Here is a 57671-nt window from a genome sequence, read left to right as displayed (position 1 = left end):
AACCGTCGTCTGCAGCATGGTGAGCTCCCCTTTCAGGCAGAGGAACTGTTTTGGATAGAGCACGCGGGACAGCGGCCACAACCGGCTACCAGAGCCACCTGCCATCACAACCGGATACAAAGTGGTTTGACTCATGATTTATCCCCGTATATCTGCAATAAATTGGCTCAGCACGTTCTCTTTCTCGAGCGTGCGTTCGGCATATTCACGTGCCACCGTGTTCGTTTTTGGCATGGCAAGTGCCCGTTCAATGCCAGTGACCAGCGCCGGGACCGATTCCGGTTCCACGCAAACGGCGATCCCCGGATAGCTGTCGCACAGCTGGCCTAATTCTGTTTCGGCTTCCGCCGTGATCACCGCGTTACCGCCCACTGCCAGAATGTTGGTCAGCTTGGACGGCAACACCGCGTCTGCCGCGCCGCGCTTTTGTACCACCAGATGGCAGTCGCCCATCTTCAGCAACGCAGGCAGTGCCTCGTAAGACTGAAGCGGGAAAAATTTCACGTTCGTCAGGCCGCGCTCGCTGGCCATCTTTTCCAGTCGCGCTTTTCCGCCGCCCTGCCCGACGATGACAAACATCCAGGGTTGATGGCTCAGTTGCTGTGCGGCATCGATGACGCTCTCCAGCCCCTGCTTCTCGCCGATGTTGCCTGAATAAAGAATGATTTTTTGGTCGTCAGGCAGACCGAGCTGAGCGCGTAGCGACTGAGCGTCACTGTCTGTCACGTCGCGAAAACGCGCCACTTCAGACCAGTTAGGGAAAAAGATCACTTTTTCCGCCGGTACACCCTTCTCCTGCGCTTTGTTCATCATTGAGCGCGAGATGGTCGAGACATAATCCACGTTATGCAGGCCGCTGCGCTCGAAGGCGCTGGCGAGTTTCGCCACCTTCCCGCTCTTACCTTTGCCGGCCATTCCCAGGCCGAGCATGGCGTCCACTTCATAATCCTGAATGTGAAGCAGCGTGCGCGCGCCGGAGAGTTTGCCCAGCAGGCGCATGCCTGGGGTGCAGAACAGCGTTGGCACCACACCGATAATGCGATCCGGCTTCCAGCGACGTTGCGCCATCAGCGGGAAGAAACTGCTCAGGGCAAAGCTGCCCAGATGAAGTAACCGCTTCAGCGTTGAGGGCTGTTTCGGCACGTACAGCGGGCAACGCCAGACGGTCGCGGCACCCTCTTCGCGACGGTAGCGCCAGCCTGAATAGCGCTCACCTACTTTCCATTCCGGGTAGTATGGCGGCGCGGTAATGACCCGCACGTCATGTCCCTGGCTCGCCATCCACTCGACCATTTCGCCGGTGTATTTACCGATTCCGGTTAACTCCGGCGAATAGTTGATTCCGTACACCAGAATTTTCATAAGCCCGGCACTCCGGACTGACGATCGGCCAGGAAATAGGCACGACTGTTGTCATGCACATTGTCACTGGCCAGCAACGCCTCTGGCGTCTGCCAGCGGTAGTCGTCATGCTGAGAATCAGGCAGACGCAGGTCTGCCTCACTCACCTTCAGGCGAAAACCGAGCACCACATAGTGCGTGGTGAAACCGGTGCCCGAAAAGTTATCGTCATAGAAGTGCTGCCAGACCCCGTAAAACTGGCCTGCCGCCATCGGCAGTTGCAGGCCCAGTTCCGCCAGAGTGAGACGCTCAAAAGCATTTTCCAGCGTCTCATCCTTCTGCACGCGCCCGCCGGGCACGAACCAAAAGCCCTGTGCAGGACGGTTGGTTCGTTTTCCCAGCAAGAACTCGCCGCGTTCGTTTTCCACCACCAAATCAATTGAGATGAGCGGAGTGGAACGCACTACCGTGGCAAAATCTTCCTGACTTAAAAACATCATTACCCCCGGAAGCGGTGCTGGTTTTCAAGGAACCACTGGTAGGTGCTTGCCAGCCCCTGCTCCAGTGATACCTCGTGATACCAGCCCAGCTGATGCAGACGGGTCACGTCCAGCAGTTTGCGCGGCGTGCCGTCCGGTTTGGTGGCGTCAAAGACCACGCGGCCTTTGTAACCCACCACCTGCGCGATGGTTTGCGCCAGCTCACGAATGGTGCAATCCACGCCAGTACCGACGTTAATGTGCGACAGCATCGGTTCGGTGTTTTCCTGCCACACCTCACGATCCAGCTCCATTACGTGGATGCTGGCAGCCGCCATGTCATCCACATGCAGGAATTCACGCATTGGCGTACCGCTGCCCCACACCACCACATCCGGTGCATTTTCGGCCGTTGCCTCGTGGAAACGACGCAGCAGCGCCGGGATCACGTGCGAATTGCTCGGGTGGAAGTTGTCATGCGGTCCGTACAGGTTGGTCGGCATCACCGAACGATAGTCGCGGTTATACTGACGGTTGTAGGATTCGCACAGCTTGATCCCGGCAATCTTGGCAATCGCATACGGCTCGTTGGTTGCTTCCAGCGTGCCCTGCAGCAGTTCGCTCTCAGCGATCGGCTGCTTCGCCATTTTCGGGTAGATACAGGATGAGCCGAGGAACAACAGCTTATTCACGTTGTGCAGATGCGCTGCGTGAATGATGTTGCTCTCAATCATCATGTTCTCGTAGATGAAATCCGCCGGATACGTGTTGTTGGCAACAATGCCGCCCACTTTCGCCGCCGCCAGATACACCTGGTCAATACGTTCACTGGCGAAGAAGTCCTGTACCGCTTTGCTGTCGAGCAGGTTCAGCTCGTCACGGGTACGGACAATCACATCGACATCACCGCGCTGTTCAAGCTGGCGAACAATCGCGGAACCCACCATTCCGCGATGACCCGCGACAAAAATACGTTGTTTTGTCATTCTCAGGACTCCAGCGCGATGGCAACCTCGTAGCCATGAGACTTGAGCAGGGAGTGTTTTTTCGCTGCTTCAAGATCTTTGGCAACCATCTCGGAAACCATCTCCTGCAGAGTCGTTTCTGGTTTCCAGCCCAGTGTTTCGTGTGCTTTGGTTGGGTCGCCCAGCAGGGTTTCCACTTCAGCAGGACGGAAGTAACGTGGGTCAACCTGTACAATCACGTCGCCCGGTTTCACGCCCGGTGCGTCATGGCCCGTTACGGAAACCACGATGCCTTTCTCTTCCACGCCGGTACCTTCGAAGCGCAGTTTGATACCCAGCTGAGCGGCAGCCATCTCAACGAACTGACGTACGGAGTACTGCACGCCGGTTGCGATAACGAAGTCTTCTGGTTTTTCCTGCTGCAGCATCATCCACTGCATTTTTACGTAGTCTTTGGCATGGCCCCAGTCACGCAGGGAATCCATGTTGCCGAGGTGCAGGCAAGATTCCAGACCCTGTGCGATGTTAGCGATAGCGCGGGTGATTTTACGGGTAACGAATGTTTCACCGCGACGTGGGGATTCGTGGTTGAACAGAATGCCGTTACAGGCATACATGCCGTAGGACTCACGGTAGTTCACGGTGATCCAGTACGCGTACAGTTTCGCTACGGCGTACGGAGAACGTGGATAGAACGGGGTAGTCTCTTTCTGAGGAATTTCCTGCACCAGACCGTACAGCTCAGACGTGGATGCCTGGTAGAAACGGGTTTTCTTCTCAAGGCCGAGGAAGCGAATCGCTTCCAGCAGACGCAGCGTACCCATTGCGTCAACGTCAGCGGTGTATTCCGGAGATTCGAAGGAGACCGCAACGTGGCTCATCGCGCCCAGGTTGTACACTTCATCCGGCTGCACTTCCTGCAGAATACGGGTCAGGTTGGAAGTATCGGTCAGGTCGCCGTAGTGCAGATGGAATTTCGGGTTCGCCGCATGAGGATCCTGATAAATGTGATCCACACGTTCGGTGTTGAATGAAGAAGCACGACGCTTAATACCGTGTACTTCATAACCTTTTTCCAGCAGCAGTTCTGCCAGGTAAGAACCATCCTGTCCGGTAACGCCGGTGATGAGAGCGACTTTAGACATGTTTATATTCCTCTACTTATGAATTTAATCAGTTTCAACGCGTTCGCGTATCACCACTGCGGGGTTGCCACGGCAAATTTTATTTGCCGGTAGCGATTTAAAAACGCTGCTGCGGGCACCGACTACCGTGCCATCGCCAACAGAAACACCAGGTGCAACAAAAACATCTGTCGCCAGCCAGCATTTTTCGCCAATCACAATCGGAGTGGCGGTAATATCAAAATGCTGACTCATAAAATCGTGACTGCCGGTGCACAAATAACACTTCTGTGAAACCACTGAATTTGCGCCAATCGTAATATCGCCAAGGGTATATAACACCGCGTCATCCCCTACCCACGCATAATCCCCAAGCGTTAATTTCCACGGGTAGGTAATTTTTACCGACGGGCGAATGACTACGTTTTTTCCGATTTTTGCGCCAAACAGACGCAATAAAAAAGCTCGCCAGCGGTACAGTATTTGCGGTGACCTGGCAAATAAGGTGGCCTGTACGGCCCACCACAACTGCACTTTAATACCGCTCCCGCCCCGAAAGCCTTTCGGCACGGAGAAACCTTTAAGATCCTGCATTACGTTTCCTTATATTCAGGCTTTGTTATATAAGGTTTTCGTTTTACCCGTGGTACGCAGACGTAATAAATAAGATAATTCCGCCCAGAACCCCGGCACGCCTAATATTTTACGCTGCACATTTCTGGCATCCTGGCACAGTTCCAGATTATTAGACGTTGACACACCGCCCATTGAAAATTCAGATACCAGCCCTTTAATTCGACGGAACGGGTAACCTGATTTATACAGGCTGGCGGTCAGCGCATAATCTGAAGAAACTTTATACTGCAGATCGTAAGGCTGTTTTTTCAGACCTTTTACCGGGAAGAAAATGGCCTGATGGCTGGCAGGCAAACTGTGGTAGATATACCAGCCGGGTTTCGCACTGCGGCAAACTTTATGCCCATCGCCAAAATCGAGCAGCGCGTCGCCAATGTACATCGCATCCTCTTTCTGGCGCGCCAGCTGACGGGCAAATAACGCCACATCCTCATGGAATACGTCACCGGAATTCAGGAAGATGGCATAACGGCCTTGCGCCATGTCGATGCCTTTATTCATCGCATCGTAGATGCCTTTATCTTTCTCGCTGATGAAACGTAAGTTGAACTCACCGTTGAGTTTTTCCAGAAACTCCGCCGTACCATCGTTCGAGCCGCCATCGACCACAATCCACTCGAAGGTGAGACTTGGATCGCGCGCCAGGTTGCGCAGCGAGCGCCAGGTTTTTACCACCCCTTCGTAATTACGAAAAGCGACAGTAATGACGCTAAGAAACATAAATCACCTCATTTCGTCATACGTTCGTAATATTAAGCGCTTTGCGCAGAATAAACGGACAGACAATCAAGAAAGCATATTCCGGGCTAAATATTGACCCGGTAAAAAACAACGACACCGGTGTAAACAGATAAAGCTGCACGCGAAAGTTCTGGTTATCACCAAACGCGTTAATCATCATTTTGAAAACTTTAAACAGATACCACAGTGTCAACAGTACGGCGAACCACGAAAAATAGATAATTAACAGATACAGGCCATTGTCTATGGTTTTACCGACATCCGCACCGTTAAAGATTCCGAATGATGCAACATATTCGTAAAGTGAGCCGAATCTTACTACACCATCGATATGGGTTAAGGAATAACCCACCATCACCAGCGGACCAATGATACGATAATAGGATGACGAGCCTTCGGTTCCCAAATCTCCCAGGCGTTCTGAGATGTATGGGAAGGCAAATATCACGCCAACCATAAATACTGTCAGAGAGATAATCGCCAGCGGCAGTTTTTTCTTAATCGCATCTTTGTTCAGGTACTGGAACGCCCACTCCAGCAGGTAAAACAGGATAAATGTCATTACCCCTGAGAACGATCCTGACAGAACAATTCCTGCAAGAATCATAGCATCGGTCTTAGGGGTTTTGATACCAAACTGTTTGATGCTGAGCCAAATTGAGATTAGTGCCAGAGCAAAAAACGCCGGTTCAAAATAGAGGGCTGTCGTACGCTTTCCGCCAAACTTGATGAAGTTCAATACATAGCTGTTACTGTAAATGAGATATTTCGAAATTATCTCCATCAGGCTACTGCCACCGGTCAAAATAATTTGCGCCATTTCCAGTGCAGCAAGCATAACAATTAACGCAACGGCAATATAAAAGAATCTAAGGATTTTCCGATAATTGTGTGGCGAAATAACCTTGAAACGAATACTCCAGACCATGCCAATAATAATGACGATATAAACAAACAGCATGGTGGAGGTGACGTATTTACTGGCATCCAGAGACTGACCAAAGATGTAGTTAAATAGCGTCAGACCCACGCCCAGCCCTAAGGCCATCATCAGCTTCTTGAGGTTGATTTTGTCGACATACAGCAGAAGCAGAACGGGCAAGAAGGTCACTATGGTTATCGGGAAGCTTTCGCCAAGCTGGGCAATTTTGACGTTGACCAGCAGGTAAATCAGCGGCAGCAGCAGATAACTACAGACTCTGATAGAACGAGACATATTCCTCCAGCATCTGTTGTCCACTGTAGGCCTTGCGGCTGCGGTTGCGGAACGATTCCAGGTCGGTGCCAAAAACGGCCTGCGCGATCTGCGCCTTCGGCAGTTGCACCAGGGGCAGCACCTCATGCTCCGCAAACGTGGTCCCGCCCGATTTTTCCAGCACTTCACGTGCCGCATCGCTGTGGGTGGCAATCACCGGCACACCGATGGAGAGCGCTTCGCACAGGATCAGCGGGTAGTTATCCACGCGCGAACTGAATACCAGCGCATCCATCCCATTGAGGGCGCTCATCAGTTTGCGCTTGTCGGTTTCAAACCCGTGATTCACCACGTTAGCCCCTTCGAACGGCGAGAACTTGCCGAAGGTGTGCAGTTCAATCTTGTCACCCAGCGCCATCATGTCGCGCACCAGCTGCTGATTGGTTTTGCCGTCGTAACGCAGGTCATGCGCAACGATAGCGATTTTTGGTTTACCCGGGGTTTCTGCAACCGGGGTAAGTTCGGCCAGAATCGCTTCTGTCGCCACGTCGATACCGTTATTGATGATCTGACAGCGCCCTGCCCCATACAGACTGTTAAAGGCATCGGCAACGTGCTGGCTTGGGGAGATAAACGTACAGCCGAGCGAGAGCATGTCGCGGAACAGCTGGCGCTTTCCGGCCACCAGCTGATGGGCACGATCCACTTTCACCGGCGGGTAGTTGCTCAGCGTCGGGCACTTCTGGCAGTTGCTTTTCCAGCCTTCACACCCGTCGGTAAAGGCGCAGCGACCGGTCACGCTCCAGTGATCGTGCAGCGTCCAGACGAAGCGGGTATCCGGTTTGTGGGCCTGCACCTTCTGACAAAACGCCACCACCTCTTCCAGATTCAGCCAGTAGCTGTGAAGTACGTGGAAATGCAGCACAACCGGCCCCTGGGAGCGCGTCACGGTGCGATAAAGGGTATTAAGATTGCCAAACAGATCGCGGTTAAACAGGCGGAACAAGGCAATGTTGGCCACGGAAGTCAGGCGCGGCGTGTGCTTATGCACCTGCGGGTAGTTATCGTGACTGACGCTTTTCTTACCGCCTTTGCCATAACCGTAAATAAAACGAGACTGAAGTCCTTTTTGCAGCGCGCGCTGGTGAAGATCCAGCGCCACACCGGCCGCCCCGCCCTCTGCGAGACGGACGTTAAATTGCAGAATGTTCATTTGATCACCTTCACGCGGGCTTTCTCACCCACCACCAGCGCGTTATCCGGAATACTGTCCAGCACCACGCTCCCTGCGCCTATCGTGACGTTATTACCAATCGTGATGTCGCCAATGATGACCACGTTCGCGCCCAGCTCGACGTTATTGCCAATCACCGGGCAGGCCAGGCTGTCGGGCCCACGGTTACCGATGGTGACCGCGTGGCGAATAGTGAAATCATCACCGGCTACAACGAATTTGTTGATCACCACGGCATAACCGTGATGAATGGTAAAACGGCGACCAATGGTGGCAGCGGCCTGAATTTCATAACCAAAAAAACATTCAGTAATGATGCGGTACAGCACCAGCACCGGTGCTGCCCAGAGATTGTTTAAAACATTTTTCTTGCGCCACACCGAGCAAAAATGCGCAATGCGGTACGCCAGAACCATGCAGCACGGGCGCAGGCTCCAGCCGTTAGCGCGGCAATCTTCCAGAAACATTATTTCCCCCGAAGTCCATCAGCCAGACGCTTGCCGTTACGCACGGACAACAACGTGAGCAGCGTGCGCCAGTTCATACGCTTATTGCGGATCTGATAGAGGGTAAACAGCTGATACTTCCGGCTGGCACGGTCGAACTTGTCCTTGTGCTTGCGGTAAAAGTGGAAGTAACCAGAGAATTTCTTCGGCGACGAGGTGATTTGCATCTCCCCGTGATTGATATGCAGGATCTGCGTCGCCTCTTCCACCTTCCACGGCTCGCCATACTCCATCACCATGCGCAGGAAGATGTCGTAATCCTGCGCAGCCTTCAGCTCGGTATCGAACAGGCACTCCTTAAAGCGCCACGCCCAGGTAAAGACCTGATTACCGATGATGTTGCGTTTATAGAACAGGCGGCGTGAGTAAGGCGATTTCGGGTACAACGGCAGGCTGGCAGGCTGCGAGTAAACTTCACCCTGACAGACATAGTCGTTGGCATACAAAAACGCATGCGTCACCAGCTGTGCTTTGTGCGACAGGAAGATCGACAGACGGTTCGGCGTCCATTCGTCATCGTCGTCAATGCCGGTCAGATACTGGCCTTTAGCCTGCATAATCGCCTGGTTACGCACCGCGCACGCACCGGAGTTAATCTCGTTGTGCGTGTAAACCACGCGCGGGTCGTTAAGGTCAGTCACAAACTTTTGCAGCTGTTCGTACGAGGAAGAACAGTCATCAACGATGATCAGTTCCCAGTTATCGTAATCCTGTCGCAGCACAGATTTTATTGCGCGGATCGCCAGCTGCTGACGATTCCATGTCGGCATATAAATAGAAACTAAAGGGCGTTGTGTAGTCATGGTCTTCCCCGAAAGCTAACGATTAGTGACTGTCAGACTTGTATTCGTACTCGTAGTAACCGTAATCCTGGTAACCGGTCGCACGACGGAAGATGGAGTTCAGGATCACCCCTTTCACTTCAATTCCGTTTTGCTCGAAGCGGCTCAGGCTGGTTTCCACTTCCTTCAGCGTGTTCACCGCGTAACGCGCCACCATCAGCGTGGTGCCGGCATGGCGGCCCACAATGGCGGCATCGGTCACCGCCAGAATTGGTGGGGTATCAATCAACACCAGGTCATAGTTTTTGCTCGCCCACTCCACCAGCTCGCTAAAACGTTCACTCATCAGCAGCTCTGATGGATTTGGCGGCACCTGACCACGCGGAATAAGGTCAAACTTCGGCACCGTCGTCGGTTTTGCACTCTGGCTAATCTCACCTTTGCCCAGCAGGATTTCCGACAGCCCGTTGACGTTATTGGTACCCAGCAGTTCGTGGGTATAGCCCTTACGCATATCACAGTCGATCAGCAGCACCCGTTTATTGGTCTGACTCACCACCGCCGCCAGGTTGGCACAGACAAAGGTCTTACCAATTGACGGGCTGACACCGGTCAGCATCAGAACATTGTTTTTGGCCTGCATCATGGCGAAGTGCAGACTGGTACGCAGACTACGAATCGCTTCGATGGCCAGATCGGTTGGGTTACCCACGGCCAGCAGCTGGCTTTGTTTGTAACGCTTAACGCCTTTGGTGGTTTTGACGCTGTCACGCGATTTTTGCCACTCCGACAGCGGGATGCTGGCGTAGACGTTGATACCGCTCTCTTCCAGTGCCTGCGGGCTTTCGATTCCACGGTTGAACAGCGAGCGAAGCAGCACGCCAACGATGGAGAGGATAAGACCCAGAATAATGCTGCCGAGAATGATGAGGGCTTTCTTCGGCTTCAGCACCCCTGGCTGGGTGATGGCCGGGTCAACGATGCGCACATCACCAACGGTACTGGCTTCGGTAATTTTCAGCTCCTGCTGTTTATTCAGCAGCTGCATGTACACCTGCTGTCCGGATTCCACATCGCGGGTCAGACGTACGATTTCCTGCTGCGTTTTAGGCATCGCAGTGACGCGGTCGTTGAGTTTCGCCTTCTCTTCTTCCAGCGTGCGGCGTTTCTCGAGCAGCGTACGGTAGGCCGGGTGACGCTTGGTATAAAGCTTGGAAATTTCCGCCTCTTTGAAGGTCAGCTCGTTAAGCTGCGCATCAATGTTAACCATCGAGTCGAGAACGGATTTCGCTTCCAGCGGCAGGTCGACAGAGTCTTTATCCTGACGATAGGCGTTCAGCTTGTTCTCGGCATCATCCAGACGGGCGCGGACTTCCGGAAGCTGTTTAGCGAGGAATGCCAGGCTTTTCGCTGCTTCAGCCGATTTACGCTCAACGTTCTGCTCAAGATAGTTACGGGTGATGCTGTTGAGGATGTCGCGGATCTGATCCTTATCTTCACCGGTAAAGGTCATGCTCAGGACACCGGTGTCCTTGCCGTTTTCGGTGACGGTCAGGTTGTTCTGCAGATTGTTAATCATTCCCAGCGTGGAGAATTTGGTCACGGTAAATTCACCGCCCTCCTGGGCGTGGATCGCGCTGACCATCATGCTGACACCCTGTTTCGTCAGCATCTGCCCCACTTCACCGCGCGCGCTAAAGCCCGCATCGCTGGTCAACTGGTACTGTTTCGGGCCTAACACCGTCAGGGTAAAGGTCTGATCCGCGCTTCCTTTTGGCAGCACAAAGTCAGTCACTTTGACCGTGTCGTTGCTGCGTCCCATCAGACGGTCCCAGCCGGCACCAAAGATCGGGAAGGTATTTTTGGTGACGGAGATATCAAGGCCGAGGTCGTGAACGGTTTTACCCAGAACCAGGCGCGACTGGATCAGCTGAATTTCCGCATCGGAGGCCGGCGGTTTGTTCGCCAGTGCGGAGCCAATGTCCTGCACCAGCGAGTTACCGGTATTCTGCTCAATCTGCACCAGCGCATCGGCACTGTAGATGGGCGTCGCAAACAGCGTATAGACGACGGCCGCCGCGGCAAACACGGCGGTGATCCCAAGCACCCACCACTTTGCCTCTACGACGGTGCCGACCAGGCGACCAATATCGATTTCATCACTGCCCGAAGTCGGGGCGGCAGAAGGTTTTGTTTTTTCTGTCATTGTTATCCCTGCTGAGCTTTCAGTGCCTGCGCCCACTGACGGGCAGACTGGTCAAGTAAGGTGTATACCGCCTCGAAGGCCTCATGGCTTTTGCGATATGGATCGGGGATTTCGCGTTCATTGTCCCAGTGACCAAACAGCATCACCTTGCCGCGCATCTCCGGTGCGATATCACACAGCGCATGGATATGGCGTTTTTCCATCGTCAGGATCAGGTCATACTCCCGGCACATACGGCCGGTGACCTGACGGGCGATGTGCCCGTCGAGCGAAAGGTTATGATCGCGGGCCACGCTCGTTGCGCGCTCATCGGCACCTTTACCGACCAGCGCACCCAGCCCTGCGGATTCAACGGTCAGTTCGGGCTGGTAGAGTTTCAGCAGCCGTTCAGCCGTGGGGGAACGGCAAATGTTCCCCACGCATACCACCAGAATTTTGTTAAACATCGCGGATTACCAGGTATGAATGTCGCGCGCCGTATCCGTCATGTAGCGAACGCCACTGATGGTTGGCAGCAACTGGTTGATCAGACGGTTCCAGCGGGCAACCGGTGCGGTGGTGACATACACCACATCGTATGGCTGGAGACGGAACTCCGTTGCCATCACCAGAGACGTCGCATCGGACATATCCAGCTGGTAGATGTTGGCAATCTTGCCTTTCGCACTGCCCTCACCTTTCAGCGGACGGATCACGAAGATACCGGTGGCGTTGGAGGTGGTCAGATCAATACCCTCTGCATTACCCAGCGCTTCGGTCAGGGTCATGCCGCTGAAGTCCATTTTGAGGGTGCTCTGTTTCTTAACTTCGCCCATCACGAACACTTTCAGATCGTCATTGCGCGGTACGTAGAGAATATCGCCCGGATAGAGCAGACGGTTCTGAGTCAGGTCACCGTTTTGCATCAGCGCCTGCAGCGAAATGCGCTGCTCTTTGCCGTTGTGCGTCAGAACCACGTTGCGCCAGTCGGCACCGTCGGTTAAACCGCCGGCGGCGTTAATGGCATCCAGAACGGTCAGCGGTACGTTGGTGATGGCCTGTTGACCGGATTTATTCACCTGTCCGGAGATATAGGCTTTTTGCGAGCGGAATGCGGCGATATTAACGTCCACCTGCGGATCGGCGATGTACTGCGCTAAGCGGCCGGTAATATCACTGCGGATTTCGGCGAGCGTTTTCCCGGCAACGTGTACCTTGCCAATATAGGGATAGAACATGGTGCCGTCTGACTGTACCCAGTTACCGGTGTCGCTTGAGCTACGGTACTGGCCCGCTGGTGTGGTCAGTTCAGGGTGGTCCCAGACGGTGACGTTGATGACATCACCCGGCCCCACGCGGTACTGGTAGGAGGCAATCTCCTGATCCAGAGACATATTCGGCTGAGCAACATTCGGACGTGGGCGTAATTGTTCGACCAGACGTGGCGTGAGTGGATAAACATTCACCATTTTGTCGAGATCAAAATCGGCATCCTGCTGCTTGATCACATCCTTACCCATTGTTGACATATTGCTGCCGGGAAAGACCGTACAACCACTCATCAAGGTCACAGACACCAATAATGGCATCAATTTCATTTTGGATTTCATCATTGATTATTTATCACTTTGGCAGAGTAATTATCCTGTGCAATTTAAAATAAGCCGGGTCGTATTGGGTTTCAGCATGCAGTTAATCAAATAGAAATATAACTGGCATCAGTCCTAAAAAAAGCTTATTCATCCATTGGCTATTGACAGAATAATCGAGGCTGATTCACACGCTTTCAGGCACGCTACCGCCCTTGGCTTTCAGTTACCAATCCACTGACTAAACAATGTGTTATGGATAGACACCCTCTTGAACAAGGTCTTCTGGAAATATATCAGCCGCAAAAACGCCCGACGGATAATCAATAACCATTCCTGAAGACCGAAACAATAATAGCAACAAGGAGATTTAACATTTGATGCTGGAGGAATTGTTGCAGCTAACCTAATAGCAGGCAAGGAGACAACTGTCCTAATAACTGTTTTTAAGATTAATATTAAGAGCAAAGTTTTGACCTTTTAGGATTTTCTTTATATTGACAAAGCAACAATAAAAACCATTAATTGCGATATATCCTAAAATGTACTGTGCGTAATAAAATATACGTAATTACCTTATTTACAGCGCCAGCGTATTGCTCTCTTTTTGTTCGGCCTTATTAAGAGAAATCTCAGCCCGGCATTGCAATTTCCCGCCGCTTTATCCATGATCGAAGTGTGACATTCGTCATATAACAGAAGGTATTGCTATTACTATGGAATGGATTGCCGATCCATCAATCTGGGCCGGACTGGTGACGCTGGTCGTCATCGAATTGGTGCTCGGTATTGATAATCTGGTCTTTATCGCCATCCTCGCCGAAAAACTGCCCCCTTCTCAGCGTGACCGCGCTCGCGTAACGGGCCTGCTTTTGGCGATGGTGATGCGGTTGCTGCTGCTGGCCTCTATCTCCTGGCTGGTCACGCTGACACAGCCTCTGTTCTCCGTTCACGGCCTGAGCTTCAGCGCCCGTGACCTGATCATGCTCTTCGGTGGCTTGTTCCTGCTGTTTAAAGCGACGGTTGAACTCAATGAGCGGCTCGAAGGCAAAGACAGTGAAAACCCGACCCAGCGACGCGGGGCAAAGTTCTGGCCTGTGGTGGCGCAAATCGTGGTGCTGGACGCCGTCTTCTCACTGGACTCGGTGATCACCGCCGTCGGGATGGTTGACCACCTGGCCGTGATGATGGCCGCAGTGATCATTGCCATTACGCTGATGGTGATGGCAAGTAAAGCCCTGACCCGGTTCGTTAATAGCCACCCGACCATTGTTATTCTCTGCCTGAGTTTCCTGCTGATGATTGGCTTTAGCCTGGTGGCAGACGGGTTTGAATTCCACATTCCGAAAGGCTATCTGTATGCCGCCATTGGTTTCTCAGTAATGATTGAAGCGCTGAACCAGCTGGCGATATTCAACCGTCGCCGCTTCCTCTCAGCGAATCAGACGTTACGTCAACGCACGGCCGACACGGTCATGCGCCTGCTGAGCGGGAAAAAAGAGGATGCGGAACTGGATGCGGAATCCGCCGCGATGCTTGCCGATCACAGTGACGGGCTGATCTTTAATCCGCAGGAGCGACTGATGATTGAGCGAGTGCTCAATCTTAATCAGCGGACGGTCAGCAGCATCATGACATCACGGCATGACATTGAGCATATCGACCTGACGGCACCGGAGGAGCACATTCGCGCCCTGCTGGATAAAAACCAGCACACCCGCGTGGTTGTCACCGGTGGTGAAGAGGAAGAGGAGTTGCTGGGCGTGGTGCACGTCATCGACCTGCTGCAACAGCAGCTGCACGGTGAAGCACTCAATCTGCGCGCTCTGGTGCGCCAGCCGCTGGTCTTCCCTGAAGGACTGCAGCTGCTTTCTGCCCTTGAGCAGTTCCGTAACGCGCGCACTCACTTTGCCTTTGTGGTGGATGAATTCGGTTCCGTTGAAGGACTGGTCACGCTCAGCGACGTCATGGAAACCATCGCCGGTAATTTGCCCAACGAGGTGGATGAGATTGATGCGCGCCACGACATCCAGAAAAATGCCGACGGGTCGTGGACGGCGAACGGCCATATGCCGCTGGAAGACCTGGTGCAATATGTGCCGCTGCCGCTGGATGAAAAACGCGAATACCACACTATTGCCGGTCTGCTGATGGAATATTTGCAGCGTATCCCGCAACCGGGAGAAGAGGTTCAGGTGGGCGACTATCTGCTTAAAACGTTGCAGGTTGAGAGCCACCGTGTACAGAAGGTGCAGCTCATTCCACTGCGGGATGAAGAAGAACTGGACTATGAGGTTTAGTGAGTTGTTTTGCCCGGTAGCATGTGCGCTACCGGGCGCTCGGGCATCAAAGCTTATCTAACAGCTTCTTCACATCCTTCCCTGACTGTGAATCTTTATTCCGATCCGCCCAGTCGTTCAGACGACGTTTCGCTTCGTCCTGCAGATGTTTGCGCAGGATCTGATCCACCTGAAGGCTGTAATTCAGCGCCTGCCATTTGCCATAGACAGTGAGTGGAACCGGCGTCTCTTTAAGGAAGTCGATCAGTTTACTTTCACCCTGCCAGCCGGAAAGTACCCGCACGTTAAATCGGGTATCCGCCGTCTCTTTCACCAGATCCAGCTTACCTTCACCGGTTAACGACAGGAGTGAAGAGGTTCCCTGCATTCCGTCGAGGGTGAGCTGCCCGTTATCCAGCGTCAGGTCAGTGGTAAAGCTGTCGAGGCGCGTTGCGCTGTCGTAGTTTTCCTGGGCTTTGACATCACTGCTGCGCTCCACCGCCTGCTGCACCAGCTGCTGGAAGTTAAGCCCTTCCATACGGGAATCTTTCAGATCAAGATGGGCCTGCCCCTGCCATTCGCGGCGGAAAGCCTCAGCATCAATCTTCGTCCCCGAGAAGTCACCCGCCAGCGTCAATTGGCCCGTTAAGGAGATCGGGTAATTAAAGGCTTTAAGGATGGTACCAATCTCAACGTTGTCGAGACGCGGCTGGAATTCGGCGCTGGCCGTCTCTTTACGCACGTCCAGCGTGCCCGGCAGAGAAAGATGTCCGGCGCCCATTTTGCCGCTCAGTTCGGAGATCACCAGCAAACCGTTATGGTTAAACATCTGGCTGCTCACGTCGGTAAAATCGATACCGCGCCAGCGCAGGCTGTTAGCTTTCAGTAAGATATCGGCCGTGAATCCACGCAGACCGTTATAGTCTGGCTGATCAAGACTCGAGGAGATGACCGGACGCGGCTTGGACGGCTGGCTTTGCCCATTCTGAGCGGCGTTCCCGTCGGTTGCACCCGCTGGCTGAGGCGGAAGTAAGTTCTCCAGATTGAGCTTGTCAAACTGCAGATTCATTACCCACTTCGGCTTCTCCTCAAGCGTGACGCTCGCCTGCCCTGTCAGACTGCTGTCGTTCGCCTGCAGATTGAGGTTTTCCAGCTCAAGCTGTTTTTGCTCTTCGCGCCACACGGCCTGCAGCGTTCCCTGACCGGTGATCCCCTGGGCAGGAAGATCGGCTCCCGTCAGTTGCCAGTTCAGTTGCTGAATATCCGCCGTGAGCTGATGGGGGTAATCTGAGGCATTCACGTTGGCGTTCAGCGACAGATTCAGATCGCGCTGATCGCGGTTCAGCCTTCCGCTAAACTCCAGCGAGGCAATATGATGGGCGTCCTGCTCCATCTTCAGGTTGATGTTACGGACGGTTACCTGCTCGTCGGACTCATGCTGGAAAACCAGCACGCTGTCGGCGACTTTCAGTTTGGCTATATCAAATGACCAGCCCGTATCCGTCGGCTCGTCGGGCAGCGTATTTTCCCGCGGGGCGACCGGCGCATCCGAGTCACGCACGGCTTCAGTTTGCGGCGTCAGCTGAATCACCGCCCCTTTCAGCATCACCTGGTCGACCTGCAACTGGTGTGAAAAGAGCGGGATCAACGCCACATCAAGACGCATGTTATCGGCAGAGACCAGCGGCTGGGAGGCACCCGGCGCGGTTAACGACATGCGGCCTGAGAGAATGCTGAGTTGCGGCCAGACGTGCCAGCGCAGCGGCCCATCAAGCTTCAGTTGATAACCACTACGCGCTTCGACCTGCCGCACCATGTAAGCACGGAAATCATTAGGGTTAACAAGCAGGACTAACGCCGAAAGGCCAGCAACCAGAACCACCAGCAAAATCATCAGCGTTGTCAGAACTCTTCTCATAGCATCCTCAGTGGACTAACGATCAGTCTTTATCAATACGGCTCGCGACCGCACCCTGCTGGTCGCGATATTTAGCGTCCTGACGGCGGTTATAAGGACGATCTGCCGGACCGGTTAGCGGTTCAAAGCTCAGCGCACCGATCATCATCCCTGGACGCAGTGCCAGAGGCAGTTTACCGGCATTGAAGAACTCGAGCACGATACGGCCCGACCAGCCTGGATCGATACGGTGCGCGGTCACGTGAACCATCAGCCCCAGTCGCGCCAGAGAAGAACGGCCATCGAGCCAGCCGACCAGGTCCGCAGGCAGCGTCACGGATTCATAGGTCACCGCCAGCGCCAGTTCACCCGGATGCAGATAAAAGGCTTCGCCCTCGTCAATAACGATTTCATCACTCATCACGCGATCAAGTGCGGCGCTGACTTCATCCTTCGGCCCGCTAAGGTCGATGAACGGTGCGGTATGGCCGCTAAAGGTGCGGAATTTATTTCCCAGGCGCACATCAACAGTCACACCATTGATACGCTCCACGGGTGGACGTGGTGTAATAGACAGACGGCCTTCATCCAGCCAGGCTTCAATATCGCGATCACAAAGACGCATCGCACTTTCTCCTTTCATGCATCGTACCCTGAAGCCATAAAGACTCAGGGCAAAACCAGGTTATCCCTGAACGGTACACAATTCGCGCGGCTTATTCAAAAAACTGGCTGATTTTCGCTTTTAAGATATCAATGGCTATGCGGTTTTTACCGCCGCGAGGCACGATGATATCGGCGTATTGCTTGGATGGTTCAATGAATTGCAGGAACATCGGGCGGACAGTTTTCTGGTATTGCGCCATCACGGAGTCCATTGAACGTCCACGCTCATTCACGTCACGCTTAATGCGGCGCATCAGGCAGATATCCAGCGGCGTATCGACGAAAATCGAGAAGTTCATTGATTCACGCAGACGGGAGTCGGTCAGAAGCAAAATACCTTCAAGGATAATGACCTTCTTCGGTTCGATCCGGATCGTTTCCTGCGTACGGGTATGTTCTACATAACTATAGACGGGAAGTTCAATTGCCTGGCCGCTTTTAAGTGCTTCTAAATGCTGGAACAGTAAGCTGTGATCCATCGCATTAGGATGGTCATAGTTAGTTTTTACGCGTTCTTCCATCGACAGATGGGATTGATCTTTGTAATAGCTGTCTTCGGGAATGACGCCGATATGCTCATCACCAACTTGTTCACGCAGTTCGCGGTAAAGCGTACTGGCAATAAGACTTTTACCTGAAGCCGATGCGCCGGCGATGCCTATAATGACGCACTGATGAGACTTATCAGTCATAAATTTAGCGACCTGATTAACCTGGATGTTAAGGAAGGACGACGCCGGAGCGTCAAACGCGGCAATTATAGGGATTTCGCGGGCATGATACCAGTCGAAAGCGCAGGTTCTGCGAGACAGGGTGAAAAGCGACGAAATGATCCCTTTGTGAAATTTAAACGCACGTTTTTTCAGCGTTTGCCGGGGATTTTTTACCGAGTAACTATTTAATAAGTCTATGATGTCAAATTATGAGCAGTCGCCATATGAATTGTAAATTGTTTGTACTAGCATAAACCAAATTATCAAATTCACTCGTCCGGACTTCTCTCCTGACGGCATGGCGTCTCTGGATAAAGCGGTAATGAATAAACAATACCAGCGGGTTTTGGTTACCACCCCACATCCTTTATTGCGACTTGTCTGTCTGGGCCTGGTCACCTTTATCTTTACCTTATTTTCGCTGGAGCTGACCCGCTTCGGCACCCTGCTCGCCCCGCTCTGGTTCCCTACCGCCATCATGATGGTGGCCTTTTACCGCCATGCAGGAAAGATGTGGCCGGGTATCGCCCTGGCCTGCTCGTTTGGCAATATCCTGGCCGCGTGGATGCTTTTCTCCTGGTCGTCGATCAACCCGACCTATACCGCTATCAACGTGGTTGAAGCCGTGATTGGCGCGGTGTTACTGCGTAAACTGCTCCCGTGGTATAACCCCCTGCAGAATCTGAATGACTGGATCCGTCTGTCCATCGGCAGTGCGCTGGTGCCACCGCTGGTTGGCGGGGTGCTGGTGTATCTTCTGGTGCCGGGTCCGGAGCCGCTGCGTAATTTCCTCGTCTGGGTGTTATCAGAAGCCATTGGTGCGCTGGCGCTGGTGCCGTTAGGGTTACTGTTTAAACCACATTATCTGCTGCGTCACCGCAACCCAAAATTGCTGCTGGAAACGCTCGCCACCATGGCCGTGACGCTGGCTCTCAGTTGGATGGCGATTACCTGGCTGCCGTGGCCCTTCACCTGCGTTATCGTTCTGCTTATGTGGAGCGCCGTGCGCCTGCCACGAATGGAGGCGTTTCTGGTGTTTCTGGTCACCGTGATGATGGTCTCGCTGATCATGACGCGTAACCCTGCATCCATGACGCCGCAAAACCTGCTGGTGACGCTAAACGCGCCCTGGCTGCCCTTTTTGATGATGCTGTTGCCGGCCAATATTATGACCATGGTGATGTATGCCTTTCGCGCCGAACGCAAACATATCACCGAAAGTGAAGCGCGTTTTCGTAACGCAATGGAGTATTCCGCCATCGGCATGGCGCTGGTCAGCATTGAGGGGCAGTGGCTTCAGGCCAATAAAGCCCTGTGTAACTTCCTGGGATACAGCCAGACGGAGCTTCAGGCCCTCACCTTCCAACAGTTAACTTGGCCGGAAGATTTGAATACCGATCTCGAACAGCTGGAGCAGCTGGTCAACGGCGACATCAACACCTACACCCTTGAGAAGCGTTACTACACCCGCAATGGTGAAGTGGTCTGGGCCCTGCTTGCCGTCTCTGTGGTGCGCCACACCGACGGTTCACCGCTCTATTTTATCGCCCAGATTGAAGATATTAACGACCTGAAGCAGACCGAGTGGGTCAATAAACGCCTGATGGAGCGCATCACCCTCGCCAACGAAGCGGGCGGTATCGGCATCTGGGAGTGGGATCTGGAGCCAGACATTATCAGCTGGGATAAGCGGATGTTTGAGCTGTATGAGATCCCGCCGCACATCAAGCCCACCTGGCAGCTCTGGCACGAAACGATGCTCCCGGAAGACCGCGCTCACGCTGAAAAGGTGCTCCGGGATTCCCTCATTTCACGTTTGCCGTTTAAGCTTGAGTTCCGCATTCGTGTTAAAGAAGGCGTGCGCCATATACGCTCTCTGGCGAACCGGGTACTGAACAAACAGGGTGAAGTCGAACGCCTGCTCGGCATCAACATGGACATGACCGAGGTGAAGCAGCTCAACGAAGCGCTGTTCCAGGAAAAAGAGCGTTTGCATATTACCCTCGATTCCATCGGCGAAGCCGTGTTGTGTACCGATATCGACATGAATGTCACCTTTATGAACCCGGTTGCCGAGAAAATGAGCGGCTGGCTGCAGACCGAGGCTATCGGGCAGCCTATCCTGAAGGTGTTGCACATCACCTTTGGTGAAAAGGGACCGCTGATGGAGAATATTCACAGCGGCGATATGTCCCGTTCCGATATAGACCAGGACGTGGTGCTGAACTGCCGTACCGGCGGCAACTACGATATCCACTACAGCATCACCCCGCTCAGTACGCTGGACGGGCAAAACATTGGCTCCGTGATCGTGATTCAGGACGTGACGGAATCGCGCAAAATGCTGCGTCAGCTCAGTTACAGTGCCTCGCACGATGCCCTCACCCACCTCGCAAACCGGGTCAGTTTCGAAAACCACCTCAAACGGCTCTTACAGACCGTACAGGAGACACGCCAGCGTCATGCGCTGGTGTTTATCGATCTCGATCGTTTTAAAGCCGTCAACGACACCGCAGGCCATGCGGCGGGTGATGCTCTGCTGCGGGAGCTTTCGTCATTAATGTTGACCATGCTCCGCTCCAGCGACGTGCTGGCTCGTCTCGGCGGGGACGAATTCGGGTTGTTGCTCCCGGACTGCAATATCGAAAGCGCGCGTTATATTACCGGCCGCCTGATTAACACCATCAATGACTATCACTTTATGTGGGAAGGACGTCTGCACCGGATCGGCGCCAGCGCGGGTATCACTCTGATTGATGAAAATAACCATCAGGCTTCAGAAATCATGTCGCAGGCGGATATCGCCTGTTACGCCTCGAAAAACAGCGGACGCGGCGTCGTCACGGTTTACGAACCCCAGCAGGAACGGGACCACGGCATGCGCAGCATGATGTCGCTTGATGAGCAGTGGCACATGATTAAAGACAATCATCTGATGATGATTGCCCGCAGCGTCGCGTCTCCACGGATACCGGAAAGCTGCAACTTCTGGCTGATTTCATTACGCCTGTGGACCAGCCAGGGCGAAGTGCAGGAAGAGCATGCGTTCCGCTCCGGACTTGCGGAGCCTGAACTGTTGCACGCCCTTGACAGACGTATCTTCAACGAGTTTTTCCGCACCTCCGCCGCACAGGTCGCCCACAAAGGCATGGGGGTCGCGCTTCCGCTGTCTGAAGCGGGTTTAGCAAGCGTCACGCTGGTTGATGAACTTGTCGACCTGCTGGAGAAGAGCCCCATGCCGGGCCGTCTGCTGCATCTGGTTATCGCTGCCGACGTGGTATGTAACCCGGATGAGAACCTGCAGCAGGGCCTGCAAAAACTTCGCCATGCTGGCTGCCGCGTCGTGCTCAGCCAGGTGGGACGCGATATGAACGTCTTTAGCCACCTCAGCGCCAATATGGCCGATTATCTGATGCTTGATACGGAAATGGTGACGAATGTTTATGGCAACCTGATGGATGAGATGATGGTGACGATCGTTCAGGGGCACGCCCAGCGCCTGGGCATGAAAACCATCGCCGGTCCGTGTAACCAGCCCATCATGATGGACACGCTCTCCGGCATCGGCATTGATTTTATTTACGGCGACACCATCGCCGAGCCGCAGCCGTTGGATCTACTGCTTAATACCAGCTATTTCGCCATCAACTGATGGCGCCCAGCCATCGGTATACCAGATGTGCAGCAACGCATACGAGCGCCAGGGCTGCCAGCGCTGGGCGTAGCGCCGAATTTGCGCAGGCGTCATCCCGGCAAAACGTTGCTTAATCAGATAATCATCCGGCAGAAAAACGTCCTTCGCCTGCCAGCCGCGCAGGGCCAGGTAGTTTGCCGTCCAGCGTCCTATCCCGGGCCGCTGCTGTAAGGCCTTCATTCCCGCCTCAATATCCGCAGGAGGGGAAAGCGGAAACGTCCCGTCCACCACAGACTGAGCCAGATGAACGATCGACTCCGCCCGCTTTACCGGCATTCCAAGCGCTTTCAACGCCAGCGGGTCCGCTGCGGCCAGCGCGTGCGGGGTCGGGAAGCAGAGATAACCCGGGGCGTCTTCAACCGGCTCCCCGCACAGGGCGACAACGCGGGAAGCCAATTTTGCCGCCATCGCCACGCTAACCAGTTGCCCGAGTATCGCCCGCACACCCTGCTCCCAGGCATCCATCGCCCCGGGCAACCGTAAGCCTGGCCGTGCGGCCCCCAGATCCCCCAGTGTCGAGCGGATCGCCTGAGGATCGCAGTCAAGATCGAAAAGTCGCCCGATACGCTCAAGACAGCTCTGCGCAACCGGAATCAAGCCCGGGCTGAGCGTCACGGTAAGCGTAGGGGTTTGGCTGTCCGGCGTAACGCGAAATATCCCCTGATGCCCCTCGCAGGCGAAACTGCGCTCGTAATAGTGGTCCGTGACGGTCTCTACGCCCGCTACCGCACGTGCGCTAAGGAAACCAAACATCCATTGCCAGTCGTAAGGGGGTTGCCAGGTCAGGGTATACATCATCGCTCCTTTTTTTTTCCCCTCAGCATAAACCGAAAGGCCTTGTTTCGCCTTGCTTTCATATTCCTGTTGTCGCCAGGCAGACATTTCGCTAAAGTCTCGCCCCTTCTCACTGGCATGGGGACTAATCGTGTTTATTGGATTTGACTACGGTACGGCAAACTGTTCGGTTGCCATTATGCAAAACGGGCAACCACAGCTCCTGAAGATGGAAAAAGAGAGCACGCTGCTGCCATCAATGCTCTGCGCACCCACTCGCGAAGCGGTCAGTGAATGGCTGTTCCGTCATCATCAGGTTCCCGCTACCGCGGCGGAAACCCAGGCGCTGCTGCGCCGGGCGGTCAGTTTTAACCGCGACGAAGATATCGACGTGACCCCTTCCAGCGTGCAGTTTGGCCTCTCATCGCTGGGCCATTATATTGACGATCCGGAAGAGGTTTACTTCGTTAAATCCCCGAAGTCGTTTCTGGGCGCCAGCGGATTAAAACCACAGCAGGTGGCGATGTTCGAAGACCTGGTGTGCGCCATGATGCTGCACATCCGTAACCAGGCGCAGACCCAGGTACCCGATCCCATCACGCAGGCCGTTATTGGTCGCCCGATCAACTTCCAGGGTCTGGGCGGTGAAGAGGCTAACCAGCAAGCGCAGGGGATCCTCGAGCGCGCCGCACACCGGGCCGGTTTCCGTGACGTGGTCTTCCAGTATGAGCCGGTAGCGGCAGGGCTGGATTTTGAAGCCACATTAACGCAAGAGCAACGCGTGCTCGTTGTGGATATCGGCGGGGGCACCACCGACTGCTCTTTACTGCTGATGGGGCCACAATGGCATCAGCGTCGTGACCGCGAAACCAGCCTGTTGGGCCACAGCGGCTGCCGCGTAGGCGGTAACGACCTGGACATTGCTCTGGCATTTAAAAGCCTGATGCCGCTGCTCGGCATGGGCGGACAAACCGAAAAAGGCATTGCCCTGCCAATTCTGCCCTGGTGGAACGCCATCGCCATCAACGACGTTCCGGCGCAGAGTGATTTTTACAGCACCGCGAACGGGCGCTTCCTGAACGATCTGGTACGCGACGCGCAGGACGCGGATAAAGTCGCCCTGCTCTATAAAGTGTGGCGTCAGCGTCTCAGCTATCGCGTGGTGCGTACCGCTGAAGAGAGCAAAATCGCCCTCTCTGACCATGCTGAACACGCTGTCTCATTACCTTTTATCAGTGATGAGCTGGCGACCGCGATATCGCAGGAAGGGCTGGAAACGGCACTCGCCCAGCCGCTGCTGCGGATCCTCGAGCAGGTGCAACTGGCGCTGGAGAATGGCAAAGAGAAGCCGGATGTGATTTACCTGACCGGTGGTAGCGCCCGTTCACCGCTTATCAAGAAAGCGCTGGCGGAACAGCTTCCGGGTATTCCGATTGCCGGTGGCGATGACTTTGGCTCCGTAACGGCAGGTCTGGCCCGCTGGGCACAGGTGATGTTCCGTTAAGCCCCGACGGAAGCCCTCGAAATGCGCAGGGCTTCCGTCGTTTACAGCGCGTTAAAACGCACATTTTCCTTTTTACCTGGCAGCACGCTGCCCTTTTTGCATGCCGCTTCTCTTGTCGTCGGCTGGCTTTGCTCGACAAATCGCCGGAAATCAGCGAACGGCACCGGGGGCAGGAAATGATACCCCTGCAGGTAATCCACCTGTTTGCTGATAAGCCACTCTCGCTGATAAGCGTACTCCACCCCTTCCGCCACGGTACGCAGCCCCAGAATCATCGCCAGATTAATAATCGATTCCAGCATCGGCAGCGGTTGGTTATCAGCCTGTATAGCGTTGATAAAGGTCTTATCGATTTTTATGACATCCAGTTCGAGTTCATTCAGATAGCATAAATTCGCGTATCCTGTACCAAAGTCATCCAGAGCAAACATCACCCCGCGATTACGCAGTGAACGGATCAGTTCTTTTATTGCAGGCGTCACGGCCAGCGTTTGATTTTCGGTAATCTCAATCATGAGCTTCACCGGTAACGATTCTGTCAGCTCTAAAAAATTGAGGCACTCCCAATAAAACACCGGGTTACTTAACGTGGTTGGACTGACATTAAACGCCACAAACAGCGGTGTATTTAACCCGTTGCTCTTTTGCTTTAAGTCACTGGCAACTTTATGCATTAAATAGCTGGTGAGTTCGTTAATCAGACCACAACTTTCTGCCAGCGGAATAAATTCTCGCTGCGAAATCGTGTAATTATGCCCTAATGGCCAGCGGGCCAAAATCTCTATACCGCACAGTTCACCACCTGCACCGACAACGGGTTGATAATAAGGTAAAATTTCATCATTTTTGAGTGCCAGACTCAGACGCCCCGCATCATTATTATCATAACTACGCCCGGTGGATTTGCGCATTAACGTACTGTTCTGCCCCACATCCCTTTCAGTCAGGAAACCATTGCGGATAAGAAAAATAATAGATTCAATAAAATTTTTAAAACCAAGCCTGTGCGTTATTTTATCCCGGTAGCGATACAGGGATTTTGTGGTCAATGAATTGGCCCGGCAGAATTCGGCCTGCCCCTCTTTCGTCATCATGGCATTAAGCATGTCTGCCTCAAATTCGGTTAACGCGAAAACGTCCAGCTCATCTGATTTTACGCGTGATTCCGGTTGCGGGGTGGTCATCAGTATACGCGTGAGTATATCGATGACGGTCGTATAATGCAGTGTTACATCAATTGAGGTACTGTATTCATAGCCTCGATTAATACACTCATTTTCGCTCAACCTGAGAACAACGCTGTTTACCATGATAAACTGGCTACTGTTACGATGTAGCCATTTCTTCACCAGGAAAAAGGGCATCCGGTTATCAACAATTAACAGACAGGAGTTGTATTGCTGAAAAGAAAGGTCTGACTCTGATATAAATGTCTGACTGTCGACCAGTACCAGATTAGGCAAAAAAGCCCTAAGCCCGGCGAAAAGATAAATGTCATAACTGAGCAGGAAGACCTTTTTCTTATTCATAATAATCACCATCACGTTTTCATTGTAAAACGCAGCCTTCCCGAACAGGAAAGTGTATTCACAATTGACCTGGTATTCACATAGACTTAAGGTAAAACAAATAAAATGCCTTTAGATTGCATAATGTGTAGTAGCTCATCCCCCTTGCAACAAAACTGAGCGCAGGGGAAATGATAAGAATATTCTTGCTGTATCGGTAGCGAATTCTGAGGTCCGGAATGAGTACAAACTTATGCGCTTATATTCACATCCAGACAAACTTTAGTGATAATAAACCCAATTTTAACAGAATAAAAAACCATAAGTACTGCGACACATAGGTTATTATTTCAGAATAAGACGATACCCTATTCTGAGGATTACGCTGCCCGACACACCAACAGGGTGCGTCGCAAATCGCGTATACCGTACACATTGTGCACAATATGCATTATTTTATAATAGAAGTTGTGTTGCTTAGACATAATTAATCCCGTGATCTCATCAGGCAAATCATCATTATCATTTTTGATCACAGAAACCCGTTGGGTACGTATGTAGCCGTCACTATCATTACCTAAAAATTTAAGCATCGTGGAACGGTTAATGGCGTAGCTTTTCCCATTAACATTAATCACGCCCACTTGTGACAATACCCCCTCTTCAGCAGATGATATCCTGAAAACCAGCAATACCTCCCCTTCGATGTGCATACCTGTTTTTTGCGTATTGAGCACAAGATGGTTCTTCGCTGAGCATACCAGCGCTGCCGGAACCTCATGACGTTTAAATAAAAACAAAAAAATGATAACAAGCGCTACGGCAAGACTAAAATACATAATTTTCGCACGCATGTGCAACTCCCCGGGAGCCTAACGTACAAATACTGAAAAATGATTCCTTTAGTTTATTACCTGCAGACAATCCATTGTCATCATAAAATACAATGACCTTATTTCTTCCCTTACAGATAGATTTGAATTGCTGCCATCGGGATGAATTCAAAAAAGTGGATATTTTCTCAACTGAATTATCATCTGTCGTAAATATTTCACAGGAACCGGATTTTTGTACATGCACGACACCATCGGTATCTCGTAATAATTTTGGCAGAAGGACAAAGCCAGATATCACCAGGCTGATGCCTAACATTCCGCCAACGATCGTTTTACCGTATCGCCTTAACCCGGGTTTGGTGGCGGAGGTTAATGCAGTGATGCTATGCGGCAACGCATCTTCTTTTACGTTTTCGATCTGCGCCTGAAAAACAAATCCTTCTCGGGGGATAGTTGCGATCAGATTATCCATTCCCAGTTCTGCTAACGTTTTGCGCAAAATACTGACATTTTTATTCAGACTGTGACCTGATGGGATCAACCCATACCTTCCCCACACTTCTTCTATAATCAGATCCCGATGTAATTGTTTGCGGTTATTCGCAATAAAGAGCTCCAGTAATCTTGCCGTTGCAGCGGACAGAACCACTCTTTCTCCCTGTACACTTAGCGCTCTGGTCTCTGAATCGTATACAATATGATCATTGATTATCTTTTTCATCCGGGAACTCTTTTATTATCGGCGGCAATGCCAGCACGCAGTACAGAATATATTCCCAGAGTTCAGTTAGCAATATAAGAACTGTTTCTTTAAACTTTAACTGTTATTTTTAAAACAACCATCGCCTATCGGTATATATTTTTTCAACGCAACGATGAATTTTTTATTTTTAGTGTTTAACGCGCTGCTTCGGTAGGTCTCTCCAGGCAGCAGGTAGCGCATCGTCGCCTCGTCATCGGTTGACTGGCATCCCTTGTGTACGATGATCCTGAAAAACGTATTACCGGTATTTGTCAGCGCCCCTTTTTGCTCATCCAGAGTATAACCTAGCGTCAGCTTTCTGGGCCTGACCACCAGGATCGTATCCAATGCAATAGCGGGTACAGCTTCACTTGCTTTGCCTGAATGACGTTCAGCAAACAGCGTTACCGGCATCTCGCGAAACTGAATCCGGTAGTAACGCTCTTTGTCATCCTCGGGCCCGCGATAGAAGATCTTAAAATACTCCCCGGCGTCAGGGGCGAGCGAAAACGTGAGCGGTGTAAACAGCAACTCACCGTCCTCTATTGGCAGACGCTTTTCCCCACCCGGGCCTGGACGGTCGATTTTAATCGCCGAAATGCTGTACACATTCTGTTTGTGGCTGTCGTTGTAAATACGTTTGCTAATGAACGACCGCTCTGCGGGGATATCATAGATCGTGGAGTCCAGATATAGCGCGTGGGCAGAAAGCGTGTAAAGCGCAATGCAGAGTCCCACCACACCCTCCGCGACCTTCCGCCAGCGCATCATTTTGTTACTCCCAGCCAGTTCGCGGTGACTTTGATTTCACCACTGGCGCTGACCACGCCTTCCCAGTCAGCGCCAGCCACCGTCAGTGCTGAGCGGGAATCATTCATCGGGAACAGCAGCGTTAAGTTGGTGCTGAAAAAGCTGCCATCATCCGTGTTGTTGGCATCCCATGGCACCTGTTGCCATAACGCATCGTTCAGACTAATGGCATTTTCACTGCAGCTGTTCCTCACCTGAGTAGGGCTTCCCGACGCGGTGTTGTATTGCAGATAGGCAGGGACAGGCACGTTTATTCCCCCCTGGGCCGACGTAAACAGGCAGTAAGGGGTATCGTTGATTGTCGTGCTGTCCCCGATAACCTGGGCCGTAATACTGTCAGCCTGACGGGGTCCCGATACGGTGACGACGTAATCCATCTCGATCGGCGCGTCATCTCCGATGGTGCCGCTTCCACTGGCAGAGGCCGTATTATTCGATGAGACAATGCTAATCCCATACTCCTTCGGCACAATATTGAGCTGCAAAGAGGGGGTAAACTGGTAATAGCCTGACTCCGGAGTTAATGCATTCGTAAACGCAAACGTAAAGGGCTGGCTGTTGGTAATACTGACGCCTGCATCCACCAGATTCTTAAGGAATGTTTTCGACAAAAAGACATAGATATACTGGCCAGATGTCGAAAAGACGTTGTAATACGCCGTCGAGGCGCTGAAGTTATACCATGTCGAGCCATTTCCCGAATATTTCACGGTGGTTGCGGAAGGGGTAAAACCCAACGCAGCAGAATCGATATACGCTCTGAACGTCAACGATGCCGTCAAATTTTGCGTCTGCTCAAGGCTGTAGCTCACCATTTTACAAATTACGCCATCAACGTTACTGACGACACCCAGCTCACAGGATCCGGAATCATTTGTGATGCTTGGGGTTCCATCACTGGCGATCCACAGCTCCTGAAAGGCACTTGTTGATTCCAGCGCCAGATGTCCCCGCTTGTTTAACGTGTAATTGATGTAATTCCAGCGACCTGTTGTCTGATCCTTACAGCGTTGTCCTGAGGCGTAATCATAGTTAACCGAGGTATAGCAGCGGTTAAAAACATAGGTTTCGCTGCCACCCGTCGGCATATTACGAAAATACTCATAGGCTGAGTTGCTCAGCGAAGCAAAGCCATACGCTCCGCCAATAACCCCCGCCACGGATCCAACCTGCGCGTGGTAAAAACCATTGTTATCCACCCCCTGCCCGGCAATGTAGCCCGTCGTCGGACACTGCGAACCTCGGTAGCAGCGTATTCCTGTGAAAGGAGCATCAATGGGCGAATTATCAATCCACATATCCTGATAATTATTGGCCGGCGCAGTCCAAATGACATAACCCAGGTAACCGAGGCTGACCTGGGAGGTACCGTATTTAACCCAGGTATTTGACCCGCTGAAACGGGGATCTAACGCGGACGGCGTAATGAAATACTCACCGTCAATGTCGTTCTCGATAAATAAAAACGTGTTGTTGATCGCCCCTGACGATGAGGCGGTCAGTGCCCTTGCGGTGAAGGGAATCAATCCCGCCAAAAACAGGAGCGGAATAAAAACGGAAGCACTTTTTTTCATAGCATTATCTCTGCGCCATCGTGGTTTGCGGTGCACATTTAACATCCCCTACCCACGCAGCGCCCCTGGCTTTTTCCAGATCTAAATCCGCTTCGCAGATATTACCGTTGGCAGACACCAGGGTAATAACGGGATACTTCTTATCAATATCAATGGCGAACTCACCTTTCGCGTCGGTGCGGGTTTTGCCAATGTGGTTATGGATGTCCGTATTTGACGCCAGTTCACCATTGGGATATCGCACCCGGCCAAACACGGTCACCATGCTTTTCACCTCAGGTGACACCACGCCGACGTTACCGGGATAAAGGTTAAGCGCCTGTTTACGGCCCGAGACAATGTCAAAACTGTCTTCAGAGTTTTTATCATTCATAATTTCCAGCTTGTATTGCGCGTAAGGCGGGAGTGCAATAAAGCTCGATTTGCCGCTAAGAATATAATTTCGGTTATTTATTTTTGCGGCCAGCTTTCCAGCACCCACAAGATCGGTTTTCACAATAATGCCCGAGCGCTGTCGCTCTTTGCTCAGACCAAAATCGCCGCCCGCCCAGGCAACGGAACCCTGAGAGGAGAAGTTCATATTGGTCGAGTTGTCCGCTGAACGGGTCACCGAAACCGTCCCGCCGTTATAGCGGGTGTCATAACTCAGGTTGCCATTTACAGCGTAATTGTTGTCGTAGTTCTGCTCTCCACTCAGGCGAGTCGAGGCGGAAATGCCTGCAGACGTAATGACGCTATCCTCAAATTGTTTACGCGCGCTGATATTGCCCTGTGTTGCGCCGTAGCGATCGCGTGAAACCCCGACACTCATCCACGAGGCCAGCGGCAGCGATAAATCCAGGCTGACATAGCGTTCCTGACGTCCGTCATCATTCGTATTGTTGTAGTAATAGCGCTGTATCCCGGCCCGTAACCCCACTGTGGCGTACCGTCCCGCATAGAGGGTGGTACTGTAATCCAGGTTCCGGTAGGTATTACCGGAATAGCGGTTTTCGGTCTGGCTGACCGTTAACGTGCCACCGTGCGGAATAAACCGGCTCAGGTTCAATGTTGCGCCAACCGAATAGTTATCCCGCTCCTGCACCGGCAGACGGTTACCGATTTTGCTGTCTTCCCGCGACGCCCACAGCGATCCAAACCCGCCTGGAGCATTAAGACTGGCGCTGCTGACGTTGCGCCATGTTCCGTCGTTCGCCACCAGCGTTTGTGTCCCGACGCTGACATATTCGTTGACGTTAAGAGTAATGTCCGTTTCATTGACGGCATTGTCATCAAACCCATAACCTGTCGTTTTCAGGGTTAGCCCGGAGAGCATTGCCAGGGTTAACGAGGCCGCACCACCCGCAATCCAGGTCTGTTCACTGCCGGCATCACGGTAATGATTGCGTTTATAACTCACGCGGTCGTAATCAAGTGAACCGCCAAAAATTTGCCATGCGACTTCATGCAGGCCTGCGGCCTGCTGGCGGGCAAATATTTTATTCACCCGACTGACGCGGGTGTTCACCGTCCGGCCATTTACCACGACATCCACCGTGACGTCATACACACCGTAAGGGAACCGGCTGGTGTCAATTTCGTAGCTGCCCATGTTGAAGTTCTGAACGCTTAACAAGCGCCCATCACGAAACACATGCACTTCGCCGGCAGACGGTAAAAATATGGTTATTGGGATCAAGGACAGGGAGGTGTTTTCAACCACCGTACTGCCTTTATTGCCGTAGCTGACGCCGTAGATCTTGCCGCCATTCAGCGCATTGAGGCTGGCGATCGACTGAACGTTCCAGGTGTCGAGCATGCCCAACGCCAGACGATAACCCTCATAATCGCGCTCATACATGGCACGATACAGTTTGCTGGAGCGGTTACTCTCGCCAATACCATAGACCGAGCCATTGATATTGAGGTGGTGCTCTCTCAACGAGGTGGTGTTATCCAGGGTTAAATAACTGCGAGAGCTGCTGCCATTGCGGTAGTCATTGTAATAGGTGCCAAAGTTGTAATTCAGCACAGTAGACAGTCGATCAACGCTGGACGGTCCCAGCAATGAACTGCGGGCGACTACCGCTTCAGTCAGGGCATCCCGGCTGACAATCATCTCCAGATGAAAAGAGGAGACGTTTAATTTCAGCCGTGCGTCTCGCGAAAGGGCAAGAGAGGTATTGTCGATAAATTTCGCATCGCCTATTTTTTCCACCATCTCGCGCGTTTTCTCTGAAAGCACCGCGTTATTGGGCAGATCGGCAACCATAATGGATTTTACAACGATATTTCCCTCAACCAGCGAGATGACCGCATCAGCAATTTTTTGTTGGCTTTTTGTATCCGTCTCCTGGTAGCGGATATAAACGGGGACCGTCATCCCCTGTTCAAGAGAACGCGCGAATGCCCCTGGAATAACATAATTACCAATCTTAACCGGTGCAGAATGCGCAACCCCTGATGTTAGCGCATAAGAGAGTAATAAACTCCCTCCTATAAGATATTTAAAAGACATACGCATCCTTACTTTTCGGTATTTTTATTACTGGTACCGGAAATGACGCCGTGTATTACTTCACTGTAATAAATTGCTTGCCATGCCAAATCCCAATGCGGGTGCGACTGTTTGACACATCGCTTTTCTGCAATCTTAGTTTTGTGCCTGGCATGACGTAATAACGCTCGCGACACCCTCGTCCCCGATCCTGTGACGCCTCTTTGCAGGCTCCGTAAGCAATGACCCGAAACGAGACGTTGCCTTTGTTGGTGATGACATCCCCGTCACGACCGTATTCGAATCGCTCCTTGCGTGGCGCCACGACCAGAATTGTCCCGATTTCTGCCGACGCCGTCGCAATCGCGGCTTTGCCAGCCTTAGTCGATGCGCTTTCGCTTACGGGTTCGTCAACCCACTGCAGCCGGTAATAACGTTCTTTGTCATCTTCAGGGCCCTTATAGAAAAAGCGAAAAACATCTTTCGCCTCACCGGGTAAAATAAGGCTCGCCGGTGTAGAAAGTAATTCTCCCGACGTTTCAAATTGCATTTCTGTTCCGTCAGGCAGCGGTGAAGAGAGCCTTTTTACGGTAACGCTCACATAGCGGGCGGAATCAGTGGTGTTGATAATTTCTTTTGATAACGCGTTTTGATCGGCCGTCATTATCGACGTGATATCACCCACATTAATCGCCAGACTGGAAAAGGATACGACCATCCCTGCCAGCGCTGCGAGTGGCAAATATTTCTTCATCAGTGCATTCCTGCGAAATTCGGGAGAGAGCCTCTCCCGAATTAATATTCATTACGCTGGAGTGGTCCAGGTTGCATTGAACTGAACTTTTACGTCACCCGTCCAGTAACCATCCGGCAGCGCAGAATAGTCAGTTACAGCAGTCGAACCGTCAGAAGTCGCTGAAGCGATGGAGAATTTGAAGCTGGACTGATCGCTTACACGCTCAGCGCCGTTATAGGCTCCATCGGCCAGCAGGCTTTCCAGACCTGAAGTGGAAGCCGCATTCACCAGAACGGTTTCGGCAGAGTTAGACAGCGCCTGACCATTCCATGCCACGCCCACATTCAGAGTAGATGCATCACCGCTTGCATTGGTCAGCGTATTGCTGATGACCTGAGCAGTCAGTTCAAAATCGGTTGCACTTTCCTGTCCCTGAATCGTCACATCAAAAGCGCCATCCTGAGTGTTAAACCCATTCAGGCCCTCTGCATACTGGAACGTCAGCGAGTTCAATGGGGTCACGACCAGCAGGCTGGTTGTATCTTTCGTGGCCGTTGCATCCCATGATGCGGTGGCAGATGCCGTAACATCAGCCATAGCATTTGCAGCAGCAAATACAGAAACCAGAGAGGCCACCAGTAATAATTTTTTCATTTTCATCTCCTGAGAACAAACGTACTGCCAGGTGCCATTTAATAAATAACCTGGAAGCTCCATTTAAATGCGAACGGGATTTACCGCGCCAAAAAAGTATTATTTGAATTATGTTTCAGGACAACCAATCGAATGACGAAAAAACCCTCCGCTGTTAGGATTTTTCTCATAATCATTCATGACGAGATCGCTTAAATAAAAACATAAAACCATTTAAATAACATTTTTAAAATAAAAATCTATAATTATCGCAATTTTAGGTAATTTAAACTGTTTTAGCTTTTTGATACAAATCAAAAGTGGTGCATTGAAAGGAATAACAAAAACATATTTCAAATCAAATAAATACGTCACATTGCAAAAAATCATTAGTTTGTTAATGATTTGATAACAAGATGAAAAATATTGGTATAACAGAGAATATTCCGATCCTTACATGATGAATAATGAAATTTTCCTAAAGACAAATTAAATAATAAAACCAATTGTTATCTTTCTCCGTTTCTCACCCGGCAGATAAATAATAAGAATATTTCAGGTGACAGGGAATATTCCTGGTAAATTATGCACTGGCAATTGAGCCGATTTGAAGGCCGCCTCACGCCGCGCCCCTCCCCCTGCCAATCAGACAAATCCAGACAGTCTTCCATATTTCCTCCATTTTTCTGCCGTGTTGCCTGACTAAACTAGTATCATTACCCGAAGTATTCAGGATGAGAACGTATAACGATGAAAGGCAGTAACAAATCCCGCTGGGCAATCGCCGCTGGCATCATTGTGGTGGCTCTTGCCGCCGCCTGGTTCTGGCACAATCACTCTTCTGACACTTCCGCAGGTGCCAGCAGCCCATCACAGCGTCCCGCGAGTGGCGGACGTCACGGCATGCGCGGCGGTGCGCTGGCTCCCGTTCAGGCGGCTACTGCGGTAAATAAAGCGGTGCCCCGTTATCTCTCCGGGCTGGGAACCATTACCGCCGCCAACACCGTTACGGTTCGCAGCCGTGTGGACGGGCAGCTGATGGCGCTTCACTTCCAGGAAGGCCAGCAGGTTAAAGCCGGGGACTTACTGGCGGAAATTGACCCAAGCCAGTTTAAAGTCACCCTCGCGCAGGCACAGGGCCAGCTCGCGAAAGACAAGGCCACGCTCGCGAACGCCCGACGCGATTTGGCACGCTACCAGCAACTGGTGAAAACCAACCTGGTATCGCGTCAGGAACTGGATACGCAGCAGTCTCTGGTCAGCGAAGCGCTGGGCACCCTTAAAGCTGACGAAGCCGCCGTGGCCAGCGCACAGTTACAGCTCGACTGGAGCCGCATCACCGCCCCGATTGACGGCCGCGTCGGTCTGAAGCAGGTTGATATTGGCAACCAGATTTCCAGCGGCGATACCACCGGTATCGTGGTCATCACCCAGACGCATCCTGTCGATTTAGTCTTTACCCTGCCGGAGAGCGACATCGCAACCGTGGTTCATGCGCAAAAAGCCGGCAAAGGGCTGGTTGTGGAGGCCTGGGATCGCACCAACACGCAAAAATTGAGCGAAGGCACCCTGCTCAGTCTGGATAACCAGATTGACACCACCACCGGCACCATCAAGTTAAAAGCCCGCTTTAACAATCAGGATGATGCGCTTTTCCCGAATCAGTTCGTGAATGCGCGGATGCTGGTCGCAACGCAGGAAAATGCGGTCGTTATCCCAACGGCGGCGCTGCAGATGGGCAACGAAGGGAACTTTGTCTGGGTGCTTAACAGTGAGAATAACGTCAGCAAGCATCTGGTGAAAACCGGCATTCAGGACAGCCAGACGGTGGTGATCAGCGCCGGCCTTTCCGCAGGTGACCGCGTGGTTACCGACGGTATTGATCGTCTCACCGAGGGGGCGAAAGTCGAAGTGGTTGAAGGCCAGCAACAGCCTGCTAAGCAGGGAGCGACTTCCTGATGCAGGTTATGCCCCCGAGCTCTACAGGTGGGCCTTCACGCCTGTTTATTCTGCGCCCTGTTGCCACCACGCTGTTAATGGTGGCAATTCTGCTGGCCGGGATTATTGGCTATCGCTTCCTGCCCGTCTCGGCGCTGCCGGAAGTGGATTATCCCACCATCCAGGTGGTCACCCTTTATCCGGGTGCGAGCCCGGATGTGGTGACGTCGGCCATCACCGCGCCGCTGGAGCGCCAGTTTGGTCAGATGTCTGGCCTGAAGCAAATGTCCTCGCAAAGCTCCGGCGGAGCATCCGTGGTGACGCTGCAGTTCCAGCTTACGCTCTCACTCGACGTTGCCGAACAGGAAGTACAGGCCGCGATTAACGCAGCCACCAACCTGCTGCCATCGGACCTGCCCAACCCACCGGTCTACAGCAAAGTAAACCCGGCGGATCCGCCGATCATGACGCTCGCCGTCACCTCCTCCGCCATGCCGATGACTCAGGTCGAAGACATGGTCGAAACGCGCGTGGCGCAGAAAATTTCACAGGTCTCTGGCGTGGGGCTGGTTACGCTTGCCGGGGGTCAACGTCCGGCGGTGCGCGTGAAACTCAATGCCCAGGCCATTGCCGCGCTGGGCCTCACCAGCGAAACCATCCGCAGCGCCATCAGTAACGCCAACGTCAACTCGGCGAAAGGCTCGCTTGATGGCCCAACCCGGGCCGTGACCCTCTCGGCGAACGATCAAATGCAGTCCGCGGATGAATATCGACAGCTGATCGTCGCGTACCAGAACGGTGCGCCGGTGCGTCTGGGCGATGTGGCAACCGTTGAGCAAGGTGCGGAAAACAGCTGGCTCGGCGCCTGGGCCAACAAACAGCAGGCAATCGTGATGAACGTCCAGCGCCAGCCGGGTGCCAATATCATTGAAACCGCAGACAGCATTCGCACTATGCTGCCGCAGCTGATTGAAAGCCTGCCCAGGTCAGTTAGCGTGAAAGTGCTGTCTGACCGGACCACCAATATTCGCGCGTCCGTGACTGACACCCAGTTTGAACTGATGCTGGCGATTGCGCTGGTGGTGATGATCATCTATCTGTTCCTGCGTAACGTCCCGGCGACCCTCATTCCTGCCGTCGCCGTGCCGCTCTCACTGGTGGGAACATTTGCCGTCATGGTGTTCCTCGATTTTTCGATAAATAACCTGACGCTGATGGCCCTTACCATTGCCACCGGCTTTGTGGTCGATGACGCTATCGTTGTTATCGAGAACATCTCGCGCTATATCGAAAAAGGCGAAAAACCGTTAGCCGCGGCGCTGAAAGGAGCGGGCGAGATCGGCTTTACCATTATCTCCCTCACCTTCTCACTGATTGCGGTACTGATCCCACTGCTGTTTATGGGCGATATCGTCGGGCGTTTGTTCCGCGAATTTGCCGTGACGCTGGCCGTCGCCATTCTGATTTCCGCCGTGGTGTCACTTACCCTCACGCCGATGATGTGCGCCCGTATGCTGAGCCACGCCTCCCTTCGCAAGCAAAACCGCTTCTCGCGCGCCTCTGAGCGGATGTTCGAACGCATTATTGCCGCTTACGGGCGGGTGCTGGCGAAAGTGCTTAACCATCCATGGGCAACCCTTGGCGTGGCGCTTGGTACGCTGGCGCTCAGCGTTATGCTGTGGATTTTCATCCCGAAAGGCTTCTTTCCGATTCAGGACAACGGCATTATCCAGGGCACGCTTCAGGCACCGCAGACGGTCTCCTTCGCTAACATGGCGCAGCGTCAGCAGCAGGTGTCAGAGATCATCATGAAAGATCCGGCAGTAGAGAGCCTGACCTCGTATGTCGGTGTCGATGGCACCAACCCGTCGCTGAACAGTGCCCGCCTGCAGATCAACCTTAAACCGCTTGACGATCGCGACGACCGCGTGCAAACGGTGATCGACCGCCTGCAAACTGCCGTGGCGCGCGTCCCGGGTATTGAGCTGTACCTCCAGCCGATTCAGGATTTAACCATCGATACCCAGGTGAGCCGTACCCAGTACCAGTTCACGTTGCAGGCCACCACCCTTGATGCACTCAGCACCTGGGTACCGCAACTGGTGGATAAACTCAACGCCCTGCCGCAGCTCTCGGACGTCAGCAGCGACTGGCAGGACAAAGGGCTGGCGGCGTATGTGAACGTCAACCGCGATACCGCCAGCCGGCTTGGGATCACCATGGCCGACGTGGATAATGCGCTGTATAACGCATTCGGTCAGCGTCTGATCTCCACCATCTATACCCAGGCGAATCAGTATCGCGTGGTGCTGGAACACAACACGGAAAACACGCCCGGCCTGGCCGCGCTCGATTCAGTGCGCCTGACCAGCAAAGACGGGGGCATCGTGCCCCTCAGCGCCATCGCGACGGTGGAAGAGCGCTACACACCGCTGTCGATTAACCATCTGGATCAGTTCCCGTCCACCACCATCTCGTTTAACGTACCGGACGGTTATTCACTGGGCGAAGCGGTGGAGTCCATTCTGGCCGCAGAGAAGACGCTGAACTTCCCGTCCGATATTCAGACCCAGTTCCAGGGCAGCACGCTGGCGTTCCAGGCCGCGCTGGGCAACACCATCTGGCTGATTGTCGCGGCCGTGGTGGCGATGTATATCGTGCTCGGTGTGCTGTATGAAAGCTTTATTCACCCTATTACCATCCTCTCCACCCTGCCAACGGCGGGCGTGGGGGCGCTGCTGGCATTGATGCTGGCGGGGAGCGAGCTGGACGTGATTGCCATCATTGGGATCATCCTGCTTATCGGGATCGTGAAGAAAAACGCCATCATGATGATCGACTTTGCCCTTGCCGCCGAGCGCGAGCAGGGGATGTCGCCGCGCGAGGCAATTTTCCAGGCCTGCCTGCTGCGTTTTCGCCCGATCCTGATGACCACGCTCGCCGCCCTGCTAGGTGCCCTGCCGTTGATGCTCAGTACCGGCGTCGGGGCCGAGCTGCGTCGTCCGCTGGGGATTGGTATGGTCGGTGGCCTGCTGGTAAGCCAGGTCCTGACCCTGTTCACCACACCGGTCATTTATCTGCTGTTTGACCGTCTGGCGCTGTGGACGAAAAGCCGCTTCCCGAAACGTGAAGAGGAGGCGTAAATGAAGTTTTTCGCCCTCTTCATTTATCGCCCAGTGGCGACGATTTTACTCTCACTCGCCATCACCCTGTGCGGCGTCCTGGGCTTCCGGCTGCTGCCGGTGGCCCCGCTGCCGCAGGTGGATTTCCCGGTGATCATGGTCAGCGCCTCGCTGCCCGGTGCATCACCGGAAACCATGGCCTCGTCGGTTGCCACACCGCTGGAACGTTCACTCGGGCGAATTGCCGGGGTCAACGAGATGACCTCCAGCAGCTCGCTTGGCAGCACGCGCATCATTCTGGAATTCAGCTTCGACCGGGATATTAACGGCGCCGCGCGCGATGTGCAGGCGGCGATCAACGCCGCGCAGAACCTGCTACCGAGCGGGATGCCGGGCCGTCCGACATACCGTAAAGCGAACCCGTCCGATGCGCCGATCATGATCCTGACGCTTACCTCGGACACCTATTCGCAGGGGCAGCTGTACGATTTCGCCTCCACCCAACTGGCGCAGACTCTTGCCCAGATTAACGGCGTGGGTGATGTCAGCGTTGGCGGAAGCTCTCTGCCCGCGGTGCGCGTGGGCTTAAACCCGCAGGCGCTGTTTAACCAGGGTGTTTCACTGGACGATGTGCGCTCCGCCATCAGCAATGCAAACGTGCGCAAACCGCAGGGGGCCATCGAGAACAGTAGCCACCGCTGGCAGATCCAGACTAACGATGAGCTGAAAACCGCTGCGGAATACCAGCCGCTGATCATTCACTACAACAACGGTGCGGCGGTGCGCCTGAGCGATGTCGCGAGCGTCACCGACTCGGTGCAGGACGTGCGCAATGCCGGGATGACCAACGCTAAACCGGCCATTTTGCTGATGATCCGCAAGCTGCCGGAAGCCAACATTATTGAGACGGTGAACAGTATCCGCGCGAGATTGCCGGAACTCCAGCAGACCATCCCGGCGGCGATCGATCTGCAGATTGCCCAGGATCGCTCCCCCACCATTCGCGCCTCGCTCGAAGAGGTGGAGCAGACGCTTGTGATCTCCGTTGCGCTGGTGATTCTGGTGGTCTTCCTGTTTCTGCGTTCAGGCCGGGCCACGCTGATCCCCGCGGTGGCAGTACCTGTCTCGCTGATAGGGACCTTCGCGGCGATGTACCTGTGCGGATTTAGCCTTAACAACCTGTCGCTGATGGCGCTGACGATTGCCACCGGCTTCGTGGTGGATGACGCCATTGTGGTGCTGGAGAACATCTCGCGCCATCTGGAGGCGGGGATGAAACCGCTGCAGGCCGCGCTGCAGGGAACGCGTGAAGTGGGCTTTACGGTACTGTCGATGAGCCTGTCGCTGGTGGCGGTGTTCCTGCCGTTACTGCTGATGGGCGGCCTGCCTGGCCGGCTGTTACGGGAGTTTGCCGTCACGCTCTCGGTCGCCATCGGTATTTCATTGATCGTGTCCCTCACGCTTACGCCGATGATGTGCGGCTGGATGTTAAAACGCAGCAAGCCCCACTCTCAGCCGCGCCGTAAGGGGTTTGGTCGCTTCCTGCTGGCGATGCAGGAGAGCTATGGTAAGTCCCTGAAGTGGGTGCTGAGGCATACGCGCATTGTCGGCCTGGTGCTGATTGGCACCATCGTGCTCAACGTCTGGATGTACATTACTATCCCGAAAACCTTCTTCCCGGAGCAGGACACCGGGGTGCTGATGGGCGGGATCCAGGCAGACCAGAGTATTTCGTTTCAGGCCATGCGCGGCAAGCTGCAGGACTTTATGAAGATCATCCGCGAAGATAAAGCGGTAGATAACGTAACCGGCTTCACCGGCGGTTCGCGGGTGAACAGCGGGATGATGTTTATCACCCTGAAGCCGCGTGACGAGCGCAATGAAACCGCCCAGCAGGTTATCGACCGCCTGCGCGTGAAGCTCGCCAAAGAGCCGGGCGCTAATCTGTTTTTGATGGCCGTTCAGGATATCCGCGTCGGCGGGCGTCAGGCTAACGCCAGCTATCAATACACGTTACTCTCTGACGATTTAGCCGCCCTGCGCGAGTGGGAGCCTAAGATCCGCAAGGCGCTGGCCGCCCTGCCACAGCTGGCGGACGTTAACTCCGATCAGCAGGACAACGGCGCAGAAATGGCGCTAACCTACAATCGTGAAACCATGTCACGTCTGGGGATTAACGTCGATGCCGCCAACAGCCTGCTGAACAATGCCTTCGGCCAGCGTGAGATTTCCACCATCTACCAGCCCATGAACCAATACAAGGTGGTGATGGAGGTGGACCCACGTTACACCCAGGACATCAGCGCGCTGGACAAAATGTTTGTGATTAATAACGACGGTAAGGCGATCCCGCTCTCTTACTTTGCCAGCTGGCAGCCGGCTAACGCGCCGCTGTCGGTGAACCACCAGGGCCTTTCGGCGGCGTCGACCATCTCCTTTAACCTGCCAGCCGGTTCGTCCCTCTCTGAGGCCAGCGATGCAATCAACCGTGCGATGACCCAGCTTGGCGTGCCGTCCACGGTACGCGGCAGTTTTGCCGGTACCGCGCAGGTGTTCCAGGAGACGATGAATTCGCAGGTGATTTTGATTCTGGCGGCCATTGCGACAGTCTATATCGTGCTGGGCGTGCTTTATGAAAGCTACGTCCATCCGCTGACCATTCTCTCCACGCTGCCGTCGGCGGGCGTCGGGGCGCTGCTGGCGCTGGAGCTGTTCGGCGCGCCCTTCAGCCTGATTGCGCTGATTGGTATCATGCTGTTAATTGGCATCGTGAAGAAAAACGCCATCATGATGGTGGACTTCGCGCTGGACGCCCAGCGAAATGGCAACCTGACGCCAGAAGAGGCCATATTCCAGGCCTGTCTGCTGCGTTTTCGCCCGATCATGATGACCACGCTGGCGGCGCTGTTTGGCGCGCTGCCGCTGGTGATTTCCAGCGGTGACGGCTCAGAATTGCGCCAGCCGCTGGGGATCACCATTGTCGGGGGGCTGGTGATGAGCCAGCTGCTGACGCTCTACACCACGCCGGTGGTCTATCTGTTCTTTGACCGTCTGCGGGTGCGTTTTTCGCGTAAAAAAAGAACGACGGTAACCGAATAAATGACCGACCTCCCACGTCACGTACGCTGGCAGCTGTGGATTGTCGCCTTCGGCTTCTTTATGCAGTCGCTGGATACAACCATCGTCAATACCGCCCTCCCCTCGATGGCAAAAAGCCTGGGGGAGAGTCCGCTGCATATGCATATGGTGATTGTCTCCTATGTATTAACGGTGGCCGTTATGCTTCCGGCCAGCGGCTGGCTGGCGGACAAAGTGGGCGTGCGGAATATCTTTTTCACCGCCATCGTGCTGTTTACCACAGGCTCGCTGTTTTGCGCCCAGGCGAATACGCTGGATCAACTGGTGATGGCCCGCGCGTTACAGGGCATTGGCGGGGCGATGATGGTGCCTGTCGGGCGGCTGACGGTGATGAAGATTGTGCCCCGCGAGCAGTACATGGCCGCAATGACCTTCGTCACCCTGCCCGGCCAGGTCGGCCCGCTGCTTGGCCCGGCGCTGGGCGGAGTGCTGGTGGAGTATGCCTCCTGGCACTGGATCTTCTTAATCAACCTGCCGGTGGGCATCATCGGCGCGATTGCCACCCTGATGCTGATGCCTAACTACACCATGCAGACCCGGCGCTTTGATTTCCTGGGTTTTATCCTGCTGGCGGCGGGGATGGCGATGCTCACCCTCGCGCTTGATGGCCAAAAAGGCCTCGGGATTTCCGCCCTGACGCTTGGCCTTCTGGTGGCGCTCGGCATTACCGCTATCCTGTGGTACCTCTGGCATGCCAGAGGTAACGAGAGCGCGTTGTTCACGCTCGATCTGTTTAAAAACCCCACCTATCGTCTGGGCCTGTTCGGGAGCTTTGCCGGGCGCGTCGGCAGCGGCATGTTGCCCTTTATGACGCCGGTCTTTTTGCAGATTGGAATGGGATTTTCACCGTTTCACGCCGGGTTGATGATGATCCCGATGGTACTTGGCAGCATGGGAATGAAACGTATCGTGGTGCAGGTGGTTAACCGTTTTGGTTATCGCCACGTTCTGGTTGCCGCGACGCTTGGGTTGGCCCTGGTGAGCCTGCTGTTTATGGCCGTGGCGCTGCTGGGCTGGTACTACGCGCTGCCGCTGGTGCTGTTCTGCCAGGGCATAATTAACTCCATGCGCTTTTCATCAATGAATACCCTGACGTTAAAAGCACTCCCGGATGACCTGGCGAGCAGCGGAAACAGCCTGCTGTCGATGATCATGCAGCTCTCCATGAGCGTAGGGGTGACCCTTGCCGGTTTACTGCTCGGCATGTACGGACAGCATCATCTTAGCGTCGACACGCCGGTCGCCCATCAGGTCTTTTTGTATACCTATCTCAGCATGGCGGTGATTATCGCCCTGCCCGCGTTCATCTTCGCCAGAGTGCCGGATGATACCCGTAAGAACGTCGTTATCCGACACGGCAAAAGGAGTGCACCATGAAATTCTGGCGTCCGGGCATTACCGGTAAACTCTTTGTGGCGATATTTGCCACCTGTATCGTGCTGCTGGTCACCATGCACTGGGCCGTGCGGGTCAGTTTCGAACGGGGTTTTATTGATTACATCAAGCATGGTAATGAACAGCGTTTACAGGGGCTGAGCGATGCGTTGAGCGATCAGTATGCCCTGCACGGTAACTGGCGTTTTCTGCGCAATAACGACCGCTTCGTATTCCAGATCCTGCGCTCGCTTGAGCATGATACCGGTGACGATCGCCCGGGGCCCGGGATGCCGCCGCACGGCTGGCGCACCCAGTTCTGGGTGATAGACCAGGATATGCGCGTACTGGTTGGCCCGCGCGCGCCCATTCCGCCAGATGGCACAAAGCGGGCGATCACAGTGAATAACGCCACCGTCGGCTGGGTGATCGCCTCGCCGGTTGAACGCCTGACGCGCAACACCGATATCAACTTTGATCGTCAGCAGCGCCGCACCAGCTGGTTGATTGTCGCGCTCTCCACCCTGCTGGCCGCGCTCGCGACCTTCCCGCTGGCCCGTGGCCTGCTCGCGCCGGTTAAACGGCTGGTGGAAGGGACGCATAAGCTGGCCGCCGGGGATTTCTCCACCCGCGTCGATACCCGTAGCCAGGACGAACTCGGTAAGCTGGCGCAGGACTTTAACCAGCTCGCCAGCACCCTGGAAAAAAACCAGCAGATGCGACGCGATTTTATGGCCGATATTTCCCATGAACTCCGCACGCCGCTGGCGGTGCTGCGCGGCGAGCTGGAAGCTATTCAGGACGGCGTGCGTCAGTTCACTCCCGAATCGGTCGCCTCGCTGCAGGCGGAAGTGGGCACGCTGACCAAACTGGTCGATGACCTCCACCAGCTCTCCATGTCGGACGAAGGCGCGCTGGCCTACCAGAAAGCGCCCGTCGATGTAATAAACGTGCTGGAGGTGGTAAGCGGTGCCTTCCGCGAACGTTTCGCCAGCCGCAACCTGAAAATCGATCTCTCACTGCCTGACAGCGCCGTGGTGTTTGGCGATAAAGACCGCCTGATGCAGCTGTTCAACAATCTGCTGGAAAATAGCCTGCGCTACACCGACAGCGGCGGTGGCCTGCATATTTCCGGCAAACAAGAAAACGGGCATTTTGCCCTGACCTTTGCGGATTCCGCCCCCGGCGTGCAGGATGCACAGCTGGAAAAACTGTTTGAGCGATTTTATCGCACCGAAGGCTCCCGCAATCGCGCCAGCGGCGGGTCCGGTCTGGGACTGGCGATTTGCGTAAACATCGTCGAGGCCCATAATGGCACGATCCGCGCCGCCCATTCGCCTTTTGGCGGGGTAAGCATTACAGTAGAGTTACCTCTGGAACGGGATTTATCGAGAGAAGCATGACCGAGTTACCGATTGACGAAAACACGCCACGCATTTTGATTGTCGAAGACGAGCCGAAGCTCGGGCAGTTACTGATCGACTATTTACGCGCGGCAAGCTATGCCCCCACGCTTATCAGCCATGGCGATCAGGTGCTGCCTTATGTGCGCCAGACGCCGCCGGACCTGATCCTGCTGGATCTGATGCTCCCCGGAACCGATGGCCTGACCCTGTGCCGGGAAATTCGTCGCTTCTCAGACGTGCCAGTGGTAATGGTGACGGCGAAAATCGAAGAGATCGACCGCCTGCTGGGCCTCGAAATTGGCGCGGATGATTACATCTGCAAGCCATACAGCCCGCGTGAAGTGGTCGCGCGCGTAAAAACCATTCTGCGCCGCTGTAAGCCGCATCGTGAACTGCAGGTACTGGATGCGGAAAGCCCACTTATCGTCGATGAAAGCCGCTTCCAGGCGAGCTGGCGCGGCAAGCTGCTGGATCTCACCCCCGCCGAATTCCGCCTGTTGAAAACCCTCTCCCACGAGCCGGGGAAGGTCTTCTCCCGCGAGCAACTGCTGAACCGTCTGTATGATGATTACCGCGTCGTGACTGACCGTACCATCGACAGCCATATTAAAAACCTGCGCCGCAAGCTGGAAGCCCTCGACGCGGAGCAGTCATTTATCCGCGCGGTGTATGGCGTGGGCTACCGATGGGAAGCCGATGCCTGCAGGATAGCCTGAGCATTTAGCTTACCGAACCCGCCTGCTGGCGGGTTTTTCATTTCTGGAAAGCAACGAAGAATCAACCATACTCACATTACCGGTTCGCTTATTGATAACTGGTGCAGATAATTCCACTTCGTTCAAGGAGTTCCTATGTCTGGTTGGTTCGAGTTAAACAAAAGCAGTGATGGTCAGTTCAGGTTTGTTCTCAAAGCAGGAAACGGAGAAACGATCCTGACCAGTGAGCTTTACACCACCAAAAATTCCGCCGAAAACGGTATCGCCTCCGTTCGCACCAATAGCCCTTCTGATGAACGTTATGAGAAGAAAGTGGCCACCAACGGTAAATTCCACTTCAATCTGAAGGCCGGGAATCATCAGGTTATTGGCAGCAGCCAGATGTATGCCTCGGAACAGTCGCGAGATAAAGGCATCGCGTCGGTCAAAACTAACGGTTCAAGCCAGACGGTAAAAGACAATACCTGACGACACGCCTCCGGCCGGGTTAGCGATGGTACGACCCGGCGCTTTACCTCCCTGTCCCTCAGCGCTACAATGCCCGCCCTTAAAGTGGGGGATCTCCCCTTACCGCTGCACCTGGTGCATGCGGATCTGACCTGTCATCAGAACGAGAACAAACATGTTTAAACCGGAACTCCTTTCCCCGGCGGGAACGCTGCAAAATATGCGTTACGCTTTCGCCTATGGTGCTGACGCCGTCTATGCTGGCCAGCCGCGCTACTCACTGCGCGTGCGTAACAATGAATTCAACCACGAGAACCTGCAGCTCGGCATTAACGAAGCACATGCCCTGGGCAAAAAATTCTACGTGGTGGTCAACATTGCGCCGCATAACGCCAAGCTGAAAACGTTCATTCGCGATCTGAAGCCGGTGGTTGATATGGGACCGGACGCACTGATCATGTCGGACCCGGGTTTAATTATGCTGGTTCGGGAGAACTTCCCGGAGATGGATATTCACCTCTCCGTTCAGGCCAACGCCGTTAACTGGGCAACGGTGAAATTCTGGAAACAGATGGGGCTGACCCGCGTCATTCTGTCTCGTGAACTTTCGCTGGAAGAGATTGAAGAGATCCGCACGCAGGTGCCGGATATGGAAATCGAAATCTTCGTTCACGGCGCGCTGTGCATGGCCTACTCCGGTCGTTGCCTGCTCTCGGGATACATCAACAAGCGTGACCCGAACCAGGGTACCTGCACCAACGCCTGCCGCTGGGAATATAACGTTGAGGAAGGCAAAGAAGACGACATCGGCAATATCGTCCACAAACATGAGCCTATCCCGGTGACCAACGTGGAGCCAACCTTAGGCATCGGCGCGCCAACTGACAGCGTGTTCATGATTGAAGAGGCCAAACGTCCGGGTGAGTACATGACCGCCTTTGAAGACGAGCATGGCACTTACATCATGAACTCCAAAGACCTGCGTGCGATTGCGCACGTTGAGCGTCTGACGCAGATGGGCGTGCATTCCCTGAAAATTGAAGGCCGTACCAAGTCCTACTACTACTGCGCGCGTACTGCTCAGGTGTACCGTAAAGCCATCGACGATGCCGCTGCCGGCAAGCCGTTCGATACCAGCCTGCTGGAAACCCTGGAAGGCCTGGCGCATCGCGGTTATACCGAAGGCTTCCTGCGTCGTCACACCCATGACGATTACCAGAACTACGAACACGGCTATTCCGTTTCCGAGCGCCAGCAGTTTGTCGGTGATTTTACCGGTGAGCGCAAAGGTGCGCTGGCCGCCGTTGCGGTCAAGAACAAATTCACCAAAGGCGACAGCCTGGAGTTAATGACCCCGCAGGGCAACATGAACTTCACCCTGGAACATCTGGAAAACGGTAAAGGCGAAGCAATTGACGTGGCGCCAGGCAACGGCCATACCGTCTGGCTGCCGGTACCCGAAGAAGTGGAGCTGGAGTTTGCGCTGCTGATGCGTAATTTCAACGGTGAAAGTACCCGTAACCCGCACAGTAAATAATCAAGCAGGGAAATTTTTTCGCGCTGGGATAATTCTTAGAATCGGATCACATACCGCTTCGTTCAATACGGGTATTATCCCCCCGCTGAAAAACATAACCCATAAATGCTAGCTGTACCAGGAACCACCTCCTTAGCCTGCGTAATCTCCCTTACGCGGGCTTATTTTTTGCCTTTCATCCTGTTCTTACCCGCTTTTTTCCTCCCTGCTATACACTCTTACTAACGCTAAAAAAGGGAGCAGCGCGGATGGCAATCTATCCAGACAGTTTATTGATTCTCAATGGCAAAAGTGCGGGCAACGATTTGTTGCGCCAGGCAGTGACGGATTTGCGTGAAGACGGTGCGCGTATACACGTGCGAGTGACGTGGGAAAAAGGTGATGCGGCACGCTATATCGACGAAGGCCTGAAGCTCGGAGTCGAAACCATTATTTCTGGCGGGGGCGATGGCACCATTAATGAAATTGCCGGCGCTCTGATAGATCTTCCTGCAACCGACCGCCCGGTGATGGGCATTTTGCCGCTCGGTACGGCCAACGATTTCGCCACCAGCGCCGGGATCCCGGAAGAACTGGGAAAAGCCTTGCAGCTGGCTATCCTTGGCAAAGCCACCGCCGTGGATATTGCTCAGGTGAATGAAAAAACCTGTTTTATCAATATGGCGACCGGTGGATTCGGGACGCGCATTACCAGCGAAACCCCTGAAAAGCTGAAGGCAGCGCTGGGCGGCGTCTCGTATCTGATCCATGGACTGATGCGTATGGATACCCTGAAGCCGGACCGCTGTGAGATTCACGGCGAGAACTTTCAGTGGCAGGGTGATGCGCTGGTGATTGGTATCGGTAATGGCCGTCAGGCCGGTGGCGGACAGCAGTTATGCCCGGAGGCGCTGATCAATGATGGTCAGTTACAGCTGCGTATTTTCACGGGTGATGGCCTGCTGCCTGCGCTGTTTACCACCCTGACCCAGCCAGAGGAGAGCCCGAATATTATTGCCGGTAAATCCGCGTGGTTTGAAGTGAATGCCCCACACGGCATGACGTTTAATCTTGACGGAGAGCCGCTGAGCGGAAAGCAGTTCCGCATTGAGGTGTTACCGGGCGCGCTACAGTGCCGGCTGCCACCGGACTGCCAGCTTCTGCGTTGACAGTGTGGCCGGGCGGCGGTAATGCCTGACCCGGCCAGCGTTTTACAAAAAGTCTTAAGCGATAGTCACTTTGCTGTCCAGGTACACATCCTGCACGGCATTGATCAGCTTCACGCCGTCAGCCATCGATTTTTTAAACGCCTTACGGCCCAGGATCAACCCCATACCGCCCGCGCGCTTATTGATAACCGCCGTGCGCACCGCGTCGGAGAGATCGGTGTCGCCACCCGCCGCACCACCGGAGTTAATTAACCCGGCACGTCCCATATAGCAGTTCGCCAGCTGATAACGCACCAGGTCGATAGGGTTTTCGCTGGTCAGTTTGCTGTAGACCCGGTCATCGGTGTAACCGAAGTTTACCGCTTTATAACCGCCGTTATTTTCCGCCATCTTCTGCTTCACAATATCCGCGCCAATGGTTGCCGCCAGATGGTTCGCCTGGCCGGTCAGGTCGGCAGAAACGTGGTAATCCACTCCGTCTTTCTTGAATGCGGAGTTACGCAGATACGCCCACAGAACGGTGACCATACCCAGCTCATGCGCGCGTTCGAAGGCAGCAGAAATTTCTTCAATCTGGCGACGCGACTGCTCAGAACCAAAGTAGATCGTCGCCCCAACCGCGACTGCACCCATATTGAACGCCTGCTCTACGCTGGCGTAAAGCGTCTGATCGTATTCGGTCGGGTAGCTCAGGGTTTCGTTGTGATTCAGTTTGACGAGGAATGGAATGCGGTGGGCATAGCGACGCGATACGGAGGCCAGTACGCCATAGGTGGACGCCACGCAGTTACAGCCTGCTTCTATCGCCAGTTCGACGATGTTCTTCGGATCGAAATACAACGGGTTCGCCGCAAAGGAGGCGCCCGCGGAGTGCTCAACGCCCTGGTCAACCGGCAGAATAGAAAGATACCCGGTTCCCCCCAGTCGCCCGGTATTATAGAGGGTCTGCATATTTCGCAGTACCGCAGGCGGACGGTTGTTATCAACCATCACGCGGTCGACGTAATCGTGGCCAGGCAGATAAAGCTGGTCGGCTGGAATGGTCATACAACGATGCTGTAAAAGGCTGTCGGCGTCTTTGCCAAGCAACTGCGCAATATCAGTCATGTGATGCTCCCGTAAGCCCGACGTGATGTCGGTGAGTGTTTATCCAGACCCATAGCATTATGGGCAGACTAAGCCTGGTACCGACTTAACAGATTTTCCACCATTTGCATTTTTTTTCAGCACAATCTGCTGGCTCGATTCGTGTACAACAAAACTGTTACATTGATCAAACAATCACCGCAAAGGTATTTAAAAGGTATTATTAAGTGGTATGTTAAAGGCGTACCCTCTCTGACATGCAGGATTAAACAATGAAAACGAAAGTCCAACTGTCATTCATGATGTTTGTTGAATGGTTTATCTGGGGCGCGTGGTTTGTACCGCTGTGGTTGTGGCTGAGCAAAAGCGGTTTTACCGCCGGGGAAATTGGCTGGTCTTATGCCTGTACCGCGATTGCCGCGATCCTCTCCCCCATTCTGGTGGGTTCATTGACCGACCGCTTTTTCGCTGCGCAGAAAGTACTGGCCGTACTGATGTTCGCCGGTGCCATCGTGATGTACTTCGCCGCACAGCAAACCCAGTTCAGCACCTTTTTCCCGCTGCTGCTGATTTACTCCCTGACCTATATGCCGACCATTGCGCTGACCAACAGTATTGCCTTCGCCAATGTGGATGATGTGGAGGCTGATTTCCCGCGTATCCGCGTGATGGGCACCCTCGGCTGGATCGCCTCGGGACTGGCGTGCGGTTTCCTGCCGCAGATGATGGGCTATAACGACATTTCCGATACCAATATTCCGCTGCTGATGACGGCGGGCAGCTCCGCCCTGCTCGGTGTCTTTGCGCTGTTCCTGCCGAACACCCCGCCGAAGAGTACCGGCAAGATGGATTTCAAAGTCATGCTGGGGCTGGATGCGCTGATCCTGCTGCGCGATAAAAACTTCCTGGTGTTCTTCTTCTGCTCATTTCTGTTCGCAATGCCGCTGGCCTTCTATTACATCTTTGCCAACGGCTATCTCACCGAAGTGGGGATGAAAAACGCCACCGGCTGGATGACGCTCGGCCAGTTCTCCGAAATCTTCTTTATGCTGGCGCTACCGTTCTTCACCAAACGCTTTGGTATTAAGAAGGTCTTGCTGCTGGGCCTGCTCACCGCCGCCATCCGTTATGGCTTCTTTGTTTACGGTGGTGCCGACCAGTACTTCACCTATGCCCTGCTGTTCCTCGGCATTTTGCTGCATGGCGTGAGTTACGACTTCTACTATGTGACCGCGTATATCTACGTGGATAAAAAAGCGCCGGTGCATATGCGCACCGCCGCACAAGGCCTGATTACGCTGTGCTGTCAGGGGTTTGGTAGCCTGTTAGGTTACCGCCTGGGCGGCGTGATGATGGAAAAAATGTTCGCATACAAAGAGCCGGTGAATGGGTTGACCTTCAACTGGGCCGGAATGTGGGCATTCGGAGGGATCATGATTGCCGTGATCGCCGTGCTGTTTATGCTGTTTTTCCGCGAATCGGACAAAGAGATCACCGCAATTGAGGTGGTTGAAGGCGATACCGCGCTGACACGAGGGGAAGTTAAATGAAACAAGAACGTGTTCTCGGTGCCCTTTACGGGCAAGCGTTAGGGGATGCGATGGGCATGCCGTCGGAGCTTTGGCCGAGAAAGCGCGTCAAAGCGCACTTCGGCTGGATCGACCGTTTTTTACCCGGACCGGCTGAAAATAACGCCGCCTGCTATTTTAAGCAGGCAGAATTCACCGACGATACGTCAATGGCGTTATGCCTGGCGGATGCGATTATCGAATGCGACGGGCAGATCAACGCGGATGTTATCGGCAAACATATTCTGCACTGGGCGGAGTCGTTCGATGCGTTTAACAAGAATGTGTTAGGTCCGACATCGAAGATTGCGCTTAACGCCATTCGTGACGGCAAGCCGGTCAGTGAACTGGAAAACAACGGCGTCACCAACGGTGCGGCGATGCGCGCCTCTCCGCTGGGCTGCCTGCTGCCGGCCACGCGTCTGGAGCACTTTGTCGCAGAGGTGGCGCTGGCCTCAAGCCCGACCCATAAATCCGACCTCGCGATTGCCGGCGCGGTGGTGATAGCCTGGGCGGTGTCGCGTGCCATTGACGGTGAACGCTGGCAGAACATCGTCGATGCCCTGCCAGGCATTGCCCGCTACGCACAGGAAGCGAAAACAACCACCTTCAGCGCATCGCTGGCGGCACGGATTGAGCTCGCCCTTAAGACCGTGCGTGAAGCCAACGGCATCGATTCCGCCAGCGAGCAGGTTTACCAGCTTATTGGCGCGGGCACCAGCACGCTTGAGTCGGTTCCAGCGGCGATTGCGATGGTCGAACTGGCAGGCACCGACCCGAACCGCTGCGCCATTTTGTGCGCCAACCTCGGCGGTGATACGGACACCATCGGCGCGATGGCGACGGCAATCTGCGGTGCGCTTCACGGCGTACAGGCGATTGACCCGGCGTACAAGGAGGAACTCGACGCCGTAAACCGCCTCGACTTTAACCACTACTGTGAAAAACTGCTGCACTTCCGGGAGCAAAGGGAGGGCGTATGAGTGCTTTTGCTGCATGCCTTGAAACACTGCACGCCACTCGCCCGGTCACGGTGTTGGGTGCTGCGGTCATCGACGTGATCGCCGACGCCTATGCCCTGCCCTGGCGCGGGTGTGATATCGAACTCAAACAACAGGGTGTCAATATCGGCGGCTGTGCGCTGAATATTGCTATTGCGCTGAAACGGCTCGGGATCGCCGCGCAAAACGCGCTCCCTGTCGGTCACGGAGTGTGGGCAGACATCATCCGTAACGCCATGGCCAAACAGGATCTGCACAGCGTCATCGAAGTAGAAACGGGCGACAACGGCTGGTGTCTGGCGCTGGTCGAACCGGACGGTGAGCGGACCTTTATGTCGTTTAGCGGCGTGGAGAACCAGTGGCAACAGCGCTGGCTGGATGCGCTGCACGTGCCGTCTGAAAGCCTGGTCTACCTCTCAGGCTATCAGCTGGCGTCACCGTGCGGAGAGCGTCTGACGGCCTGGCTGGAAGGCCTGGAAAACATTACCGCGTTTATCGACTTTGGGCCGCGCATTGCCGATATTCCTGATGCGCTGATGGCGCGGATCATGGCCTGTAAGCCGATGGTATCGCTTAATCGCCAGGAAGCCGAGATGGCAGCGGGACGATTTGGCATGGAAGCTGAAACACTCGGCCCGCAGTGGCTACAGCGTTTTGGTTCTGCGCTGATTATTCGCCACGATAAAGACGGTGCCGCCTGGTTTGAGGGTGATAAATCGGGCTACGTTCCGGCGTTTCCCGCAACCGTCGTCGACACGATCGGTGCGGGCGACAGCCACGCCGGTGGCACGCTTGCCGGGCTGGCGGCAGGATGGTCGCTGGCTGATGCCGTTACGCTTGGCAATGCAGTGGCGGCCTGGGTCGTTAGCCACCGCGGCGGCGACTGCGCGCCAGGGCGCGAGGCGTTACTCCTCGCACACAAAGACGTATAAATCGCTACGGCAGTAGCTGATGCTGAACTCAATGGGCCGGTTCTGCTGATCAAGTGCAACCTGCTTGATCACCAGCACCGGGATTTTGTCATCCATGCGGATATGCGTCTGAAACTCGCTGTCCGGCATGCGGGCACTGACGCGTGAACGGGTGCGCTGCGGGAAGATATTCTGGCTACGGAAGTAGTCATACAGGGAAATCCCAATTGCATCCGGATCGTGAATCAACCCTACCGGCACCCAGGACTCCTCAATCGATACGGCGTCATCATCCACATAGCGGATGCGCTTAAGCAAAAAGACCTCGCTCTCCGGCGGCACTGACAGCTGGCTGGCCACCTCTTCCGGGCATTTCACTACCCGTTTATTCACCCACAACGTGTTGGGCTTTTTGCCGCGCAGCACCACCTGCTGAGAAAAACCGCGCGCTTCCTTGAGCGAGTATTCAAAGATGTTATTGATTTGCGTCCCGTAGCCGCGGGCACGCGTCACTACGCCCTCGGCTTCCAGAGCCTGCATCGCTTTGCGCACGGTAATGCGCGACACGCCGGTTAACTGACTGAGATCGCGCTCGCCGGGCAGTATATTCCCATGCTCCAGCACCCCGTTGCGTACCGCGTTTTTTACCGTTTCGGCAAATTTCAGATACAGCGGCGTGTTGTCCGGGGCGGCAATGCGTTCATTCAGTTGGTCGATTAACCGGGTATGCGCTTGTTCCATCTCTGTTTTTCTCAGGCCTGGTGTGTGTTGCCAGTATACGGCTTACCACCAGGCATGAAAATGGTGTACCGGACCAATACCGTGACCAACCTCGAGAGTATCGGCTTTTGCCAGCGCTTCGGAGAGCCAGATTTTAGCGTCGCGGACCGTATCCCCCCAGTTGTCACGACGGGGGCGCAAAGCCGCCAGCGCGGCAGAGAGCGTGCAGCCGGTCCCGTGGGTGTTTTTGGTCTGTACCCGCGGGGCCGTGAAACGCAGCGCACTGTCGTGGGTAAACAACCAGTCAGGGCTTTCTTCATCATCAAGATGACCACCTTTCATCAGCACGGCGCCGCAGCCCATCGCCAGGAGCGCATTCCCCTGCTCTTTCATTTCGCGCTCATTCTGCGCGTGCGGCGCATCCAGCAGCGCAGCAGCTTCAGGCAGATTAGGCGTGATAAGCGCCACCTGCGGCAGCAGCTTATTTCGCAGCGTCTCGACGGCGGAAGTGGACAGCAGCGGGTCACCGCTTTTTGCCAGCATCACGGTATCCAGCACCACGTTTTGCACCTGGTAACGTTTAAGCCGTTCTGCCACCGCTTCAACAATGTCGGTCTCGGCCAGCATCCCAATCTTGGTGGTGTCGATTCGTACATCGCTGAAAACCGAATCCAGCTGTGCGGCGACAAAGTCCGGCTCAATGCGGTAAACCGACTGCACGCCACGCGTATTTTGCGCCACCAGCGCGGTAATCACCGAGCAGCCGTATGCGCCGAGTGCGGAGAATGTTTTCAAATCAGCCTGAATGCCCGCGCCGCCGCTTGGGTCGGTACCGGCAATGGTAAGGGCGTTAATCCGTTTCATACCCGTTCCTCCAGAGTGTAGAGCGCGTCGAGGAACGCACTGGCAAAACTGCCGGGACCACCAGACCGGGCGACGGCCGCCGTTCCGGCACGTTTCATCCATCCGCAAGCGGCGGCGATGTTATCCAGCCGGTCACCGGGAAGCGAGCAGCTCGCCGCCACGACTGCCGAGAGCGCGCATCCCGTTCCCACCACGCGGGTCATTATCGGGTCACCGCCCACGACCGTGCGGGTGCGTTGCCCGTCGGTGACGTAATCCCGTTCACCGGTGACCACCACAATGGCATTCGTCTGGCAAGCCAGCGCCTGCGCGGCAGGCAGCGCAGCAGCCGCCGTGTCGGTGGTATCGACGCCGCGCCCGCCCGCACTCATCCCGGCAAGGGCGAGAATTTCCGAGGCATTGCCGCGAATGGCCGCCGGTTTCAGGGCGAGGATTTGGTGGCAAAAACGGGTGCGGAACGTCAGCGCCCCTACGGCAACCGGGTCAAGCGTCCAGGGTTTCCCTGCTGCCACTGCACGCTCAATCGCCCGGCGCATCGACTGGGCGCGCGGCGCCGTCAGCGTCCCGACGTTAATCAGCAGGGCATCTGCGAGCGTGGCAAACTGCTCAGCCTCTTCGGCTTCAATCACCATAGCCGGAGAAGCGCCAAGCGCCAGTAACACATTGGCCGTAAAGGTCTGTACCACATCGTTGGTCATACAGTGGGTAAGCGGGGAACGGGTTCGAAATTGATGTAAAACGTGTAAATCGAGCAGGTCAGGCTGCATGGTATCGCTCCTGCCGTGCGTGAAGAAGCGATGACCGGGAAGGCATCTGACTTCCCTACGCTGGCATTATCCAGATCAGGTAATACGGGTATTTCTCAGCCTTCATTTAAGAAGGGCACCCCGAGTCATTGGTAAGAATTCACTTACATTTGGCAGATTAGGGGAAGAGTACCAGTGATGCAAGGCCTGTTGATTTCTCGCTTTCATGATTTTGTTATACCAATCAGATGTAATGAGAAGCCTGTAACCGCTATGTCCGGGAATAAAAACAACCTGTCGTGACCCCGGTATTTTGCAGGTAATGTCGAGATAATACGCTTAAAGGGGCTATCTGCCCCCCTTAACGTCCCTCAATGGCACGATTTGTCACACACTTTTCTCTCTTTTTACAGTCCTGACAAAATACGCGTAACCGGCTGTTTTTGTTTGGCATAAAGCGCAATTTTCATTCTTAAAATGAGGATATTCCCTCCCCCGTACCGCATGTCATAAAACAGTAAACAAATTAACCATTGAGCCTCGTGACAAAAGGCTCTATATTGGCGGCGTTTTTTTCAGGCCCCCATCTGTTTTTTAACTTTTTATTCAATCGTTGCTCATAACGAAGCGGCGGTTGTAGGAGTGATATGATGACGGATAAAGTCCGTATTGACACCGTAGATGCCCACAAAAGCAACGAAACCTATCTGGCCCGTCAGGCCGAGTTTGAATCTAACGTCAGGAGTTATCCGCGCAAACTGCCTTTAGCAATCACTAAAGCAGAAGGCGTGTGGATCACCGATGCAGACAATAAAGAATACCTTGACTGTTTAGCAGGCGCAGGCACCCTTGCGCTTGGACATAACCATCCTGATGTGCTGAAAAGCATCCAAAATGTCATTACCAGCGGCTTGCCGTTACATACTCTGGATCTGACTACGCCTCTGAAAGACGCGTTCTCAGAATATCTGCTCTCTCTGCTGCCTGGTCAGGGCAAAGAGTACTGCCTGCAGTTCACCGGTCCATCCGGTGCTGATGCCGTTGAAGCGGCGCTGAAACTGGCGAAAAAAGTGACCGGTCGTAGCGGTATCATCAGCTTCTCTGGTGGTTACCACGGTATGACTCACGGCGCACTGGCCGTTACCGGCAACCTGTCTCCGAAAGAAGCGGTTAACGGTATGATGCCAGAAGTGCAGTTTATGCCTTACCCACACCAGTACCGTTGCCCACTGGGTATCGGCGGTGAGGCGGGTGTGAAAGCGCTGACCTACTATTTCGAAAACCTGATCAACGACGTTGAAAGCGGCGTGCGTAAACCTGCGGCAGTGATCCTTGAAGCCGTTCAGGGTGAAGGCGGCGTTAACCCGGCTCCGGTTGAGTGGCTGCAGCGCATCCGTAAAGTGACTCAGGAACACGGCATTCTGCTGATCCTCGACGAAGTTCAGGCTGGCTTTGCCCGTACCGGTAAATTCTTCGCCTTCGAACACGCGGGCATTGAGCCAGACATCATCGTGATGTCTAAAGCGGTTGGCGGCGGTCTGCCACTGGCGGTACTCGGCATCAAAAAACAGTTCGACGCGTGGGCACCAGGCCACCACACCGGTACCTTCCGCGGCAACCAGCTGGCAATGGCAACCGGTCTGACAACGCTGAAAATCCTGAAAGACCAGAACATCGCGGGCAAAGTGGCCGCACAGGGCGAATGGCTGAAAGGCCAGCTGAACGAGATGGCGAAACGCTATCCGGTTATCGGTCACGTTCGCGGCCTGGGCATGATGATCGGGATTGAGATCGTTAAGCCACACGAAGCGGCAGACCACATGGGTTGCTACCCGGGTGATGGCGAGCTGTCTGCACTGATTCAGAAGAAGTGCTTCGAAGCCGGCCTGATTCTGGAGCGCGGTGGTCGCAACGGTATTGTTCTGCGTCTGCTGCCTTCCCTGCTGATCAGCGATGATGAGCTGAAAGTCTTCCTGGATAAATTCGAGCAGGCACTGCTTGCTGCGGGCGTTCGCCCGGCGTAACCGGAGTTGTTGAACACGATGTCAGATTCAAACCCAATTTTGTTCTCCTCTGCACAGAGCATTGAAGCTTACCAGCAGGCGATTGAACAAAGCACTCAGGCTGTGATGCAGTGGCTGAAACAGCCTGAGATGTATCAGGGCAAAACGGTCGCGGAATTGCGCGACCGTATTAAGCTGGATTTCAACCCGAAAGGGCTGGGCAACGAAGCGGCGATTGAACGCGCCGTGGAGTTCTTCCTGAAAGACAGCCTGTCCGTTCATCACCCGCAGTGTGTGGCGCACCTGCACTGCCCAAGCCTGGTGGTT

Annotated in this window: 47 protein-coding genes and 1 riboswitch (2 of these 48 running past the window's edge); of the genes, 17 read left to right on the top strand and 30 right to left on the bottom strand. The window is 54.2% G+C overall.

Features of this window, described 5'->3' with window-relative positions:
* The 14 genes in view from cpsB to AB6731_RS01190 are tightly spaced (at most 24 nt apart) and all read right to left on the bottom strand, a layout consistent with a single transcriptional unit that may run on beyond the window.
* A protein-coding gene (cpsB, locus tag AB6731_RS01255; RefSeq protein ID WP_113656053.1) for a mannose-1-phosphate guanyltransferase crosses the window boundary here: on the bottom strand, nucleotides 1-135 show its start. The gene continues 1302 nt to the left of window position 1, outside the view; only the first 135 of its 1437 coding nucleotides appear in the window; it begins with the start codon at nucleotides 133-135; its stop codon lies beyond the left edge, outside the window.
* A gap of 3 nt (nucleotides 136-138) precedes the next feature.
* Nucleotides 139-1362 carry a colanic acid biosynthesis fucosyltransferase WcaI gene (wcaI, locus tag AB6731_RS01250; protein ID WP_079231884.1) on the bottom strand — a complete coding sequence of 408 codons (1224 nt, stop codon included), beginning with the start codon at nucleotides 1360-1362 and terminating at the stop codon, nucleotides 139-141.
* Nucleotides 1359-1838 carry a GDP-mannose mannosyl hydrolase gene (locus AB6731_RS01245; RefSeq protein WP_072126435.1) on the bottom strand — a complete coding sequence of 160 codons (480 nt, stop codon included), beginning with the start codon at nucleotides 1836-1838 and terminating at the stop codon, nucleotides 1359-1361. Before AB6731_RS01245 ends, wcaI begins: the two co-directional genes overlap by 4 nt.
* Nucleotides 1839-1840: 2 nt before the next feature.
* The gene (locus AB6731_RS01240) at nucleotides 1841-2806 is read right to left on the bottom strand and encodes a GDP-L-fucose synthase (protein WP_014170818.1); all 966 of its coding nucleotides are present in this window, start codon (nucleotides 2804-2806) and stop codon (nucleotides 1841-1843) included.
* Between the two features lie 2 nt (nucleotides 2807-2808).
* Entirely contained in the window at nucleotides 2809-3930 is a 1122-nt protein-coding gene (gmd, locus tag AB6731_RS01235) for a GDP-mannose 4,6-dehydratase (protein ID WP_014170819.1), read from the bottom strand.
* Nucleotides 3931-3954: 24 nt separating this feature from the next.
* A complete protein-coding gene (gene wcaF, locus AB6731_RS01230; RefSeq protein ID WP_371005782.1) occupies nucleotides 3955-4503 on the bottom strand; it encodes a colanic acid biosynthesis acetyltransferase WcaF in 549 nt (182 codons plus the stop codon).
* Nucleotides 4504-4518: 15 nt separating this feature from the next.
* Nucleotides 4519-5265 carry a colanic acid biosynthesis glycosyltransferase WcaE gene (wcaE, locus tag AB6731_RS01225; RefSeq protein WP_014170821.1) on the bottom strand — a complete coding sequence of 249 codons (747 nt, stop codon included), beginning with the start codon at nucleotides 5263-5265 and terminating at the stop codon, nucleotides 4519-4521.
* Nucleotides 5266-5281: 16 nt separating this feature from the next.
* Nucleotides 5282-6502 carry a colanic acid polymerase WcaD gene (gene wcaD, locus AB6731_RS01220; protein ID WP_020883262.1) on the bottom strand — a complete coding sequence of 407 codons (1221 nt, stop codon included), beginning with the start codon at nucleotides 6500-6502 and terminating at the stop codon, nucleotides 5282-5284.
* Nucleotides 6477-7694, bottom strand: a complete 1218-nt coding sequence (wcaC, locus tag AB6731_RS01215; protein WP_014170823.1) for a colanic acid biosynthesis glycosyltransferase WcaC — start codon at nucleotides 7692-7694, stop codon at nucleotides 6477-6479. Before wcaC ends, wcaD begins: the two co-directional genes overlap by 26 nt.
* Entirely contained in the window at nucleotides 7691-8182 is a 492-nt protein-coding gene (wcaB, locus tag AB6731_RS01210; RefSeq protein ID WP_322415948.1) for a colanic acid biosynthesis acetyltransferase WcaB, read from the bottom strand. Before wcaB ends, wcaC begins: the two co-directional genes overlap by 4 nt.
* Complete coding sequence (gene wcaA, locus AB6731_RS01205; protein ID WP_014170826.1) at nucleotides 8182-9024, bottom strand: colanic acid biosynthesis glycosyltransferase WcaA; 843 nt, start codon at nucleotides 9022-9024, stop codon at nucleotides 8182-8184. The genes wcaB and wcaA overlap by 1 nt, the downstream gene beginning before the upstream one ends.
* 22 nt (nucleotides 9025-9046) lie before the next feature.
* The gene (wzc, locus tag AB6731_RS01200) at nucleotides 9047-11209 is read right to left on the bottom strand and encodes a tyrosine-protein kinase Wzc (protein ID WP_020883260.1); all 2163 of its coding nucleotides are present in this window, start codon (nucleotides 11207-11209) and stop codon (nucleotides 9047-9049) included.
* A 2-nt stretch (nucleotides 11210-11211) separates the two neighbouring features.
* Nucleotides 11212-11655 carry a low molecular weight protein-tyrosine-phosphatase Wzb gene (gene wzb / locus AB6731_RS01195; RefSeq protein WP_014170828.1) on the bottom strand — a complete coding sequence of 148 codons (444 nt, stop codon included), beginning with the start codon at nucleotides 11653-11655 and terminating at the stop codon, nucleotides 11212-11214.
* Between the two features lie 6 nt (nucleotides 11656-11661).
* On the bottom strand, nucleotides 11662-12801 hold the full coding sequence (locus AB6731_RS01190; RefSeq protein WP_014170829.1) for a polysaccharide export protein: 1140 nt from the start codon (nucleotides 12799-12801) through the stop codon (nucleotides 11662-11664).
* Between the two features lie 692 nt (nucleotides 12802-13493).
* Here AB6731_RS01190 and AB6731_RS01185 point away from each other — a divergent pair.
* Nucleotides 13494-15077, top strand: a complete 1584-nt coding sequence (locus tag AB6731_RS01185) for a transporter associated domain-containing protein (protein ID WP_371005781.1) — start codon at nucleotides 13494-13496, stop codon at nucleotides 15075-15077.
* Between the two features lie 46 nt (nucleotides 15078-15123).
* Here the strand turns inward: AB6731_RS01185 and asmA are convergent, their stop codons facing one another.
* The 3 genes from asmA to udk form a co-directional block, all read right to left on the bottom strand.
* Nucleotides 15124-16974 (bottom strand): outer membrane assembly protein AsmA, encoded by a 1851-nt coding sequence (gene asmA / locus AB6731_RS01180; protein WP_371005780.1) that lies wholly within the window; start codon nucleotides 16972-16974, stop codon nucleotides 15124-15126.
* A 22-nt stretch (nucleotides 16975-16996) separates the two neighbouring features.
* The gene (gene dcd, locus AB6731_RS01175) at nucleotides 16997-17578 is read right to left on the bottom strand and encodes a dCTP deaminase (protein WP_020883257.1); all 582 of its coding nucleotides are present in this window, start codon (nucleotides 17576-17578) and stop codon (nucleotides 16997-16999) included.
* Nucleotides 17579-17669: 91 nt separating this feature from the next.
* Nucleotides 17670-18311, bottom strand: a complete 642-nt coding sequence (gene udk / locus AB6731_RS01170) for a uridine kinase (protein ID WP_020883256.1) — start codon at nucleotides 18309-18311, stop codon at nucleotides 17670-17672.
* Nucleotides 18312-18654: 343 nt separating this feature from the next.
* On the opposite strand from udk, the gene AB6731_RS01165 reads away from it, so the two are divergent.
* Nucleotides 18655-21984, top strand: a complete 3330-nt coding sequence (locus AB6731_RS01165) for a diguanylate cyclase (protein ID WP_371005779.1) — start codon at nucleotides 18655-18657, stop codon at nucleotides 21982-21984.
* Here the strand turns inward: AB6731_RS01165 and alkA are convergent.
* The gene (gene alkA / locus AB6731_RS01160; protein WP_262105597.1) at nucleotides 21949-22821 is read right to left on the bottom strand and encodes a DNA-3-methyladenine glycosylase 2; all 873 of its coding nucleotides are present in this window, start codon (nucleotides 22819-22821) and stop codon (nucleotides 21949-21951) included. The genes AB6731_RS01165 and alkA overlap by 36 nt on opposite strands.
* Before the next feature lie 130 nt (nucleotides 22822-22951).
* Between alkA and yegD the strand changes: the two genes are divergently transcribed.
* Entirely contained in the window at nucleotides 22952-24304 is a 1353-nt protein-coding gene (gene yegD / locus AB6731_RS01155; protein ID WP_371005778.1) for a molecular chaperone, read from the top strand.
* 41 nt (nucleotides 24305-24345) lie between these two features.
* Here the strand turns inward: yegD and AB6731_RS01150 are convergent, their stop codons facing one another.
* From AB6731_RS01150 to AB6731_RS01115, 8 genes are all read right to left on the bottom strand, one after another.
* Nucleotides 24346-25833, bottom strand: coding sequence for an EAL domain-containing protein (locus AB6731_RS01150; RefSeq protein ID WP_047743112.1), 1488 nt, complete (start codon nucleotides 25831-25833; stop codon nucleotides 24346-24348).
* A 359-nt stretch (nucleotides 25834-26192) separates the two neighbouring features.
* Nucleotides 26193-26666 (bottom strand): hypothetical protein, encoded by a 474-nt coding sequence (locus AB6731_RS01145; protein ID WP_371005777.1) that lies wholly within the window; start codon nucleotides 26664-26666, stop codon nucleotides 26193-26195.
* Nucleotides 26641-27369, bottom strand: coding sequence for a winged helix-turn-helix domain-containing protein (locus tag AB6731_RS01140; RefSeq protein WP_014170839.1), 729 nt, complete (start codon nucleotides 27367-27369; stop codon nucleotides 26641-26643). Before AB6731_RS01140 ends, AB6731_RS01145 begins: the two co-directional genes overlap by 26 nt.
* A 96-nt stretch (nucleotides 27370-27465) precedes the next feature.
* Nucleotides 27466-28161, bottom strand: coding sequence for a fimbrial protein (locus AB6731_RS01135; RefSeq protein WP_032680624.1), 696 nt, complete (start codon nucleotides 28159-28161; stop codon nucleotides 27466-27468).
* A complete protein-coding gene (locus AB6731_RS01130; protein WP_371006125.1) occupies nucleotides 28158-29774 on the bottom strand; it encodes a fimbrial protein in 1617 nt (538 codons plus the stop codon). Before AB6731_RS01130 ends, AB6731_RS01135 begins: the two co-directional genes overlap by 4 nt.
* A gap of 4 nt (nucleotides 29775-29778) precedes the next feature.
* The gene (locus AB6731_RS01125; protein ID WP_371005776.1) at nucleotides 29779-32271 is read right to left on the bottom strand and encodes a TcfC E-set like domain-containing protein; all 2493 of its coding nucleotides are present in this window, start codon (nucleotides 32269-32271) and stop codon (nucleotides 29779-29781) included.
* 55 nt (nucleotides 32272-32326) lie between these two features.
* A complete protein-coding gene (locus tag AB6731_RS01120; RefSeq protein WP_371005775.1) occupies nucleotides 32327-33004 on the bottom strand; it encodes a hypothetical protein in 678 nt (225 codons plus the stop codon).
* A gap of 51 nt (nucleotides 33005-33055) precedes the next feature.
* Entirely contained in the window at nucleotides 33056-33640 is a 585-nt protein-coding gene (locus tag AB6731_RS01115) for a common pilus major fimbrillin subunit EcpA (RefSeq protein WP_020883247.1), read from the bottom strand.
* Between the two features lie 729 nt (nucleotides 33641-34369).
* On the opposite strand from AB6731_RS01115, the gene AB6731_RS01110 reads away from it, so the two are divergent.
* The 9 genes from AB6731_RS01110 (at nucleotide 34370) to yegS (ending at nucleotide 48445) form a co-directional block, all read left to right on the top strand.
* A complete protein-coding gene (locus AB6731_RS01110; RefSeq protein WP_371005774.1) occupies nucleotides 34370-35578 on the top strand; it encodes an MdtA/MuxA family multidrug efflux RND transporter periplasmic adaptor subunit in 1209 nt (402 codons plus the stop codon).
* Complete coding sequence (locus tag AB6731_RS01105; RefSeq protein ID WP_014170848.1) at nucleotides 35578-38700, top strand: MdtB/MuxB family multidrug efflux RND transporter permease subunit; 3123 nt, start codon at nucleotides 35578-35580, stop codon at nucleotides 38698-38700. Before AB6731_RS01110 ends, AB6731_RS01105 begins: the two co-directional genes overlap by 1 nt.
* Nucleotides 38701-41778, top strand: a complete 3078-nt coding sequence (gene mdtC / locus AB6731_RS01100) for a multidrug efflux RND transporter permease subunit MdtC (RefSeq protein ID WP_371005773.1) — start codon at nucleotides 38701-38703, stop codon at nucleotides 41776-41778. It abuts the gene before it with no gap.
* The gene (locus AB6731_RS01095) at nucleotides 41779-43194 is read left to right on the top strand and encodes an MFS transporter (RefSeq protein ID WP_063215298.1); all 1416 of its coding nucleotides are present in this window, start codon (nucleotides 41779-41781) and stop codon (nucleotides 43192-43194) included. It begins immediately after the preceding gene.
* Nucleotides 43191-44594 (top strand): two-component system sensor histidine kinase BaeS, encoded by a 1404-nt coding sequence (baeS, locus tag AB6731_RS01090; protein ID WP_020883244.1) that lies wholly within the window; start codon nucleotides 43191-43193, stop codon nucleotides 44592-44594. Before AB6731_RS01095 ends, baeS begins: the two co-directional genes overlap by 4 nt.
* Entirely contained in the window at nucleotides 44591-45313 is a 723-nt protein-coding gene (baeR, locus tag AB6731_RS01085; RefSeq protein WP_014170852.1) for a two-component system response regulator BaeR, read from the top strand. Before baeS ends, baeR begins: the two co-directional genes overlap by 4 nt.
* Nucleotides 45314-45448: 135 nt before the next feature.
* On the top strand, nucleotides 45449-45781 hold the full coding sequence (locus AB6731_RS01080; RefSeq protein WP_014170853.1) for a YegP family protein: 333 nt from the start codon (nucleotides 45449-45451) through the stop codon (nucleotides 45779-45781).
* 154 nt (nucleotides 45782-45935) lie between these two features.
* The gene (gene yegQ / locus AB6731_RS01075) at nucleotides 45936-47297 is read left to right on the top strand and encodes a tRNA 5-hydroxyuridine modification protein YegQ (RefSeq protein WP_032680618.1); all 1362 of its coding nucleotides are present in this window, start codon (nucleotides 45936-45938) and stop codon (nucleotides 47295-47297) included.
* A 248-nt stretch (nucleotides 47298-47545) separates the two neighbouring features.
* On the top strand, nucleotides 47546-48445 hold the full coding sequence (gene yegS, locus AB6731_RS01070) for a lipid kinase YegS (RefSeq protein WP_014170856.1): 900 nt from the start codon (nucleotides 47546-47548) through the stop codon (nucleotides 48443-48445).
* 54 nt (nucleotides 48446-48499) lie between these two features.
* On the opposite strand, the gene fbaB is transcribed toward yegS, so the two are convergent.
* Nucleotides 48500-49552 carry a class I fructose-bisphosphate aldolase gene (fbaB, locus tag AB6731_RS01065; RefSeq protein WP_014170857.1) on the bottom strand — a complete coding sequence of 351 codons (1053 nt, stop codon included), beginning with the start codon at nucleotides 49550-49552 and terminating at the stop codon, nucleotides 48500-48502.
* 251 nt (nucleotides 49553-49803) lie between these two features.
* Between fbaB and AB6731_RS01060 the strand changes: the two genes are divergently transcribed.
* The 3 genes from AB6731_RS01060 to AB6731_RS01050 are packed head-to-tail and all read left to right on the top strand — an operon-like array spanning nucleotide 49804 to nucleotide 53032.
* Entirely contained in the window at nucleotides 49804-51081 is a 1278-nt protein-coding gene (locus tag AB6731_RS01060; RefSeq protein ID WP_020883238.1) for a nucleoside permease, read from the top strand.
* Nucleotides 51078-52082, top strand: a complete 1005-nt coding sequence (locus AB6731_RS01055; protein ID WP_020883237.1) for an ADP-ribosylglycohydrolase family protein — start codon at nucleotides 51078-51080, stop codon at nucleotides 52080-52082. Before AB6731_RS01060 ends, AB6731_RS01055 begins: the two co-directional genes overlap by 4 nt.
* Nucleotides 52079-53032, top strand: coding sequence for a PfkB family carbohydrate kinase (locus AB6731_RS01050; protein ID WP_371005771.1), 954 nt, complete (start codon nucleotides 52079-52081; stop codon nucleotides 53030-53032). Before AB6731_RS01055 ends, AB6731_RS01050 begins: the two co-directional genes overlap by 4 nt.
* Here the strand turns inward: AB6731_RS01050 and AB6731_RS01045 are convergent.
* The 3 genes from AB6731_RS01045 to thiM are packed head-to-tail and all read right to left on the bottom strand — an operon-like array spanning nucleotide 53006 to nucleotide 55362.
* Nucleotides 53006-53752 (bottom strand): GntR family transcriptional regulator, encoded by a 747-nt coding sequence (locus tag AB6731_RS01045; protein WP_014170861.1) that lies wholly within the window; start codon nucleotides 53750-53752, stop codon nucleotides 53006-53008. The two genes, AB6731_RS01050 and AB6731_RS01045, sit on opposite strands and share 27 nt — an antisense overlap.
* Before the next feature lie 42 nt (nucleotides 53753-53794).
* Nucleotides 53795-54595 carry a bifunctional hydroxymethylpyrimidine kinase/phosphomethylpyrimidine kinase gene (gene thiD, locus AB6731_RS01040; RefSeq protein WP_371005770.1) on the bottom strand — a complete coding sequence of 267 codons (801 nt, stop codon included), beginning with the start codon at nucleotides 54593-54595 and terminating at the stop codon, nucleotides 53795-53797.
* Nucleotides 54592-55362 (bottom strand): hydroxyethylthiazole kinase, encoded by a 771-nt coding sequence (gene thiM / locus AB6731_RS01035; RefSeq protein WP_371005769.1) that lies wholly within the window; start codon nucleotides 55360-55362, stop codon nucleotides 54592-54594. Before thiM ends, thiD begins: the two co-directional genes overlap by 4 nt.
* 35 nt (nucleotides 55363-55397) lie before the next feature.
* Nucleotides 55398-55495, bottom strand: a riboswitch (TPP riboswitch).
* 493 nt (nucleotides 55496-55988) lie between these two features.
* Here thiM and AB6731_RS01030 point away from each other — a divergent pair.
* Together AB6731_RS01030 and AB6731_RS01025 are read left to right on the top strand one after the other, a co-directional pair.
* Entirely contained in the window at nucleotides 55989-57365 is a 1377-nt protein-coding gene (locus tag AB6731_RS01030; protein WP_014170865.1) for a diaminobutyrate--2-oxoglutarate transaminase, read from the top strand.
* An 18-nt stretch (nucleotides 57366-57383) separates the two neighbouring features.
* Nucleotides 57384-57671: the start of an aspartate aminotransferase family protein gene (locus tag AB6731_RS01025; protein WP_371005768.1), read on the top strand. Its footprint extends 1179 nt past the window's final position; the window shows 288 of its 1467 coding nt (coding positions 1-288); it begins with the start codon at nucleotides 57384-57386; the stop codon falls past the right edge of the window.

Origin of the sequence: Enterobacter sp. RCC_40, assembly GCF_041360735.1 — a bacterium.
GTDB lineage: Bacteria > Pseudomonadota > Gammaproteobacteria > Enterobacterales > Enterobacteriaceae > Enterobacter > Enterobacter ludwigii.
This window is presented reverse-complemented; position numbering and strand designations above follow the sequence as displayed.

Excerpts from the sequence above, each read along its gene's own strand:
- AB6731_RS01110 (WP_371005774.1), top strand. The coding sequence starts at position 34,370 with ATGAAAGGCAGTAACAAATCCCGCTGGGCAATCGCCGCTGGCATCATT.
- AB6731_RS01130 (WP_371006125.1), bottom strand. The coding sequence starts at position 29,774 with ATGAAAAAAAGTGCTTCCGTTTTTATTCCGCTCCTGTTTTTGGCGGGA.
- AB6731_RS01105 (WP_014170848.1), top strand. The coding sequence starts at position 35,578 with ATGCAGGTTATGCCCCCGAGCTCTACAGGTGGGCCTTCACGCCTGTTT.
- wzc (WP_020883260.1), bottom strand. The coding sequence starts at position 11,209 with ATGACAGAAAAAACAAAACCTTCTGCCGCCCCGACTTCGGGCAGTGAT.
- AB6731_RS01095 (WP_063215298.1), top strand. The coding sequence starts at position 41,779 with ATGACCGACCTCCCACGTCACGTACGCTGGCAGCTGTGGATTGTCGCC.
- udk (WP_020883256.1), bottom strand. The coding sequence starts at position 18,311 with ATGACTGATAAGTCTCATCAGTGCGTCATTATAGGCATCGCCGGCGCA.
- AB6731_RS01140 (WP_014170839.1), bottom strand. The coding sequence starts at position 27,369 with ATGAAAAAGATAATCAATGATCATATTGTATACGATTCAGAGACCAGA.
- AB6731_RS01245 (WP_072126435.1), bottom strand. The coding sequence starts at position 1,838 with ATGTTTTTAAGTCAGGAAGATTTTGCCACGGTAGTGCGTTCCACTCCG.
- AB6731_RS01145 (WP_371005777.1), bottom strand. The coding sequence starts at position 26,666 with ATGCGTGCGAAAATTATGTATTTTAGTCTTGCCGTAGCGCTTGTTATC.
- AB6731_RS01050 (WP_371005771.1), top strand. The coding sequence starts at position 52,079 with ATGAGTGCTTTTGCTGCATGCCTTGAAACACTGCACGCCACTCGCCCG.
- dcd (WP_020883257.1), bottom strand. The coding sequence starts at position 17,578 with ATGCGTCTTTGTGATCGCGATATTGAAGCCTGGCTGGATGAAGGCCGT.
- gmd (WP_014170819.1), bottom strand. The coding sequence starts at position 3,930 with ATGTCTAAAGTCGCTCTCATCACCGGCGTTACCGGACAGGATGGTTCT.
- AB6731_RS01030 (WP_014170865.1), top strand. The coding sequence starts at position 55,989 with ATGATGACGGATAAAGTCCGTATTGACACCGTAGATGCCCACAAAAGC.
- wcaA (WP_014170826.1), bottom strand. The coding sequence starts at position 9,024 with ATGACTACACAACGCCCTTTAGTTTCTATTTATATGCCGACATGGAAT.
- wcaC (WP_014170823.1), bottom strand. The coding sequence starts at position 7,694 with ATGAACATTCTGCAATTTAACGTCCGTCTCGCAGAGGGCGGGGCGGCC.
- AB6731_RS01190 (WP_014170829.1), bottom strand. The coding sequence starts at position 12,801 with ATGATGAAATCCAAAATGAAATTGATGCCATTATTGGTGTCTGTGACC.
- thiM (WP_371005769.1), bottom strand. The coding sequence starts at position 55,362 with ATGCAGCCTGACCTGCTCGATTTACACGTTTTACATCAATTTCGAACC.
- AB6731_RS01185 (WP_371005781.1), top strand. The coding sequence starts at position 13,494 with ATGGAATGGATTGCCGATCCATCAATCTGGGCCGGACTGGTGACGCTG.
- AB6731_RS01135 (WP_032680624.1), bottom strand. The coding sequence starts at position 28,161 with ATGATGCGCTGGCGGAAGGTCGCGGAGGGTGTGGTGGGACTCTGCATT.
- mdtC (WP_371005773.1), top strand. The coding sequence starts at position 38,701 with ATGAAGTTTTTCGCCCTCTTCATTTATCGCCCAGTGGCGACGATTTTA.
- wcaD (WP_020883262.1), bottom strand. The coding sequence starts at position 6,502 with ATGTCTCGTTCTATCAGAGTCTGTAGTTATCTGCTGCTGCCGCTGATT.
- AB6731_RS01125 (WP_371005776.1), bottom strand. The coding sequence starts at position 32,271 with ATGTCTTTTAAATATCTTATAGGAGGGAGTTTATTACTCTCTTATGCG.
- AB6731_RS01080 (WP_014170853.1), top strand. The coding sequence starts at position 45,449 with ATGTCTGGTTGGTTCGAGTTAAACAAAAGCAGTGATGGTCAGTTCAGG.
- wcaI (WP_079231884.1), bottom strand. The coding sequence starts at position 1,362 with ATGAAAATTCTGGTGTACGGAATCAACTATTCGCCGGAGTTAACCGGA.
- AB6731_RS01060 (WP_020883238.1), top strand. The coding sequence starts at position 49,804 with ATGAAAACGAAAGTCCAACTGTCATTCATGATGTTTGTTGAATGGTTT.
- yegQ (WP_032680618.1), top strand. The coding sequence starts at position 45,936 with ATGTTTAAACCGGAACTCCTTTCCCCGGCGGGAACGCTGCAAAATATG.
- AB6731_RS01150 (WP_047743112.1), bottom strand. The coding sequence starts at position 25,833 with ATGAATAAGAAAAAGGTCTTCCTGCTCAGTTATGACATTTATCTTTTC.
- AB6731_RS01120 (WP_371005775.1), bottom strand. The coding sequence starts at position 33,004 with ATGAAGAAATATTTGCCACTCGCAGCGCTGGCAGGGATGGTCGTATCC.
- AB6731_RS01240 (WP_014170818.1), bottom strand. The coding sequence starts at position 2,806 with ATGACAAAACAACGTATTTTTGTCGCGGGTCATCGCGGAATGGTGGGT.
- fbaB (WP_014170857.1), bottom strand. The coding sequence starts at position 49,552 with ATGACTGATATTGCGCAGTTGCTTGGCAAAGACGCCGACAGCCTTTTA.
- AB6731_RS01165 (WP_371005779.1), top strand. The coding sequence starts at position 18,655 with ATGAATAAACAATACCAGCGGGTTTTGGTTACCACCCCACATCCTTTA.
- thiD (WP_371005770.1), bottom strand. The coding sequence starts at position 54,595 with ATGAAACGGATTAACGCCCTTACCATTGCCGGTACCGACCCAAGCGGC.
- alkA (WP_262105597.1), bottom strand. The coding sequence starts at position 22,821 with ATGTATACCCTGACCTGGCAACCCCCTTACGACTGGCAATGGATGTTT.
- baeS (WP_020883244.1), top strand. The coding sequence starts at position 43,191 with ATGAAATTCTGGCGTCCGGGCATTACCGGTAAACTCTTTGTGGCGATA.
- wcaE (WP_014170821.1), bottom strand. The coding sequence starts at position 5,265 with ATGTTTCTTAGCGTCATTACTGTCGCTTTTCGTAATTACGAAGGGGTG.
- asmA (WP_371005780.1), bottom strand. The coding sequence starts at position 16,974 with ATGAGAAGAGTTCTGACAACGCTGATGATTTTGCTGGTGGTTCTGGTT.
- wcaF (WP_371005782.1), bottom strand. The coding sequence starts at position 4,503 with ATGCAGGATCTTAAAGGTTTCTCCGTGCCGAAAGGCTTTCGGGGCGGG.
- baeR (WP_014170852.1), top strand. The coding sequence starts at position 44,591 with ATGACCGAGTTACCGATTGACGAAAACACGCCACGCATTTTGATTGTC.
- AB6731_RS01115 (WP_020883247.1), bottom strand. The coding sequence starts at position 33,640 with ATGAAAAAATTATTACTGGTGGCCTCTCTGGTTTCTGTATTTGCTGCT.
- wzb (WP_014170828.1), bottom strand. The coding sequence starts at position 11,655 with ATGTTTAACAAAATTCTGGTGGTATGCGTGGGGAACATTTGCCGTTCC.
- AB6731_RS01055 (WP_020883237.1), top strand. The coding sequence starts at position 51,078 with ATGAAACAAGAACGTGTTCTCGGTGCCCTTTACGGGCAAGCGTTAGGG.
- yegS (WP_014170856.1), top strand. The coding sequence starts at position 47,546 with ATGGCAATCTATCCAGACAGTTTATTGATTCTCAATGGCAAAAGTGCG.
- AB6731_RS01045 (WP_014170861.1), bottom strand. The coding sequence starts at position 53,752 with ATGGAACAAGCGCATACCCGGTTAATCGACCAACTGAATGAACGCATT.
- wcaB (WP_322415948.1), bottom strand. The coding sequence starts at position 8,182 with ATGTTTCTGGAAGATTGCCGCGCTAACGGCTGGAGCCTGCGCCCGTGC.